The following is a 51,466-nucleotide window of genomic DNA, read 5'->3' on the forward strand; positions in this document are numbered from 1 at the left end:
GTAGCTCCAAATCTAGAATGTTGTCCCTTATGAGTATTCAAATCTATAACATCTTTTGCGATTCCTATTGCTTCTAGTACTGCATCTTTTACTTTTTGTGGGTCTCCTATTACTGTAACTACAACTCTATTATAATTTTCATCAGCCTCATAGTTTAACAATTTCACTCCTTGTTTACCTCTTAATGGAGTAACTATTTTTTCTATTTTTTCTAAATCTCTACCTTCACTAAAGTTTGGTACACATTGAACTATTGCCATCCTTACGTCCTCCTAAAATATATTGTTGTTCAAATTACATATTTCCGTTTTCTATTACTTCATTTATTAAATCTTCATCTACTATATATGGAAGTGTTATATGATCTTTACCTTCACAGCATTTGTTGTATTCCATTACTGTAGTTATAGAGTTTTCATTTCTAGCCCATGCACGTCTAGCAACTCCATTCATAACATCCCATGGCATAGAAGTTCTTAATATATCATCAACTCTTTGAGATCCATCAAGTACCATACCAAATCCACCATTTATAGATTTACCTATACCAACACCTCCACCATTGTGAAGTGCAACTAAACTCATTCCTCTTGCACAGTTACCTGCGAAACAATGAGTAGCCATATCAGCCATTATGTTACTTCCATCTTTTATATTAGAAGTTTCTCTGAATGGAGAATCTGTTCCAGATACATCATGGTGGTCTCTACCTAACATTACAGGTCCTATTTCACCTTTCCTTACCATGTCATTAAACTTAAGTGCTATGTTTGTTCTTCCCATAGCATCTTGATAAAGAATTCTAGCCTGAGTTCCAACTACTAGTGCATTTTTCTTTGCATCTCTTATCCACGCCCAGTTATCTCGATCTTGATATCTTCTATTTGGATCTATTATATCCATAGCAGCTTTATCTGTTTTTTCTAAATCTTCTTCTTTACCAGATAAACATACCCATCTAAATGGTCCATAACCATAGTCAAATAATTGTGGTCCTAATATATCTTCAACGTAAGATGGGAATATAAATCCATCCTTTTCATCTACTCCATTTTTAGATATTTCTTTACATCCCGCATCATACATAGCTTTCATGAAACTATTACCGTAGTCAAAGAAGTAAACTCCTCTGCTATGAAGTTCTTTTATTACTTCAAAGTGTCTGATTAAAGTTTGGTCTACTAATTGCATAAACTTCTCTTTATCTTCACCTAGTAATCTAGTTCTTTCTTCAAATGTTATTCCTTGTGGGCAATATCCTCCATCATAAGCTGCATGACAAGATGTTTGGTCTGAAAGTAAATCTATATGTATATTATTCTCTACTGCATATTCTAATAAATCTACTATGTTACCATGATATGCAATTGCACAAGGCTCTTTATCATCCATATACTTCTTAGCTATTTCAAAAGCTTCTTTACAACTTCTTGCAACCTTACTTACCCATCCTTGAGTATGTCTAGTTTCTATTCTTGAATAATCAACTTCTGCAATTATCCCTACTCCACCTGCTATTTCAACTGCTTTACCCTGAGCACCACTCATTCCACCTAATCCCGAAGTTACAAATAACTTTCCTGCTAAGTCTGAATGTTGGTCTACCCCAAGCACTAATCTTCCTGCATTTAAAAGTGTAGAATAAGTTCCATGAACTATTCCTTGAGGACCTATGTACATCCAACCACCTGCTGTCATTTGTCCGTAGTTAGTTACACCTATAGCTGCTGCTCTCTTATAATCTTCTTGATTATCAAACATACCTACCATTAAACCATTAGTAACTATTACTCTTGGAGCATCTGGCTTAGATTTAAATAATCCTAATGGATGCCCTGATTGAAGTACTAGCGTTTGATCATGTGTTAATACTTTTAAGTACTCCATTGTTAGAACATATTGCATCCAGTTTTGAAATACCTGTCCTGTTTCTCCATAAGTAACAAGTTCATAAGGATACAAAGCTATGTCAAAATCAAGATTGTTGTCTATCATCTCTTGGAAAGCTTTGCCTTCCATACATCTTCCTTCATACTCAGTTATTGGTTTTCCTTTTATCATTGTATCTGGTCTAAATCTGTAACCATATATTCTACCTGTAGTTTTAAGTTCTTCTAAAAATTCAGGTGCTAATTGTTCATGATATTCTTCTGGTATATATCTTAATGCATTTTTTAATGCTAATTTTATATCTGATGCAGATAATTTTGATTCTCTTTTTGGAGCTCTTCTTATACCTTCTTTAAATGCAGGTATTTGATATGGTATTTCTGTTATTTTTATAGTCATAGACTCTGATATATCTTTATTTAAAAAATTTAATTCTTTAACCATACTGTTCATAACTATTCCCTCCATAATTTTGATTAAATTTTATATTAAGCTTCTGCTAATACCGCTTCTTCGTTAGTTAATAATTCTTTTCCCATAGCTTTTTCTACAGCTTCAACTAATAAGTTTTGCTTTACTACATCTTCAACTATATTTATTTCTTTATACATAACTCTATCTACATCTATGAAAGACGTATGCTCTCTAACAACATTGTAAGCTGCTTCAGTTCCTCTACCTAATTGTTTCTTACCTCTTAAGTCTATAGCTTGAGCTGCTCCTAATATTTCCATAGATATTACTTTTCTTACGTTTTCTAATATCTCTCTTGATTTTCTAGCTGCAATTGTACCCATAGAAACATGATCTTCCTGATTTGCTGATGATGGTATTGAGTCTACACTTGCTGGATGTGCTAAAATTTTATTTTCTGATACTAATGATGCTGCACTATATTGAACTATCATAAATCCTGAGTTTACACCACCATTTTGTGCTAAGAATGCTGGTAATCCATGATTTATTGCTGGGTTAACTAATTTTTCTAATCTTCTTTCTGATACATTTGCAAGCTCTGATAGTGCTATTCCTAAGAAATCAAAGCTTAATGCCATTGGTTGTCCGTGGAAGTTCCCTCCTGAAATTATGTCTTTTTGGTCTGGGAATATGATTGGGTTGTCTGTAACTGAGTTAATTTCTATATTTATTTTACTTATTACATATTCTATAGCGTCTTTACTAGCCCCATGTATCTGTGGTGTACATCTTAATGAATATGCATCTTGTACTCTTATTTCACCTTGTTTACTTGTCATTTCACTTCCATCTACTAAGTCTAAGATGTTTTTAGCAGTATTCATTTGACCTTTGTGAGCTCTAACTGCATGTACTCTCTCATCCATAGCACAAGTTATGCCATTTAAAGCTTCCATAGTAAGACCACATGCTATATCAGCTGTTTTTAATAAGCTTTGAGCATCGTAAGCTGTTAAAAGACCTACAGCTGTCATTACTTGAGTTCCGTTTATTAATGCTAATCCTTCTTTTTCTGATAGATATTCTAATACTTCTATTCCTGCTTTTTCCATAGCATCTTTAGAGTCCATTTTTTCACCTTGGTATATAGCTTCACCTTCACCTAACATAGTTAATACCATATGTGACAATGGAGCTAAGTCTCCTGATGCTCCTAATGAGCCTTTTTCTGGTATTATAGGATGTACTCCTTTGTTTATCATTTCTATAATAGTATTTAATGTTTCCATTCTTATCCCTGAATGTCCTTTAGATAAGTTGTTTACTCTTAATACCATTATTGCTCTTACTACATCTTCACTTAATGGGTTCCCTACTCCACAAGAGTGACTGATTATTAGATTTCTTTGTAGTTGTCTACATTCTTCTTTAGATATAGATACATCTGAAAATCTACCAAATCCAGTAGTTATACCATAAGATACTTTTTCATCATCTACTACTTCATCTACTATACTTCTGGCTCTTTTTACTTTTTCTATAGCAGTTTCACCTAAAACTACCTCATAATTATTTCTACTTATATTAACTACATCTTCGATAGTTAAGTCTTGACTATTGATTAATACTTTTTTCATATTCTGAACTCCTTTTTAGTTAGTTTTTTATGTTATGAGTAAACTATAGTTGTCCATATTTATTTACTTTTCTACAAATAAATTGTAATTCCTCCTTGAAAAACGTTTTTTTGTTAAAAAATTGTTTTTTTATCTGTGTAAAAAAAATTGTTTATTTGTTGGAAATATTATCGTACAATTATAACAAATCATAAATTTCAAACAATTTTAACTAAAAAAAATAAAAGGGGGATTTAAAATGGCAATATTCAATCCAGTTGTAATTTCTATTGTTGTAATGATAGTACTATGTTTACTTAAGTTTAACGTATTACTATCGATACTTGTATCAGCAATAGTTGCAGGGCTTTGCTCTAGTATGTCAATAGCTGATACTATGTCTGTCTTAGTAGGAGGCATGGGGGGCAACGCAGAAACTGCCTTGAGTTATATCTTACTTGGTACTTTAGCAATAGCAGTTAGTAAAACAGGTCTTGCTTCAATACTTGCAAGAAAAATCGCTAAACTAGTTAAAGGGAAAAAGCTTGCTCTAATCTTATTAATAGCATTCATCTCATGTTTTTCACAAAATCTTATCCCAGTACATATAGCTTTCATTCCAATATTAATACCATCTTTGTTAGGACTTATGAATAAATTAAAAATAAATAGGAGAGCTGTTGCTTGTGCTTTAACCTTCGGATTAAAGACTCCTTATATTGCTATTCCTGTTGGATTTGGTCTTATATTCCAAAATTTAATTAGAGATCAAATGATAGCCAATGGAATAGATACAACCACTAAAATGGTTACAGGCGTAATGTGGATTCCAGCTGTAGGTATGTTTTTAGGATTATTAGTTGCAGTATTTATAAGTTACAGAGGTCCAAGAGAATACAAGGATTTAGCTATAGAAGGTTTAGACTCATCTGAAAATGATATTTCAAATGGATCTACTTCTGTCACTGTTGATGAAAAAATGACTACAAAACATTGGTGTGCACTTGTTGGTGCTGCATCTGCATTTGTAGTTCAAATACTTACAGGTTCTCTACCACTTGGTGGTCTATGTGCTATTATAGTAATGCTTGTAACTAGAGCTATTAAATTTAGTGATATAGATGATTTAGTAGATGGTGGTGTAAAGATGATGGGTCTTATAGCATTTATCATGCTCGTAGCTGCTGGATACGGTAGCGTTTTAAGAGAAACAGGTGCTGTAGAATCTCTAGTTATATCTGTATCTTCAGTGGTTGGTGATAGTAAATTAGTTGGTGCTTTACTTATGCTTTTAGTTGGACTATTAGTTACTATGGGTATAGGAAGTTCTTTCGGAACATTACCTATAATAGCTGCAATATATTGTCCTCTAGGACTTCAATTAGGATTTAGTGTTCCTGCTATAATTTTATTAATAGGTGTTGCAGGTGCCCTAGGAGATGCTGGTTCTCCAGCTTCAGATAGTACACTAGGACCTACATCTGGTCTTAATGCAGATAAGCAACATGACCATATTTGGGACACTTGTGTTCCTACTTTCCTTCACTACAATATACCATTATTAATATTTGGTACAATAGGAGCAATGCTATTATAGATTTAAATCTAAAGTAAATAATAAAGGTTGAACTATTAATAGTTCAACCTTTATTATTTTAATATATTATATTCTATCTATAACACTTTCTCTTTCAACTATTCTATATGGTAATTCTATTTTTTTCTCTTCTAATATTTCTTTATTTATCATTTTTATTACCATCCTCATGGCAACTGCTCCCATATCATATAGCGGTTGGTATACTGTTGTTAATTTAGGTCTATACATTTTAGCTATCTTAACATCATTAAATCCTGCTACAGATATATCTTCTGGAACTTTATATCCAGCATCACAAATTGCATTTATAGCTCCTATTGCAGCTTCATCACCAGTTACAAATGCTGCATCTGGTATTATGTTGTCATCTAACAATTCTTTCATACTTTCATAACCTTTTTCATAAGTAGTTCCACCGTTTTTGATTAAGGTTTTGTCTAGTTTTATATTATTTTCACTTAAAGCATCTTCGTATCCTGATAATCTTTCCATCTCTAGAACAGTATCATCTTCACTTGTCATTATAAATGCTATCTTTTCATGTCCTTTGCCTACAAGATACTTAGTCATATCATAAGTAGCTTCTTTATTACTTGTACTTACTGTGTGTATGTCATAGTTTCTAGCTGTTTTACTTATATAAGTTGCTGGTATTCCACAGTTTTGAATATAGTTTATATGCTCTTCTTCTACTTTCCAAGAAATCATTACTATACCTTCTACTTGCTTAGCTCTTAGTAAGTTTATACTTTTTAATTCTTGTTCTCTATTAGAATAAGTATTAGCTAATAAAATATCATAATCATACATTTTTGCTATTTCTTCAATTCCGTTTAATATTTCATTTACAAAAGAATCTGATAATTCTGGTACTACTACTCCTATAAGCTTACTCTTTTTTGTTACTAAACTTCTTGCAAGCGGATTTGGAATATATCCCGTTTCTTTTATAACATCTAAAACTCTTTGTTTTACTTCGTCCGTTACTGGTTTTGAATCATTTATAACTCTAGATACAGTAGATATAGAAACTCCAGCTTGCTTTGCTACATCTTTTATAGTTATGTTATTTCTCATGTCAAATCCCTCCTTGCCTTCTCTTTTATTTATTTTAAATTTGTTTTCCTGTTTTCCTGTTCATTAAAATTCTATTTTATCATATTTTTCTGATTATATAAACATATAACTCAAATATTATGTAAATCTTTCTTATTTTAAGTTATGTACTTATTTTATATTTTTATTCAATATAATATACTAAATTAATTTTATTTTCTAGACTAATTCTATATAAAAAATAAATATAGACTTCTTTATTTTATTATGATAAAGCTTTATTGATATTAATTATCAAAACAATTAGAAAAAGAGTCTCATTATGTATTTAATTTATTCACTATTTTTTACATCTGCTATAAGGAAAATTTCTAAAACATTTTACTGGATAGCTTCAATAAAAAATAAATCTGTTCATATAAAATCTATATAATTTATTTTTGCAAGCAATAAAAAAAACGTCGGTATTATCACACCGACGTTTCTTGTAGATTGTTTCTTAGCAACAACAATCATCGTCTCCTATTTCTCCACAAGAACATACTATTAATAACAATATTAAGAATGGAATCCAATCTGTTATACACACTTCACTCCAGCACTCTCCGAATGCTAAGAATAAGAAAAATAGTATTATTATCCACCAAGTTCCTCCAAAACCTTCGCAATTTCCAAAGAATCTATCTAACATAATAAAGTCCTCCCTTTAAATAATTTTTACCCATTAAGATATTTTCTAGCTTTAACAATTATATAATTTAAAATTTGTTAATTAAAACAAGATTCACAGCTGCAAAGTATCAATAACACAATTAGGAAAGGTATCCATGACATTATATCTATATCGCACCAGCCTTCTCCAAATGCTACGAATAAGAAGAATAATATTATTATCCACCAAACTCCTCCAAATCCTTCATCACAGCCACATCCACCAAAGAATCTATCTAACATTTTACTCATTTTGCTACCTCCTGTTGATATTTAATTTTGAGCTTTCGCTCTTAACCTATAGTATGCAATTAGCTCCATTTGTGATATTAATTTTTAGTATTTTTTAGAAAACTTATTAATTTTAAATTTAAAAAAGGTGCAGTGCGCACCTTTTTTATATCGCTTAGCCTAATGAATTAACATCCGCAGTCAAAATTATTATCTAAGCATCCACAATCTCCATCCCCTTGTTGTCCACATGAACATACAATTAATAATAATATTAAGAATGGAATCCAATCAGTTATACATATTTCACTCCAACATTCTTGGAAAACTAGGAATAAGAAGAATAATACTATTATCCACCATCCACCTCCACCAAAACAATCAAACATTCTAGTTAATTTGCTACTCAAACAAATCCCCTCCTAAATATAATTTGTTTACGACGGTCCTTAGATGTATTTTCAGAGCTTCTTATGCTCTCTCCTTAACATAATATGTAAAATAATAAAAAGTGTTATTATTTTTATTATTTTTTTTTATTTTTATTTTTTGTTTTTTGTAACATTTTTTATTAGTTTAAAAGAAGCTCAAAACTGAGCTTCTTTTAAATTATTAACAACAACCACATCCACATCCACCGTCAAAATCAAAATTAGTTAAAAGTAAAATTAATAATACTATCCATATTAGTGACATATCATCACAGAATATCCACTCAAGTAAATCTTCTCCTAATAAAAGAATGGCTCCTATTATTAATATTATTATTAGTCCACCTCCACCAAGCAGACCTTCTCCAAAGCATCCTCCGAATAAACGAGATAAACCTTGTTCATTTGACATTTTTATGCCCCCTTCTATATTTATAGGTATACACTTGTATCATCTACCTAATAAATAATATGTAGTAATATGTAATATTGTTACATATTATTGATTTATAGTTCATCTTTTTATCATCTATTTTTTAATAAGAGTTAAATTAGTTTTAGACAAAAAAAAGAAACCTAGTTAGGTTTCTTCAAAAGATTTATTAGCAGCAACTATCATCAAAATTAAATAATAAAAGTATAACTAATATAATCCATATCCAGGCACTGTCATTTTCTAAAAAATTATCTAGTATGTCTGTACATAGCACAAGAAATACTAATACTATTATTATCAGCATCCCATTGCTAAAAAGGCCATCATTACCTCCTAAAAAACGGGATAATGTATCTTCTAATTTTGCCATGACCTTACCCCCTTAAGTTTAAAATGCCTTTTATTAAATATATATATGTTTATAAATAAATAAGTTACCTATATAAATTTTTGGTTAATTATTAATTTATCTATCTCATCATCACACAATTCATTATATTTACTTACTTTTTCTAAATAAACAGCTTTATCATTTTCTGCCAATATACTATCCATCAAACCATCTATTGATTTTATTTTATACTCTTTGTAACCACTTATTAAAAATGTTGTTTTTGAATTATTTATTCCTTTTTTCAATGTCACTAATCTTGATACATACTCGTCTTTATTTTTAGCAACTTGGTCTTGTTTTTCTACTACATCCTCTAATATAATATTACTTTCAACCACATAATCTTTAATCTTTTGCATATCTAACGTTACCGAATTATAGTAAAAATTCCCTATTATTATTAGAAATACAGCTACAGATGATATTAGTAAACCTACATATTTCATAACATTTCCTCCTATGTTTAAACTTATATAGTAATTTATATTCTTTTTTTCAAACTTTATTACTTTTTCTTAATATTAATATTGAAATATTTTCGATATTATATTAAACTACTATTAAATTTAGAAAACGGTTTAGGAGGGTAAAATTATGTTTAAAAAAATACAATCAATAATAGCAGATCAATTAGGGATAGATAAACTAGATAAAATTACTATGAATACATCTTTAATAGATGATTTAGAAGCAGATTCTTTAGATGCGGTTGAAGTTATTATGGCTCTTGAAGATGAGTTCGGTATAGAAATACCAGATGAAGAAGCTGAAAACTTTAAAACAATTGGAGATATCTTCAAATATATAGAAGAAATCAAATAAAAATACCGAGCATTAGTTTGCTCGGCTTTTTTTATTTAACAGCAAAAGTCATCATCATCACAACAATCATTATTATTGTTGAACATAAATAATAAAAATACTACAAGTATTATCCAAATCAATGAATTATTTTGATCAAAGAAACATTCTAATCCACCATTACTATTCATAAATAATAAAACTACTGCTCCTATTATTAAAAATAACATAATTGGGTTATCATCTATACAATCAAACCCCCTAAAAAGTCCTTTTAATTGTTCCATATATATTAAACCGCCTCCTGACATTATTTTACTAACTTATTTATGTCACAGTTGAAAGTCTAATATATATATATGACTATTTGTTAATTATAGTGCTTGTATAACTTATTTTTCTTCATAAAATCTAACATTTTTAATAGTTATATCTATACTACCATCAGGGTTTTGTTTTACACTATATTTCATAGCATCTTCAAAATTCTCTAAATCACCTTTTATATCAAATCCGTTATCTGTTTTTATGCTTCTTTTTTTAAGTTTTTTCTCTACCCATTTTTTATCTATACTAAATCCTTCTTCTAATCCTTTATCTTCCATATGCTCTTTAAAACTATCCTTTAAGTCTTTATCATTCATAGAACTTTCAACAAATTCATGTATGTCTATTGCTTCTTTTTCTTTTAAAGTATAATTTAATATGCTTCTAACATCTTCAGCTTGTTTTATATCTTCGCTTAATGCATTTGTTATCCAATTTTCTGCACTATTTTTAAATACTTTAGTTTTATGCTTATCATCATCTATTCTTTGGGCATCTAAAAATTCTTTTATGAATTTAGACTCACTTTCTTGTTTTTCACAATCTTTGTCTAAAAGTCTTAAATGAAACTCATCATTTACTCCACTAATACCGACTATTGCACATTGTTTTTGTCTACCCGTTTCAGGTATTCCTATTTCATTTGAAATCATTTGTATATTAAATTTATCATCTACAAACTCAATAGAATGAGTATATAATTTTTTATAATCTAACTTTAATATAGCTATATATTTTTCATCTTTAACAGTATATAAACAAATAGCTAAATCACAAGAATCTATTTCTCCATTTATTTTCATAATTTCAAATAGATATGATGCTATCTCCTTAGAGTTTTCTAAAAAAGTACTTTCATCATATATACTTTGTTCACAACAATTTTTTATAGTATTATTATTATAATTTTTGAAAACACCTTTTCTTAAATCATCATCTTTAGTGACTCTTTTTATTACCTTTTGAAAAAATTTATCTACCTCTGGGTTTATTTTTCCTTCATAATCATTTAGTATTGGAACGTCACTATTTTTATCTAGTACATGTATTATAAACTTATGTATTATCATTTTTTTCTCCTTATAATGTATTATTTACTTTAATTTTTCTATTAATTCCTCTATATCCATAGGCAACTTAGCTATAAACTCTAAGTTTTCTTTAGTTCTAGGCTGATTAAAATCTAAGCTATATGCATGAAGTGCTTGTCTATTTATAAGATTTTCATCTACATACCCATATAGTTCATCACCTATTATACCATGACCCATATATTCCATGTGAACTCTTATTTGATGGGTTCTGCCTGTTTCTAGCTTTATTTCTAATACAGTTGCATCATTTAGTCTTTCTAAGACTTTGTAGTGCGTTACAGAGGCTTGTCCTCTTTCGTCTACTACTCTTTTTATACTATCTTCTGTTTGTCTATATATTGGTTGATTTATAGTTCCCTTATCATCTTTAACAATACCTTTAACAACTGTTATATATTTCTTTTGTACTTTATCATCACTCATATCTTTTGATAATATATGATGTGCATAAGCATTCTTTGCAATAATTACAAGACCTGATGTATTCATGTCTAATCTATTTACAAATCTGACCTTAATTTTCTCATCTTTTTTTATAATATAGTCTGTTATTCCATTAGCTATTGTATTGTTGTAATGACTTTTAGTTGGATGAACTACCATAAATGGAGGTTTATTTACCATTATTATATCAAAATCATCATATAATACTTCTAAATTTAAATCTTGAGGCTCAAAGTTAGCCATATCTTCTTCTATTTTAACTTCTATCAAATCGCCAATTTTTATTTTAGTACTAGTTTTTTTAAATTCTTTATTAACTAATACAGTTTCTTCTCTTTTCATTTTAGATAAAGATCTTACTGAAAAATTTAATTTATCTAACAATATTTGCTTTAATGTTGAATCCTCATTACTAGTGTATGATATAAGGTTATATTTTTGATTTTCTTTTTTAAACAACTGTGCACCTACTTTCTTTTGAATAATAACATTATCTATTTTATACTATTTTTTAATAATAGATAAGGACTTTTCTTCATTTAATTTTAAAATAGTTTAATACCTAATACTTTTTAGTTTATACACTATTTTTGTGTTTAATAAATTGCAAATAATTTTGCTGAATTATGCTATAATACAAGGTATAAAGGGGTGCAAATATGAAAAGAATTATAACTGTAAATTCAAACCAAGTTCATAAGTCTCTTGAGACTAAAAAACTACTAACTGAGAAACTATTAAATGTGGGATTTGAAGTAAGCTATGATTTTCATCCAGATGCAGAACTTATTATATCAATAGGTGGGGATGGTTCTTTTTTAAAGACTATTCATGATTTTGATTTTCCTGAAGTCCCTGTGGTTGGAATAAATACAGGACACCTTGGTTTTTTTCCAGACATTTCTCCCGATAACATAGATGCATTTATTGAAGCTTATTTAAAAGAAGATTATATTATACAAAACATACCTCTTATAGGTGCTAGCGTTTGTACTAATACACATTGTTTAGATGTATTTGCTGTCAATGAAGTAGTTGTCAAAGGTGATAAATCTAGAACTATACACATTAATTTAAAAGTAAATGATAAACACATACAAAAATTCAGTGGCGATGGTATGATTATATCTACACCTACCGGCTCCACTGCTTATAATTATGCAGCTGGAGGAAGTATTGTTGACCCAAGCATAAACCTTATGCAGCTTACTCCACTTTATCCTATAAATACAAATGCTTATAGAAGTTTTACTTCAAGCATTATTTTTTCTAGTGAATCAATAATAACTATAGCTCCTGAATATAGATTTGAAAATTCTATATTAATAGTTGTAGATGGTGTTGAACATAGATATAGCCAAATTTGTGATATAAAAATATTTGTATCTCATATAAGGATGAATTTACTTAGAATGTCAGACTATGAATTTTGGAGTAGAGTTTCCGAAAAATTTTTATAATATGTAGGAGGAATTTATATGAAAATAGGTGTAATGAGTGATACTCATGGAAGTTTATTATATTTTGAAAAAGCTTTAGATACGCTTTCAGAGTGTGACGTTATTTTACATGGTGGTGATGTATTATATCACGGACCAAGAAATGATATCCCTGAAGGTTACAATCCAAAAGGTCTTATTGAAAAATTAAATAGTCTTAACAACATACTTATAGCTAGAGGAAACTGTGACGCTGATGTAGACCAAATGGTTATAAATCATCCGATACAAAGCCCTTATGTTATGAGTCAATTTGGTGAGGTTAGAATAGTTATGACTCATGGATATACAGATTCTAAAGAGGATACTATAAAAAATGCTAAAAATATGGGTGCTGATATACTTATACTTGGACATACTCATGTTAAAGAATTATACTGTGATGAAAATTTAGTAGTTTTAAATCCAGGAAGTACTTCTATCCCTAAGGATAAAACTCATTCGGTTGCAATAATAGACTTAGAACAAACTGAAGACGAACTTGATATGGACTTTAATTTAATAGATATAAATACTAAAGAAATTATATCTATCAATAATGAGCAATAATAAAAATAAAATTTACTTAATATTATAAAAAGAGGTTATCTAAAGTTTAATTTTAGATAACCTCTTTTATTATTTTATATATGCTTATCTTTGTGCGTATTTTTGTGCTATCTTAACTATAAGTTGAGTACATTTTTCCATAGATTTTACTGGTATACATTCATTTTTACTGTGGAAGTTTAATCCTCCTGTAAATATGTTTGGACAAGGAAGTCCCATAAATGATAATCTAGCTCCATCTGTACCACCTCTTATTGGTAATATAAGTGGCTTGATTCCAACTTCATTCATAGCTTCTTCTGCAATATCTACTATAAATTTAACTGGCTCTACTTCTTCTCTCATGTTGAAGTATTGGTCATTTAAATCTAAAGATATTCTTCCATCATATCTTTCGTTTAACTTATTTATAGCATCTTGCATATAAACTTTTCTAGATTCAAACTTTTCTCTATCATGATCTCTTATTATATAAACCATAGTAGCATTTTCAACATTTCCATTTATATCATTTAAGTGATAGAATCCTTCATATCCTTCTGTAGTCTCTGGTCTTTGGCTTGCAGGGAACATATTTGATATTTCTGCTGCTATATGTAGTGCATTAACCATTTTATTCTTTGCTGATCCTGGATGCACGTTTCTACCTTGTATAGTTATTGTAGCTGCTGCTGCATTAAAGTTTTCGTATTGAAGTTCTCCTTCTATGCCACCATCTATAGTGTATGCATATTTAGCTCCAAATTTCTCAACTTTGAATAAGTCTGCTCCTCTTCCTATTTCTTCATCTGGAGTAAATCCTATTTTTATATCTCCATGCTTTATTTGAGCATTTTCTATTAGATATTCTATTGCAGTAACGATTTCCGCGATACCAGCTTTATCATCTGCACCTAATAATGTAGTACCATCTGTAACTATTAAATCGTCCCCTGCAAATTGTGCAATTTCTGGATAATCAGCTACTTTAGTAACTACGTTTAATTTTTCATTTAATACTATGTCTTTTCCATCATAATTTTTTACTATTCTAGGTTTAATATCTTTTCCACTAACATCTGGTGCTGTATCTAAATGAGATATAAATCCTATTGTATCTACACCTTCAGTATTACCTTTTAATGTAGCCATAACATAACTATTTTCATCTACATTTGCATCAGTTAATCCCAACTCTTTTAATTCTTGCACTAAATAGTTAGCAAAAAATCTTTGTCCTTCACTTGATGGGCAGTTTTCATTTTTAGAATTTGCTGTTGTGTCAAGTGTAATGTATTTTAAAAATCTTTCTGATACTTTTTCTCTCATAATCTTTACCTCTTTCCTTTGTTTTGTTCGTTAGTAAATATTATATTACATTTAATTAATTCCATTATATTACAAAACAATATTAAAGTATACATCGTTATCAAAATAGTAATATCATCCTTATATATATACACTATTTTCTAATATAATTTAATTTATTAAAGTATATTTGCATGATTTTCATTTTAAATAAAGCAAAACACTGTTATTAACAGTGTTTTGCTTTATGTGAAAATTCTTATTTTCTTTATTCTATTTTTATCTAAGCTTTCTATACAAAACTTTATATTGTCAACTTCAATTACTTCGTTTTCTTCAGGTAATCTTCTTAAGTGACCTATTATAAATCCACCTATAGAATCAAATTCTTCAGATTCTAGTTTAACTCCTATAAGCTCGTTTACATCAGCAATTTTTATACTACCTTCAACAATATATTCATCTTCTTTTATAACTATAATGTCTTGTTCTTCTTCATCAAATTCATCTTCTATATCTCCAACTATTACTTCCACTAAATCTTCTATAGTTATTAAACCAGCTGTTCCTCCATACTCGTCTACAACTATGGTCATTTGACTTTTTTCAATTTTCATTTCTTCAAGAAGTTGAGTAATTTTTTTAAACTCATAAGTGAAGAATGGTTCTCTTATATAGTCTTTGATATTAAAATTAGCTATTTCTTCATCAGTTAGAAATATTACATCCTTTATGTTAAGTATACCTATAATATCATCTATTGAATCATTATATACTGGCATTCTGCTTAGTTTTTCATCTTTAAACATTTGTATTATCTGATCATATGAGTCTTCTAAGTCTATAGCTACCATATCTAATCTTTGTACCATAGCTTCTTTTGCTTGCATATCACCAAATTGGAATACATTATTTATTATTTGTCTTTCTTCTATTTGTAGTACTCCTTCTTCATGACTTACATTAACCATAGCTTTTAGTTCTTCTTCAGTTATATATGGTTGAGTACCTTTGCTTTTAATTCCAAATATTTTAAATATGACATTTGTAATTATATTAAATATCCATACAACAGGAGTTAATAAAAATATAATTAACTTAATTGGTCTAGATACTAAAATAGCTATTTTTTCTGAATTATTAGCCGCTATAGTTTTTGGTGTAATTTCTCCAAATATCAGTACCAATACAGTCATAACAGCTGTTGCAACAGGTACACCTTGTTGCCCATTCATTAAACTTATGAATAATGATGTAGATATAGATGTTGCTGCTATATTTACAACGTTATTACCAACTAATATTGAACTTAATAGTTTATTTGGATTTTCTATTAACTCACTTACTAACTTAGCACCCTTTACTCCATCTTCTTTCATATACCTTATTCTTATCTTGCTTAGTGACATTAATGATGTTTCAGATGCTGAGAAAAACCCTGAAGCTATAAGTAATACCACTAAAATTATAATTTGAATCATAATACTGGCCGATTCCAACCGTTACCACACCCCTATTTTTATGTCTTTTATGTTAATACATTATAGCACATTTAAGCATTGTTGGTAAATAATACAATCAACTGATAAATTATAGTTCATTAAATATTATTCCCTAATAACCATTATAAATATTTACATGATTATTTGTTATATATAGGATAAACAGTCTGTATTTTACGTAAATATATAATATTCGTCATAATATTCCTTTTTTAGATTTTTTTTAAAATTTTTTAATTATATTGTGTCACTTTTTGTACTTTTTACATATGTTATATTAAGAGAAGCTTAAAAATAAAAAAAAGTTTCTCTTAACAAAATAATATGAATATAAAAACTCCTGTTAATATTCTAATTAATGATCGGATATAAAAAAAATCCCCCCCCATTTGAGCCACCTATTCTTCCCCCCCCTTGAATAGGTGGCTTTTTTTATTTATTTTAACTATACTCTATTTTAATCTTAGAGCCACTTCCAGCGCTACTACCTGATACAACTAATTTAATTGGAACCCTATTTTTAAGTTCGTCAACATGACTTATTATTCCAACGCTTAATTTATTACTATGTAATCTTTCTAAAGATTGCATAACAACTTCTAATAATTCATTGTCAAGAGAACCAAATCCTTCATCTAAGAAGAAGAATTCTAAAGGTGCATTTCCCTTTAATTGAATTTGAGATGATAATGCTAATGCCAATGATAATGAAGTTAAGAAGGTTTCACCGCCAGATAAAGTATCTATGCTTCTTCTTTGACCTCCATTAAAATTATCTCTCATTACAAAATTCAACGTAGAATCTATTTCTAAAGCATATCGACCCTTAGTTATGTCTTCTAGTCTCTTTGATGCCTCTAATGCTATATACTTCAATTGATTAGTTGCTACATATTCTACAAACCTATTACCTTTTACTACTTCATCTAAGTCTTCTAGTAAATCTACTTTATGTGAAACAGCTTTAAGTTTTTTGCTTAAATCTTTTACTTTTACTAAAGATTCTTTTAATGTGTTTAGTATATTTTGCTTAGCACCTATCTCTTTTGATATACGCCCTATCTCTACTTTTAAGTTATATATATTATTTTTTAGTTCTTTAAAATCTTCTTCTTTTACTCTTTTACCACATAGACTTTCTCTTAAATCTGTGATTTTTAGAGTTAATGTTTTTTCATGTTCTTCATATTCAGTTATTTCATCACTAAGCCTTCTAACATGATCTAGCTCTAGTAATGACCTTTTTACAACATATATACTGTCAAATTTATTTTCTATAAGTAATTGATTTAAGGTAGCAAACTGTGCTTTATATTGTTCTCTTGCTGTTTTTAATCTTCCATCAATATTTGATTTTTCAGCAATATATTTATCACATTCCACTCTTTGTTCTTCTAACTTTTTCTTAGTAATCTCTTCTTGATTTATTAATCTATTTATAGTTAATTCTAGGTTTTCTAAAACTATTTTTGAAGATTCACCTTTTGTAATGCTTAAAACATCACTATTTTTTTCTTCTCTTACTTTTCTTTTTTCGCTATACATTTCTCTAGATTTCATTAATTGTAATTCAGTTTCATGCAAGCAGCTTTGATATTTTTTAATTTCTATTTCTATCTCATCTTTATTTTGTACTATATTTAAATATCCACTATTTAAATCTTCTATATTTTTTTCATTTTTATTTATTTCTTCTACCTTACTACCTAAATCTTGTATTTTAACTATAGCTTTAAGACCTAAATATTCTTCTTTTACTTTTCTAATTTTATTTTGTAATATTTCTAACTCTTCTTTAAGTTCTTTAACTGAGTTTTTATATGTGTTTATGCTCTCTTGTAATTTCAATTCTTCTCTTTCTACATAGCTTTTTTCTTCTCTTAGTTTTTTAAGCTTTAATTCAGTTTCATCTTTGTCTTTTTGCCATCTTTGTACACTTGATTTTAGTATTTCTAGTTTTCTGCTTTCATCTTCTAATTTTTTTGTTAAATCAATTGATTTATTTGTACCTATCTTAGATTTTAATTCTTCCATCTCTTTCATTTTTATCTTTTCAGCAGACAGATGTTCACTATTTCTAGCCTTTAATTCTTCTATATTATTTTTTATAAATGCTTCTTCTATTTTTATTTTTTCTAGTTTAGATTTTCTAAATTCTATTTTTGCATCGTTATTATTGCTATCATCTAAATTTTCATGATGTCTTGATCCGCAAACTGGACAAGGCATATTCTCTCTTAATTCTTTTCTAAGTTCATATGCTAAGTTTAAATATCTTAATTTATCTATTTCTTTTTCTAAATCTAGCCTATTTCTTTTAGTATGTTCTAGCTTATCAATATATATATTTATTTCTCTTTCAATATGATACTTATTTTCTAATAAGCTATTTAATTCCATTTGTAGTTTATTTTTTTTATTTTCATCTTCTTTTGTGATTTCTACCCTAGATCTTAATCCTGTTATATATTCTGTTTTATTTATTATCTCATTATTTTCTCCTGGAGATTTTTTTAATAAACATTCTTCATGTATTTCTATTTCATTTAATTTACTTTGTATTATGTTTTTATCTCTTTGTATATATTTTATTTTTAAATTTACTTCGTCTAAATTTTTAGATATCTCACTTAATCTATCGCTTTTTATATTTTTTTCTTCTATAAGCTTATTCTGTTCTTTTTCTTTTTCATAAGCCAAAAATATTTTTTGCTTTAAATCTGCTCCAATTTTCAAGCTATTTATTTGAATTTCTAAGTCTTTTACACTTTTAGATATTATATCTTTTTTTGATTCATAGTCATTTTTAGTTTTTTCTAAAATTTCTTTTTCTTTATTTAAGTTATTACCTTCTTCTTTTATTTCTTTTAATTCACGGTCAAGTAATATTAATTCTTCTTCTAATTTTAATGCCCTTTGCACCTTAGTTTTTTCTTCACTTAATTTTGGCATCTTTTCATTTTTTAATAAATAAGCTTCTTCATACTTATTTTTTGTTATTAAAAGTTCTTTACTTAAAATATCTAATTTTTTTTCTATAGTTTCACTATTGTATGTATCTTCACTTACTTGTTTTTCAAGACTTTGAACAGAAATTATATATGGATTTATTTTTTCAGCATTTATAGCATTTTTTAATTGTATAGCTTTATCATTTATTTCTACGCTTTTTAAATCTAAGTCTCTTTTTATTTTTTCATAAGAATCTAATTTTGTTTGCTTTTCGTAAATTTCACTACTTTGTATATAATTTTGTTCTTCTATTTCTAATCTTTTGTTATTATCTACCTCTAAATTTTTTAGTTCTTCTAACTCTTTTTCTACATTATTATAAGCTTCTTCACTTACACCACCATATTGACTAAGTTTTGTTTTTATGTCTCTTAAAATTTGTAATTGTGTATTTTTTCTTTTTCTTACTTTATCAATTAATCCTGTACCGTATTTTTCTAAATTAAATATTCGCTCTAACATATCACGTCTTTTTGATCCTGTTAGTTTCAAAAAATCATTAAATTTTCCTTGAGGAAGTACTACTGATCTTGTAAAATCATTTGCAGTTAGTCCTATAATTTGAGTTATCTTTTCATTAACATCACAAACTTTATCAGCAAGTACAACTACTGTAGTATCACTATTTATTTGTACTAGTTTAGCATGTAATGTTTTAGTAGCCGAGTCATCTCTAACAATTGTTCTATCTACTATATATCTTCTCTTATTGTTTTTACTTCCTATTTCAAATTCATATGATATTATGGCTCTTTCACAACTGCTATTTATAAATTCCTTTGTATCTCTTGATATGTTTCCATACATAGCTATAGTGATCGCATCAAGTATAGTAGATTTTCCACTACCAGTATTTCCAAATATACCGAATAAACCTCGATCTGTTAATTTTTCAAAATCTATAGTTGCTTTATCTATATAACTATTTAATCCGCTTAATTCTAATTTAATTGGTTTCATTTTCACTATCACCTTCTTCATTTATTATGTCTAAAAATAAGTCCATAAGCTCCCCTTTAGGCTCTAGGTTTCTACTAAATTCATAAAACTCTTTAAACATCGCTCCCATAGATTTTTCTTTATTATCTATGTGACCTTCTTCATATTGTGATGTTATTATTGGCTTTATTTCTATAATGTCTTTTAGAGTTTCTTTCATTTTCTTTATGCTTGACGGAGATATTGTTTCATTTGTTTTTATTTCAAAATAAGACCATATATCACGATTTTTATTTTCTTCGCATATTTTTAAAGCCTCTTCTATTGAACTGCATTTAAATACTTCTATTGGTTTATAATTTTCAAAATATATTTCTTCTATATTAGGCTTCTTCCCTGCCTTAATCTCTACTATATACGCACCTTTTTTGCAAGTTCTCTCATTTTTACTGTATTGTATAGGCGAGCCTGCATAATAAGCATTTACTCTATGAGATGCTTTTTGCTGTTTATGTAAATGCCCAAGCGCTATATATTGAGCTTTGGTTGGTAAATTATTTTTTTCAACTACCAAACTTCCACCTAATTCTATTGGTCGTTCTGAATCTGTGCTTTCTCCACCGCTTACAAAAATATGAGATACTGCTATATTTATAGAATCTTTTTCAAAGTTTGATTCTAAGTCTGCAAATATAGCTCCAATTTTTTGAGAATAAGTTTGCTCTACTTCTTCACTGTTTTTTAGTATCACTTCATTGAGTCTTTTTTCATTTGGATATGGCAGTGTTATTACTACTATTTTTTCATCATTGATTTTTAGCTTTATACAGCCCTCTTTAACCTCTACTATTTCAAATCCATTATATTTTGAAATTTCTGTGCTACTTAATGGATCTGCAAGTATTATAATTCCTTGTTCATGTGCTAAAGGTGTTACTGCTGATAGCCTTTCTGAGTTATCATGGTTTCCACTTATTATAAGAACACATCTTTTTCCATTGTTTGCAAGCCTTGAAACTGTTTTATAGAATAGTTTTTCTGCATGTGATGGTGGATTTGCTGAGTCGTATATATCACCTGCAATTATTACCATATCTATATTATTTTCATTTACTACCTTTATAAAGTCTTCACAAAACTTTATTTGTTCTTCTATTCTTGAGTTGCCTTCTAGGCTTTTTCCTAGGTGCCAGTCAGATGTATGAATAAATTTCATTGTTACCTCCATGTGTAAATAAACCTTCTTTAGTATTCTTTTTAGAAGATTTATTGGTAAATTTAGCATATTATTTTATAGTTTGATTATATCACAAAAGGAAGATGTCTAAACATCTTCCTTTTTCTGTAATCTAGCTACTTTACTATAAATATCTATGTTTATTACTTCTGTTTATTTTATTCCTTTATCAATCATTTCTTTAATCATGCCTTCAAATCCAAAACTATTATACATAAATAACACAATATCTGAATCACTTCTTTTAATAATATCTTCATATGTCATATCTAGATTTTCTATATATCTAGGGTCAACTATTTCAACTTGTGAAAATAAATCTGCTAACATCCACGTCATAGGTGCTTGGTATGAATCTCTAAAAACTATAGCTTTTTTATCTGTTAATGATTTATTATTTTTTATTTTTAATATATTGCAATTTGTACCTCTCATGTATGCACCGCCGTAGTCCCATTTATCTTTATTTCTAAATGAAGCTATTATTTTTTCTTCTTTTATCTTAGTATCTTTCTTAGTGTCACTTATAAAATATTTGTATTTTGCATCTTCTAAATAAACATAGCTTGTTAAATCTTTATATTTTACTGGGTAACCTAACTTACTATTGTAACTACCTATAAAATCTTTTTTATCACTAATTACGGTCTTATATTCACTAAAATATTTATTAATCTCTTTATCTGATAAATCTAAGTCTAAGTCTTTAACCATAAATTTAAAACCTTCATATGCACCTAATCCATTCCAATGATGGTCTGTTTTAAAGAAAAATGACTCTAACTCTTTGTTTGTGAAGTTATTTAGAAAATACTCATCTAAGTCTATAAATGATATATTATTATAATTTAAATTAGTTTTTAAAGCATTTTTATTTATATCTATATTGTCCTTGTTGTCAACAAGCGCTGGATACAAATGTCTTAACATATTTGTTTTATGTGCCATTGATACAAAATAAGTATCTTTACCTAAATTTTCACTAATCTTTGATAATTCATTTATAGCCTTTGAGCATTTCTTTATTTCATTTTTTGGTATTATTTTTGAAAATTTGCCTAAAATCCAATCATCTTCTACTAAATAATAATTCCCCTTAGTTTGCTTATTTAAAGTTTTTTTAGGTTGACTAGTGTCTGTATATTCCTCTTTAAATGCACTTTTGTCTGTATAGTTTATATTATTAGCATCACTTATTTTATTAATTATAGGAAACAACATTACTAATAATAAAATAAATACCGAGATATATTTAAGTTTATTCATATCTATTTACTCCTTTAGTTTAGATTAATTATGATATAATTAGCTTCCCCTATGAATAAAAAAATAAACTTATGCTTCTATTTTTTGTACTTACTTGATTCCTTTTTCAATCATTTTATCAATCATTGAATCAAATCCAGAACTATTGTACATAAACATTACTATATCTGAATTACTTTCTTTTATAATTTCTTCATATGTTTTATTAATATTATCTATATTTCTAGGGTCAATCATTTCAACTTCGCTAAATAAATCTGCAAACATCAAAGTAGTCGGAGCTTGATAAGAGTCTCTAAAAACAAGTATTTTTTTATCTATCAATGCATCTTTATTTTTAATTTCTAACATATTAGTTTCTGATCCTCTAGTATATGCTCCACCATAATCCCATTCCTTTTTGTCTCTACATGTAGTTATTATATCTTCTTCTTTTTTATTTTTACCATTTAATGAAAATTCATATTTACCCCCCTTTATATAAGCATAGTTAGGGTATTCATTTTCATCCACTATCATATCTAGATTTTGATTATAACTTCCTATAAATTTCTTTTTAGAAGATGTAGTAGTCTTATATCTATCAAAATGATTTTTAAGTTTATTTTCAGATATTCCTAAGTCCATTTTACTAGCTATCATCTTAAATCCTTCAAAAGCACCTATCCCTTTCCAGTGATGGTCTGTTTTGAAATATAATTTTTCTAGTTCTTTTTTATCAAAGTTATCTAAAAAATACTCATCCATATCTATATAATTTATAAGGTCACTTTCTAAAGTTGATTTAAAATTATTTATATTAGTATCTATATTTTCTGTATTATCTACATATTTAGGATATAAATGTTTTAAAATATTAGTTTTATGAGGTGTCATTGCAAAATAAACATCCTTACCTAAACTTTGACTTATTTCAGATAATCCATTTATAGTATTTGAATAACGTGTTAACTGTTTTTCACTTAATATTCTAGGAAACTTACCTAAAATCCAATTATCTTCGCCTAAATAATAATTTCCAACCTGTGTTTTATTTAAAGCAGCTTGTGATTTATTGTTAATGCTTATCATTTCCTCTCTCAAGGGAAATTTATCATTATAGTATTTTTCATAATCAGAAAAATAAGTTCCTTTTTTTATACTTTCTATAGTAGGCTTTTTCTCAAGATTTCTATTTTCAGCAAGACTATAATGTTTGTCTGGATTTAATATATTAATTACAAAAAATCCAAATATAATTCCTAAAAATGGTACTATTATGTACTTTGACTTTTTTTTATTCATAATTAAACCCCCTTATTAAAACCTAAAATATAAAAATGGATTATAACTTGAGCTACACAACATAATTACCACTACAAACATATAAGTTGATAATAATAACCCATGAATCATATAAGATAACTTATTATTAATAATATTTTTATTTAATTTGTACAAAAATGATTTCGATGCCTTAACTATTGGTGTTGACAGTATTAAAGCTGCAAATATTATATAATAATAATCAATTATATAAGTACTAAAAGTAGTATTTACTAATGAATTGGCTCCAAATCCAAACATAACTTTTATAAAATCAATAGCTTGTTGTATATTACTCGCTCTAAAGAACACCCATCCCAATCCCACTATAAGTAACAAATATGCGTGTCTAAGAAACTTTGGACCTTTATATAATAAAGTTTCTAAAAATGCCTTTTCTAAAGCTATGAAAATTCCAAAATAAAGACCCCATATTATAAAATTCCAACTAGCTCCATGCCAAAACCCAGTTAAAAACCACACTACAAGTAGATTTCTATATAACTTAAATTTAGAAACTCTACTTCCTCCTAAAGGTATATAAACATAGTCTCTAAACCAACTTCCCAAAGATATATGCCACCTTCTCCAAAACTCAGATACAGACTGAGAAATATATGGATAATTAAAATTTTCAAGGAAATCAAATCCAAATATCTTACCAAGACCAATGGCCATATCACTATAACCACCAAAATCAAAATATATTTGAAGCGAATAACATATCATTCCAAGCCAAGCTTCTGATATAGACAAGCTAGCTATATTTGTTGAAAATACACCATCAGCTATTAATCCAAGTTGATTTGATAAAATAACTTTTTTTGCTAGTCCACATACAAATCGGTTTACGCCCTCTGCAAACTTTTCACAAGAGTGAGTCCTTTTATTTATTTGTTCGTCTACTGTCTGATACCTAACGATAGGACCCGCTACAAGCTGTGGAAACAAACTTACATAAAGTGCTAAATCAAATATATTTTTTTGCACCCTTCCGTCTTTTTTATACACGTCGATTACATAACTCATTGTTTGAAATGTGAAAAATGATATTCCCAAAGGTAGTGCTATTGTTGGTATGTTTATATTAATGTTAAGTAAATTATTAACATTATCTACCAAAAAGTTGATATATTTAAATATTACTAATCCTGAAATGTTAAAAATAATTGATATTATTAACCATATTTTCTTTTCTTTTTTATTATTGGAAGCTACTTTAAGCCCAAATATATAATTGAAAAATATTGATCCTAACATTAAAAATACATATTTTGGTTCTCCCCAAGCATAAAAAAATAAACTAGCAATCAATAATACGATATTTTTAAGTTTCTGATTAACTAAATAATAAAATATAAGTACTATTGGTAAAAATAAAAATAAAAACACTAAACTGCTAAAAATCATATAATACCCCCTTCATATTTATGTATAAATTAAGTGTATATCAATAATTTATCTAAATATTTTTTTTAAATTAATTGTGCGTTTTTTGTTATATATTCTTAATAAAGAATGGTTTTTGTTATAAATTTGTAATAAACAAATTTATAATTTAATATTTATTTTTGTAAATTTATAATTCACTTCATTTATAAAACTAGTTTTCTCTATAAAAAGTTTTATCTTTAACACATTTTTTCATTAATATTTTTCATAACTTAAAAAGGTACTATCTTTTATATTTAAAAGATAGTAATTTTTTAACTGTATAAGATTTCATAATAAGAAAATAGTTTTAGTCAAATGTATAATATTACCTTACATAATTGGGCATTTATTGTATCTAACATGTTTATCTCAATCTCACCTTTACGCTTCATTTCTAAGACCTTCTATTATACTTAATTTTAAAATTCTATTTTTTGCTAAATATCCAGCAATTACACATATAAGTATTGCCGCTACCCCAAACTGAAGTATTTCTACTACTGGCACCTTAAATTCATATGCTTGTTTAATTCCCATACCTTGAGAAAAAACTTCATTTGCTCTTTGCATCTGTTTATAAGTATCGTAACTAGAAAATACTCCAGCTATTATTGAACTTAAAACGCCATATATAATACTTTCTTTTAGTATCAATTTCTTAATATTTTTCATACTCATTCCAATAGCTCTTAATGTTGAAATTTCCTTAACTCTAATCATTATATTTGTTATAACTATACAAGCTATATTTATAGATGATATAACCATTGTAAGTACTACACTCACTAATACCTCTTTTTTAAGTTTTTCATTTCCGTTAGTAGACAACTTTCTATTATCATATTTACTTTCTATTTCCTTAAATCCATTTTCATTTACTATTTCTGTTACCTTTGAAACGACTTCTTCTTCTTTATCCTTTTTTAATTTTATACACATATTATTAAAGCCTTTTTTTCCTGTTAAATGTTCAAAACTATTTTTATCTAATATCACTTGGAAATTTGAGTCCATTCCACCTTCAGCATTTATAATATAGTCAGTATTTAATAGTCCTTTAACTTTAATTTTTTGATTAACATATTTTACTTCTTTATCATTAGTTACCGCAATTTTAACTTCAATGATATCTCCTATTTTTAGATCTTTTAATGTACTTGCATCATTTGATACTGCTGAACCTGAATAAAAATGATTAGATACTATTGCACTTATTGTATCGCCTTCTTCTTTTAGATTATCTATGTTTTTTGCATCTTCTAGATATTTTTCTAGTTTTTTAAGAGTACTTTTATCGTATCCTTTTATAGATGTTCCTATTTCTAAATTTGATTTATCACTATCTAGAGCAATAAACTGTTTATAAACATCGCTTATATTTTCTTTGTTTGAGTTTAAGTATCCTGTAACATTCGTACTCTTAGTTAATTCACTAACTCCATCTATCTTGGATATCTTACTTACTTCATCTTCTGTGTATTCATTAAAATATTCATTTGAGTTATTAGAATTTTGGCTAAGTATTATGTCACTTTCTCCCATAGCCGTAATAAGCGGACTAAGACTATCTACGTTCTCATCATATTTATTAAATCCAACAATATTAGTTATAAATAAAAAACCTACCATACTTATTGAAAGTATTGATAAAATTGTTCTTGTTTTGTATCTCCATATATTTTTGTATGCCATATATCCTGTAAGCCCAAATATTTTTCTTATTAACTTATGATAAAAGCTATCTTTTTTTATTGATTTTGAGCTATTAGTACTTCTAATAGCTTCTATTGGAGATATCTTTCCACACTTATAAATAGTAAAAATACTAGCTATCGCTACCGAAACTACTGCCATACTTGTAGGCTCTATTATACTTTTTTTACTTATATAAACACTTATATATTCATTGTATATACTTCTAACACCTATGAATGACACTAGTGTTCCCAGTAAAAACCCTACTGCTAGTCCGATAAGTAACACTATAAAACTTTGGATACATACCATGAACCTTATATTTTTCTTAGTCATACCTATTGCTCTTAGCATCCCTATTTGTTTTGTCATATCTATTAATATAATATTAAATATGTTATATATAACTAGTGTAGCTGCAACCATAGGAACCAACTTATTGCTAATCTTAATCCTTTCACCTTTATACATATCATAATTTTGTATAGCTTCATTTAGTTGTACATTTATCATAAATTTATTATTATCTAATTTATATTTAGTTATTATTTTATTTGCCATAGATATACTAGGTACGCTAGTTGTAAACTTCAATACACCTGAGTGGTTTACTAATTCTTTAGGTAAAATACTTTGATTTTCTGTGTATTTAGTAAATGCTTTAACTTTATAGTATAAATTTCCCTCATAAAATGCATCTGGCTTTTTTACTATTCCAACTAACTTAAATGACTTATTTTTGCTATAAATCTGATTTTGATTATTTTCATCCATATAATTTTTAATAATATTAAAATCAATACTTTGACCTAGCTTATCGTTTAAGCCCATCTCTTTAAGAGCTTTTTCTTCTAAAACTATTTCATTTTCATTTTTAGGTTCATTACCTTTTATAATATTATAACCATAAGAATCTATAAAACCTTTGCTATAAGAGTTTAAACTTATAGATACCCCTTTATCACTCACCACATTACCTAGATTTATAACATCATTGACAACTTTTATAGTCTTATCATTTTTTAATTTATCTACAATTTCTAAGTTAATATCACTGTATTCTACATGATAATCACTAAAGTTTTTATACGCTTCTTTTATATCATTTTTATTCTTAGACTCTGGTACTACATTAAGTGTAAATACTAACATAATAGCTAATGCAATACTAATTATTAATGATAAAGTTCTTCCCTTTTGTTTTTTTAAGTATGCTATAGCTAATCTAAAACTTACTCTCATAATTTATCTCCTGTTCTGTACCTTTAATTGTAATTAAAAAGGCGCTACCTTTTATATTTAAAAGATAGCACCTTAAATTATTTTCTTCAATACACTTACCCCAAGTGGTAGTTTAAACGCTCCAACTGTCATGTTTTCTTATAATACTCTATATTTTTTAATATTTTCAATAAAAACTTTAGAAAAAATCAAGTAACAGGAGAATGTCTATTTTCTTATATAATTACGCTTCAATAGTTTCATCTAAAACTTTTCCATCCTGTACTTTTATACAAACATCTGCCATCTTTGCTATCTCATATATCTCCTTTAAGATTGAATTTTATGAATTTTTATTTTTCTCAGCTATGATAGGCTTATCTAAAGCTTTAAAAGTACATGCTACAGATAACAAACATGCAACAATAGTTATTAATATAAATATCAAAGTAGGTATTATAGGTATAACATACCAAGAACCTGTATAAGGTATATTTTTGTATTTAGCACCCATTCTTAACATATATGACAACTTAACACCATAATTAAATATAAATACAAATCCTATTAAAGAACTTACAATTCCATATATTAAACCTTCTTTTAAAAGTATCTTTTTTAAATCTTTAATAGATAATCCTACACATCTCATAACTTCAAATTCTCTGCTTCTTACCTCTATACTTGTTATAATACTAAATATAATATTCATAAATGCAGCAAAGCCTAATAAAATTGCTTCCATAAGTCTTTGATTTACTGCTTGATATCTATATTTAGCAAACTCTTTATATAAAGTATCTTTATCATCATACTTTATATTTGTATCATAATTAATCTTATCTTTTACTTCATTTTTAACTTGTTGACTAGTATTTGGATCAACTTTAATCTTAACTTGTTCAAAATTTGAACTTCCTGTAAACTTATAATAATCCTCTGTGTCAATAACTATATCAGGCATAGCACCACTTGTACTTGTAATACTACCCCAATTTGCATCTAGTAATCCTACTATTTTAACTTTAATACTTTTATATTCAAGCTTATTATTATTTTCTATAGATACTTTTAAATCTACAACATCTCCAACCCTTAAGTTATTTGAATATTTTTGATAATCGTGCGTTGAATCTAAATCATAAAATTTGTTAAATGCAACAGCTTCAAGAACATCAGAGTCTTTATTAAATAACCTACCATCTTCTAAAAGATTTTTATTTTTAGATATATTTTGTTTCATATCTTTTTGGGGTATAGATACTACTTCAACCATATTATCTCTAGTTTTTTCACTGGACTTTATATAACTTGCTTTTCTATAACCTTCAGATAGTTCAGAATCTTTTAAATTTAAATAACCAAATTCTTTTTTATATGTATATATGTCTGTAACTCCATCAATTTTAGAAATTTCATCTAAACATTCTTTGCTTATCCCATTATTTTTTGAACTACTCTCACCTTTATAGGTTAAATCTATATCATAACCATTTAGTTGAAGTATTAGTGGGTTATCTTTATACAATGTACTTTTCTGATCAGAAAATAAAGAAACGATGCTTACCCCTGCCATACCTACAATGATTCCAGTACTTAATATGTATATAAAGTTTCTTTTTGAATTATTTATTGCCATAGTTGCAGATAAGCTATTTTTAAAAATATTCTCTTGAGTTTTATTTATTAATTTTTTAAATTTAAAGTGTTTTTTATTTTTAATTGATTTTTTGTTTCTTTTGTTTTTTCTTTCTTTTATTAAACCTGCAAATGTTTTATATGACCCATTTAAAAGTTCGATTGGAGAACTTTTTATAGTTACAACTATAGGAATAATTGTTGAAATTAAAACTGTTATTGTAGTTGTAATTAAAGTTTTTTTGATAATTGTAAAGCTTAAATACACAGGTGCTACTCTTGGATCTAATATTCCAACAGTATAAATGAAATTTTTTATCATTACACTAGATAAAAAATAACCTCCTATTAATCCTAAAATAGAACCAACTAACCATATAAAAGCAATTTTAATTAAGAAAAAAGTTAAAGATTTTTTCTTTGACATACCAATAACTCTAATCATACCAATTTCTTTTATCATGCTTTTTAACATAATATTGAAAACATTAAAAATCATAAATACAGATGCAATTAATATAGATTTATCAAATGAATCATAATCACTACCAGATGAGGCATTTTCTTCAAGAGCTCTTTCCATTTCGCTGTTTTGATATATATTTTCACTTGATTCGCCTAAACTACTACTTAATTTTGAAACTTCATTTTGCGTGTTACTAAATCCAGTCTTTAATGAAATAATTCCATCGTATGTAATAGCTTGCCCTGGATAATCAAAGTTTTCCGAAACAAAAATAGATGAAACAGGATAATATGACTTCATTACCTAAGTCATATCATATACTCCTACAACTTTAAAGCTTTGATTTTCATCAACAATTTGTTGTATATTATTTGAATCTTTATATTCTTTAACATATCTTAATGAAATGTCAAAAGGTTTAAACTCATTTAAATCTTTTGATATATTAAATGAATCATCTTTACCTACTTCATCGTAAAGTACTTTAGGTAGAATAATCTCATTAGGTTTAGTAGGTTTATTACCTACAATAAGCTTATTTTTAAATGTTTCAAAGTGTTTATCATTATATGATCCTAATTTATATGAATCTTGTGCATATTTAACTCCCCCAAAATATTTTTGAAATTCACATGATTTCACATTTTTATTTTTAACAACTTCGTTAAGTGTATTAGTTTTTACATTGAATGCTTGTGCTTGATAAGCTGGCATTTGATTATAAATAGTATCTATTGTATAATTGGATTGGCTTTTTTTAGAAGTACTGTTTGCAAATATAACCATATTAGCTATCGCTACAGCAAATATTAATATGCAAATCTTTTTTCTATTTTCTACTATATAACCTTTTAATAATTTAAAAATCATTAGTTTTGTCCTTTCTATATAGTATTTAATTTTTAATACTAAAACTAAAGAACTAACAAATTTAGTTAATAAATTAATATGCATTTGTTAGTCCTTGTGTATTAAGTTAAATAAAAACTACTTAATTTATTGCTCTAAAACTTTTCCATCCTGTACTTTTATACAAACATCTGCCATCTTTGCTATCTCATTATTATGAGTTATCATTATCAAAGTTTGTCCAAATTTTTCTACACAAAGTTTCAATAGATTTATAACTTCTTGTGTTGTCTTGCTATCTAAGTTTCCAGTTGGCTCATCTGCAAATATTATATCCGGCTTATTAACTAACGCTCTTGCTATTGCTACTCTTTGCTGTTGTCCTCCACTTAATTCATTTGGAAATTTTTTAATTTTATCTTTAAGCCCTAAAATTTCTATTATCTCATATACATAATTTTTATCTACGTTCTTGCTATCTAGCGATACTGGTAATGTTATATTTTCATATACATCTACTACCGGTATTAAGTTAAAACTTTGGAATATAAATCCAAACTTTCGTCTTCTTAGTTGTGAAAGTTTTTCTTCACTTAAAGTTGATATATCTTTATCATCTAAAAGCACTTTTCCGCTAGTTATATCATCAAGTCCTGCCATACAATGTAGCAATGTACTCTTGCCAGAACCACTAGGACCTATTATTGATGTAAACTTTCCTTTTTCTATTTCTATATTAATATTTTTTAAAGCTTTTACTTTGCTTTCACCTTTTCCATATGTTTTGCTTAAATCTATAGTTTTTAATATTTTCATATTTAATCCCCTCTACTAATCAGTTATTCTTAACCCTTGTGATATACTTAATTTTTCTATTTTTCTCTTAGAAAGATAAACTGCTATTATACAAATTAATATACATACCGCCCCATACTCAAGTATTTCAACTATTGGTATATTAAATTTAATAACGCTATCCATTTGTAATCCTTCTTTATATATATTATTTACCATACTTACATAATCATAATATTTATAGGTTCCTACTATACCCCCAATAATCATACTCGTAATTCCATAAATAAGACTTTCTTTTACTATCATTGATTTTACTTGTTTTATACTCATACCAATAGATCTTAGTGTCGAAAGTTCATTGATTCGTATTAATAAATTAGTTTTTATAGTACAAAATATATTTATTGATGAAATTATTGCTATTAAAGTTACTACTAACAATATTTCTTTTTTTAATTTAACATCTTGATCTGTATAAAACATTCTATTTTTATACTTGCTCTCAATTTCACTAAAAGGCTTATCTTTTAAGATTTTTTCTAAATCTTTTTGTACTTGTTTATCGCTATCTTTTTCTATTTGTAAAGATATATTATTATATGAATTTCTATTTGTTATATCTTTAAATTCATCTTCATTTAATATAACTTTAAAAGTTCCACCATATCCTCCTGGTCTGTCTTTTCCAAAGTCTTTATTTAAAATTCCACATACCTTTACAGTGTTTTTTTGATATACTTTTTTACCATCTTTAATAACAGGTATCTTTATATCTATTAAATCTCCTATATTAGCTTTTTTAAGAATTTTATTATCATGATCAGCTTCATTTATATAATAAAAATTATTATATATTACAGCCTCTTTGTATTGTTGATTTTTATTTGGCAATGAGCCTTTTTCTAAATAGCTATCAATATCTTTAAATTCATTTTTCCCGTATCCTTGAACACATAAATCAGTTTCTATATTATTATCTTTAGCTTTTATTCTTTGAGCATCTATATATTTCTTGTCTAAATTCAAAGCATTTGTTTCTAAAAATCCATATGTATCCATACTAAGACTTACATTTTTAACATTTTTAATTTTAGAAATTTCATCTATGTATTTTTGTTCATAACCAACTAGTAAATTTTCTGTGTTCATTGAATTATGACTTAAATTAATATCACTGTTACCCATTGACATAATGCTTAAAGCCGTTGAATCTATATTATCACTAGGACTATTGTATACAGACATCTTGTCTATATATAATGCACCACCTAAGCTTATTGCCAAAATTGATAAAATAGTTCTAGTTTTATTTCTCCAAACATTTTTATATGCCATTTCTCCACTAATTCCAAATATCTTTCTTATCATCTTGTGATAAAATCTATTTTTTCGTCTTTTAGTATTTTTATCAGTTTTTCTAATTGCTTCTATTGGAGATATTTTACCTGATTTATATATCGGTACTATACTTGCCAAAATAACAGTTATAATTGCCATAATCATTGGCTCTAATATACTGCTTTTACTTATATATAAACTGACTTTATCATTAAAGACTCCCATCAATCCAATATATGAACATATGATGCCTAATATAAATCCTATTAAGCTTCCAAGTATTAGCACCACAAAACTTTGAAAACCGATTATAAGTCGTATATGTTTTTTAGATGCCCCTATTGCTTTTAACATACCTATTTGATTAGTCATATCTACAAGTATCATATTAAACACATTGTATATAAGTAGTACTGATGCAATCATTGGTAATAATTTGTTATTTATACTAAAATTAGTTTCCTTAGACATTTTGTAGTCATCTAATGCATATACCAAAAATACGTTAGGATTAAAACTTGACTCATCAATATTATATTTAGCTGCGATACCTTGTATCTTTGCAAAATCAGGTGTTTTAGTATTTAAATTTAAGACACCATTGTACTTTATTAATTCATTTGGTATAAAGCTACCTTCTCCTTCTTTATAATAAGTAAAAGCTCTTACCTTATAATACTCATTCTCTTTATAATAATCATTTGGTTTTTTAACAATTCCTACTAACTTAAATGTTGCTTTATTATTAAATATTTGACTTGAATTGCTTTTGTCTTTGTATTCTTTCTCAATATTTAAATCTATGCTTTGACCTAACTTATCACTTAACCCCATTGATTTGAGTGCTTTTTCTTCTAAAACTATTTCATTTTTATTTTTAGGAGCATCTCCTTTTACAAACTTATATCCAAACTCATCATTAAAACCATCATTATAAGAATTTAATCCCATAGCCACACCATTTTTGTATATAGCATCTCCTAAGTTAACTATACTCTCCATCTTGGTTACTTCTTTATCTTTTTTTAACTTATCTAATGTTGTTTTATCTAAGTCACTATACTCCACATGATAGTCTTCAAATGTTTCGTATGCCTTTTGTATATCTAGCTTACTTTTAGTTTCTGGTATTACATTTAATGAAAATACTAACATTACTGCTAGTGAAATACCTGTTATTAGTGCAAATGTCCTACCTTTTTGTTTTTTCATATATTGAATTGATAAATATATGGCTTTTTTCATATAATTCCCTCCTATTCTATACCTTTAATTGCAATAAAAAAAGGCGCTACCTTTTATATTTAAAAGATAGCACCTTAAATTATTTTCTTCAATACGCTTGACCCAAGTGGTCGTTTTAACTCCCCAACTGTCATGTTTTCTTGCAATGGTATATAAATTTTCACTATAAATTCATTTTCTAAATCTTTAAATTCTAATTCACCATCATACTTTTTAAGTGAATTTTTTACACTTTCTATCCCGATACCGTGAAATTCTTTGTCTTTTTTAGTTGTTATAAGTTTATTTTTCTTTACAACTACTTTATCTATTTTGCTATTTTCACATTTAATAACAAAGTATTTTTTAACAATAGTACCTCTAATTTTTATACTTTTACTTATTTTAACATCACTTATTTTATTGCAAGCTTCTATTGCATTATCTAATATGTTAGAAAATATACTACAAACATCTATCATTTCTATAAAGTCACATTTTGAAAAATTCATATCACAAAATAGATGAATATTGTTGTTTTCACATATAAATTTTTTCTCATTTAATACAATATCTAAAATCATATTCCCTGTATTAAACATACTATTATAATCCTTGATATCTTTATTTATACTTTCTATGTATGCATCAGTTGTATGTTTACTTTCACATATATTTTTCATACATATCATATGGTTATTTATATCATGATATAGCCTTTTAACTTTATTTTGAGATTCCTGCAACCCCAAGTAGTAGTTATACTGCATATTCATCTTTTCTTTTATAACTTTGTTTTCAGCTTTTACATTTACATCATTTATTATTTTTTTAACTACTAATATTAAGGCTATATTACAAACTATCATTATCCAAGGTAACATAACATTAATTGCATTTCCACCTACATTCAAAAATGTATTGTTAGAATAAAAAACACTCTTTCCAACCATCATTGTGAAGCCAATAGTAATTAAATTACCCATTATTGCAACAGCTATAAATATATAATATAGTTTATGTGATTCTATATTCTTAAATTTCCTTATAACTTTTGTTAATATAACTAAAAATACAGTACTTAATATAAATGTCTTTACATCTAAATACCCAGCGTCATAGTCTTTTTCAAAACCTAATGTTATCCAATATAAGCTATAATTTATAATATCATAAAGATAGATATATGCTGATGTGTACATTATATTTTCAAACCAATTTACATTATAAACAATGTTACAATATATAGCTAACATCCCTATAATACAAATTGCTTTGCTAAAACTAAAAACATAACCTTGTTGTACATCTATAGTTACTAAAATAATAATCGTCGTAGATAATAATATGTTTTTAAATAAATTGCTTTTGTCTGATTCTTTAAATTCCTTAACTATTATATTGAAAGTTATACACAGTAATATTATCGATGCTATACTAGTAATTTGAAAAATAACTTCAGTATCTATCATATTACTTCACCTAGTATGTTTAAAAATTCAGCTTTAAATTCCTTAAATCGGTGCCTACTAACACTAACTTCAGCTCCATTTTCAAGTATAGCTATATATTGTTTTATATTTTCAATATAATTAAGGTTAACTAAAAAGCTTTTATGACATCTAAAAAATTTATAATTGCTTAGTTCTTTTTCTATTTTTTCTAAACTCATTTTCACTTCATAGTCTCTTTCTACTGTGTGTACAATCATATCTTTTTTTTGAACTTCAACATAAGTTATGTTATTTATGTCTATTTTATATATTTCACCTTTTCCTTCTATTATTAAATATTGGTCTTTCTTATTTTGTATTTCTTCTATACAAGCTAGTATATGTTTTTTAAGTTCTTCAAATTTTATCGGTTTTAATAAATATCTATAAGCCCTGACCTCATAGCCTTCTTGTATATATTCTACTACAGAAGTTGTAAATATTATTTCAACACTATTTTTGTCAATTTTTCTTATGTTCCTAGCTACATCCATTCCATTAATCTTGTCCATCTGTATGTCTAATAAAAATATATCTATGTCTTTTGGATAATTGTTAATTAATTCTTCCCCACAATTAAACATTAGTATTTCATATTCTATATTGTTTAATATTTTATCTAAAAATTGTTTTATTTGTATTTGCTGGCTTACTTCATCTTCACATATAGCAATTCTTATCATATGTGCCCCTCCTGTTGATCTTTAACTAATTTATATTAACAATTTAATTATACCATAATTATTTTCCATATTTTTCATTTAACTTCTGTGTACACATTTTCAATAAAAAAATTGTCACGCAAACGTGACATTATTTAATATTTTTATGTCACGTTTGCATGACAACTTTAATAAGATATTTCTTTAATTAAAAGCTCCGTCATACTAGATTTAATTATTATTTAAATAGAGGCATAATTTTCAAAAACAAAAAATAACCTACTATGTATAGGTCATTTTCTATTTTTCATAATAATATAATATGCAAATTAATCTATTAGCCTATTTCACTTATAAATTAATCCAATATCTTTGTGTTGTTCTATTCCCTTCAGTAATTTCATTTTCTATTTTGCCACCATTATTTATAATAGTTTTTACTGATGCAATATTATCTTTATCACAAGTAATTAAAACTTCTTTAATCCCTAGCTTTTCACATTCTTTTAGTGCCAATCCTAGCATCTCAGTTGCATAGCCTTTCTGTCTTTCGCACTTTCTAACACTATAGCCTATATGGCCACCAAATTTTAATAAATAATCATTTAATCTATGTCTAATATCAATCATTCCGACTAATTTATCATTATCAAAAGCAAGGTATGTATTTGCTGGAACTAACCCATCTCTTACAGTTTCCTCTTTTAAATTGTCTTGATTTGCCCTATACCACTCTTCGAAATTTTCAGCATCACTTAATCCAGCTGAACCATGCATACTATCTCCATTTTCAATAAACTCTTTTTTATAGTTCATAATATTCTCTTTGTGTTTCATCTTTGGTAAAATTAATTTTAATCTACTCATTTCCTACCTCCTAATTTTTAAATACTTCCCTCTTTTAGTACTTATATATTTTAATTTAATTATAGACTTAGTAACAATCAAATACTATTGCTAAAAAATGAACTAAATTATAATCTTGTTTTAACACAAAAGATAACCTATAAATTTCTAGGTCATCTTTATCTTAATTTCACTTTACTCTATACGTTTCAAATAATAATAGTTTTTATTATTGTATTTAATCTTGTACTTAAAGCCACACTTTTCAATTACTTTTTTAGACTGAGTATTATTTTCAAAATGAGAACATATAATACAGTCTATTTGTTCTTCTTTAAATGCATGAATAAGAATTTTTTCTATTGCTTCAATCATCAATCCTCGTCCCCAAAAAATTTCCGATAAAACAAAACCTATTTCTTTTGAACCTTTATATATATCTTCTATTGGTTTATGTAATTCAATCCATCCTATTACTTTGTTTGTTTCTTTAAGTTCAATTGCCCATAGTGAATTTGGTGGCTCTTTAACAAACTTTTTTAGAATTTCAAAGCTGTCATTTAAATTAATTCTTGGACTAAATCCTGCTAAGTATGCAACTTCTTTATTGGACATAATCTCATGTAAATCCTCTAAATCATATGTTGTCCAAGGTCTTAAAATTAATCTACTACTCTCAAATCTCTTCATTTAATTATTCCCTTCTAAGTAATATATTTAATTATTTTTTTATAGGTATACTTATTATAGCAAATATTAATTAATACATAACAAACCTCATTAATAATATCATCTCTAACTACAAATTAATGAGGTTTATTTTATAATTAATTTAAATTTAGATTGAAATTCCTTCATCTATTCCAAATAAGTAAACATATTTTTCTTTTACTTCTTTTCCTGTAAGTGATTTAACTACATTAGAATATAAATCTAATTGCTTTTTATATCTATTTATAACTTCTTCCTTATTTTCTTCATTTACAAAATCAGTTTTATAATCAACTATGACTATCTTTTCATCTTCCTCAAAGTAAGCATCTATAATACCCCTTAACATAAGACTTTCGTCATTATATTTTTCAGTATTGTCTTCTTTGATTAAGTCTTCGTATATATATACATCTTTCATTTTTATTTGAGCATAAATTGTTTGCTCTCTTTTTACAAACTTTGATTTTAACATTCTTTGACCTAAGCTTGATTTAAAGAATTTATATACCTTATAGATGTTTATAACACTTGCTTGTTTTTGTGTCATTATATCTTTTTTTACAAAGCTGTTTATTTGTTCTTGTATTTCATCTACACTATTTATTTTATTAAAATCAAGTAACTCCATAACTAAATGAACTATAGTACCTTTTTCTGCTCCAGTTATTTTATCTTTATTTTCGCTTTCTTGCATAAATAAAGGCTTCTTTAAGGTTATCTTATTACTAAATATTTGTTCTGTTAGCTCATTTTCTTCATGAGTATTTTGGATTTTTTTAATTTCAGTAACTGATATACTTGCAGGTTTTGTAACACATGCTTCATATGGATAACTAAAATCTAATTTATCTTTAATAACATCATAATACTCAGTACCTGGGGTATTTATATCTATATTTTCTAAAACAGATCCTATACTATCTTTTTCTTCATCTTCGTTTTCATCAAGTGTTACATCTTCCTTGTACCATAATTTAGATTTCCATTTTGATGAATGATCATCTATACTATCTAAATCTATGTCAGCAAATTCTCTTAGATTTTCTAAATCTCTATGTTTTAAAACTGATGGCATTATCCAATCTAAAAATCCTCTGCCTTTTAAAATTTTATATTGTGATACAACTTCATTTCCACTTATGCCATTTGACCATGATTTTAGACTTTTTTCTATGTTTCTCGTAGAACCTGTTATTATTAACTTTTCTTTTGGTCTTGTAAATGCAACGTATAAAACTCTCATTTCTTCAGATAAGTTTTCTATATTTATTTTATTTTTTAAAGCTTCTTTAGCTATACTTGGGTAAGATATTTTTCTATTATAATCTACTACTTGAGGTCCATATCCTAAATTATGATGATATAATATATTCTTTTTAAAATCTTGAGTATTAAAGTTTTTACCCATACCCGAGCATATAACAATAGGGAACTCTAGTCCTTTACTTTTGTGTATACTCATTATTCTAACTACATTTGCATTTTCTCCAAGAGTTTTAGCACTACCCATATCTGTATTAGATTTTTTAAGTTTACTTACAAAGTTTATAAAGTTAAATATTCCCTTAAAGCTAGTTTCCTCAAATTGCTTTGCTCTTTCAAATAATATTTTTAGATTAGCTTGTCTTTGTGAACCTCCTGGCAATGCACCTACATAAGCAAAATATCCTGTTTTAGTGTATAAGTACCATAAAAATTCATCAGTACTCATATATAGTGATTTTTCTTTAAAGTCTTTTAATTTGTTTATAAACGATAAAGATTTTTTGCCTTTTTCATCTTCATGTTCACTAAATATTTCTAATGCTTCATAAAAGCTTTTTTGATTATCTTCTATTCTTATATCTATTAATTCTTCTGGAGTAAACCCACAAATTGGAGATTTAAGCACTGCCAGTAATGGTATATCTTGCATTGGATTATCTATTACTTGAAGTAAGCTCATTATAGTTTTTATTTCTATAGTATCAAAGTATCCAATTCCAGTATCTGCGTAAGTTGGTATGTTCATATTCATAAGTTCATCTGCAAAAACTGGTGCCCAAGCAGATGTTGCTCTTAATAGAATTACTATATCTTTAAATTCTACAGGTCTATAATCATCTAATCTTTTATCATATACCTTTTGAACTTTTTCATCTTTTTTAGTATTCATTAAATCTTTTATTATATTACCAACCATTCTAGCTTCAAGTTGTATATTATCTATTTCTTCAGATTCTTCTTCTGTATTATTTTCAGCTTCTTTTTCCTTACCTTTTTCTTCTGCTTTGGCTTTAGTTTGCATTATATGTATTTCAGATGGTCCACCTACAATAGTATTTTCATCATTATTTTCTTTAAAAATTGCTCCTAAATTAAGTCTTTCCTCTTCTGTATAATTAATTTCTCCTATATTTTTGCTCATAGTATTTTCAAATATATAGTTTGCACAATCTACTACTTCAGCTCTACTTCTAAAGTTTTTATATAGCATTATCTTTCTATATAATGATCCTTTTTCATTATCATAGTCTGCATATTTTTTTAAAAATATTTCTGGTTTTGCTTGTCTAAATCTATATATACTTTGTTTTACATCTCCAACCATAAACCTATTTGGAGTTTTAATCTTTGCAATTGTACTAAGCAGCACTTCTTGTACTAAGTTACTATCTTGATATTCATCTATAAATATTTCATAAAATTTATCTCTATATGTAAGTGCTATATCAGATGGTATTACTTTTCCTTCTTCATCTTTTGATGTTAATATTTCTAATGCAAAATGTTCTATATCGTTAAAATCTATTATTCCTTTTTCCCTTTTTTTAATTTGATAAGCTTCTTCAAACTTTATTACAGTTTCTGATATTGATTTTACTACATTGTATAAATATTTAATTTCTTCTTTTATATCGTCTTTTTCCATACTAAATGTTGAATCTAACATTGATTCTACTGATTTTTTTACTTTCTTTCTTATATCATCAGCTCTATTTTTTATATCTTTTATATATGACGGTACATCTTTTGGAAGTCTTTTTACTCCCTTTACATAATTTTCAAATTTTACAGATGTTGCTGCACTAAAAGCTTGATCCCACGAATTATTACATCCATCTAATATTTTTATTACACAACTATAATCACTTTTAAATTTATCAGTGTAAGTTTCAAGTTCTTCAATTCCATTAAGTTCCTCTAAGGCTTTTTTCATACTTACTTCCATACCACTTATTTCTATCTTTACAGTATCAAGTATAGCCATTGCCCATATAGATTTAGAAAACTCAAAATCATCATCTATATTAAACTGTTGTGCTGAAAATTCTAGCCATTCTTTTGGATCAGGAGACGCCATTGCAAAATTATATATACTAAGAATGATATCTTGTAAGTTATTATCGCCTCTTTTTTCTGCATAACTTTCAACTAAGTTTAAAAATCCTTGGTCTTTATCTAAATAAAGTTGTTCAAATACTTCTTCTACTGCTTCTGCTTTTAGTAATGTACACTCTGTGCTATCACCTATTCTAAAATTAGGGTCTAAGTTTATTTTGTGGAAGTTTGATTTTATAACTTCTAAACAAAATGAGTGTATAGTTGTTATGCTTGCTTTGTTTAAAAGTACAAGCTGGTTTTGAAGATGTCTATTTTCAGGATTTTTATCTAATGCCTTACCTATTGCATCCCCTATTCTTTCTCTCATTTCTGATGATGCTGCATTTGTAAATGTAACTACAAGCAACTTATCTATATCAATAGGATTTTCCCTATCCGTTATCATTTGTATAATACGTTCAACTAGTACTGCTGTTTTTCCGGAACCTGCCGCTGCGGCTACAAGCAAGTTACAGTCTCTACTATCTATAACTGCTTGCTGTTCAATTGTCCATTTAGGAGAACTCATTATTTCACCTCTCCTCTCATTGTATTTATTACTTCATCATCACTTTTTTTATTTATAATTTTATATTTATTATCCTTTAATGTTGTATCAAACTGACATATTGAAGAATAATTACAGAAATCACATGAATTTTTATCTTTATTTTTATATGGAGCTATACTTATATTTCCACCTAACATATCTTCACATAGCTCTTTTATAAGGCTTTTCACATACTTTCTTATTACTTCAAATTCTTCATTTGTTACACCTTTTGTATGTCTACCTAGGGTACCATCTTTATTTAAATTAGCTGGTATAACTAAAGATGTAGTTCGCTCTCCACTAGCTAGGGACTTGTCCATTTGCTTTATTATATTAGAGTCTTTAATCAAAAGACCTTGCATCTTTAGATTTTTTAATATTTCTTCTCTTATTTCTTCGTCTTCTTTATTTTCATCAGCTTTTATTATAGGGTCATCAATTCTAGAATATAATATTGCTGCTGGACTTAAGTTTTTAGCATTTTCTTTTCCACTTTCTAGTATTGCATCTAAATAAACTAATAATTGTAATTGAAGTCCATGATATATATCTGTTAAACTTAAATCTTTTTTTCCTGATTTATAGTCAACTATTCTTATATATTTACCTTCTTCATTTTCAAATTCATCAATTCTATCAATTTGACCTCTTAAATTTATTTCTACTCCATTTTGTAAAACTATTTTTATAGGAGGATACTTTCCTTTACTTCCAAAGTCAACTTCATAGTCAACTGGGTCAAATGAACCTTGTTTTATTTGTTCACTTATTATACTTATTGCCGATATAAGCATATTTTTAAGTCTATAAGCAAGATATCTATATCTTTCTGAACTTTGTAATATGTATCCTGGTATTTTAGATACTATTTCATCTACTATTTGAGATACTCTATTTTGTATATATGTATAATTTATATCTCTCCAGTCTAAATTATCTACACTTAACTGTTTTGAGAATTGGTCTAATATATTGTGTATAAATGTTCCTAAATCTGGTGCACTAAATTCATATTCTTTTCTTTCTTTTGCTTTTAATCCATACTGAATAAAATACGCAAATGGACACCCCGCATATCTTTCTAACCTAGAAACACTTAAATTAGTATCGTATAAACTTCTTATTTTTTCTTCTTCTATTTTTTGAACTTGGTTTGTATAATTTAACCCACTTATAACTTTTTTAGCTATTTCTTTGTATTCTTCATCATTACAATAATATCTATAAACATCTAACCATATATTGTTTATTTCTTTACCATCATCAAACTCTTTTATTTCATTAATAAGTGAATTAAAAGTTGGAGATTTTACAGTTATTTTATTAAGTATTTCTTCATCACTTTCAGCATCTATTTCTACTAAATAACTTTGGTTATCTATGTTTGGGAATATTTTTTTAAGTCTAGACACTATTACAGATGGTCTTATAGTTTTTCCTTCGTGGTCAGAAATAGGATAACTTACTGTTAAGTTTTCACTTGTTGAAGTAAGTGCTTTATAAACTAAGTATTGTTCTTCAAATGTTTTAGTTTTACTATCTATATCTACATCTAAGCCTTTTTTGCCTAAATTTGATCTGTCACTATCACTAAGCAAACCACTATCTTTTGCTATAAGAGGGAATGTTCCATCTGTCGTTCCTATTAAATAAAGATATTTGGTATTAGCATTTTTCATTCTATCAACACTACTTACAAGTACTTGGTCTATACTTGGAGGTACTAATCCAAGTTCATACTCATCAAATCCTAATCCAATAAGCTTTACAAATTTATCTAAAGCTATCTTTTCTTCGCCCATTATTTCTACCATTTGGTCAAAAGTTTCTACTACTATATTCCATACTTGAGAATATTGATTTGCTATATCTAATTCACCTTTATCTTTAAAATTTGTTATTAGATTTTCTATAGTAGTTGGCATATCTATGTCTATTAAAAATTCATATATAAATTTACATATGTCCTCTACCTTATTTTTTCCTTTTAAGTTTTCTTGTAATTTTATTATAGGTTTTAAAACTTTATCTTTTATTTCATTAACTTTTTCTCTTATAGCTATTTCATGTTCTTTTTCATCACTAACTATATTATGATTTATTCTATATTCCCACTTTTCCTCAAACCATTTTTTACCCTTTATTCCATTTGCAAGTACATAGTTTTCAAGTAAACTAATTTCTTCATTGCTTACACCAATAAGTCCACTTTTTAAATATCTAAACATAGTTTCATAGCTATATCTTCTATTTTTCATTTCTAGTGCTGATATTATAAGCACTATTATAGGATTACTTTTAGCTTCTCTTTTTTTGTCTATAAAGTTTGGAATTTTATATTCATTAAATATTGAGTTTACTAAAAAATCATATTTATTTAAATCTCTAGTAGCTATTGTTATATCTCTGTATCTAACATTTTTATCTCTTACTAAGCTTATTATTTCTTTTGCAATTTCTTCTACTTCAGAATATAAATTATTAAATTCTTTTATTTTTATATTATTAGTTTTCTTTTCATACACCCTATAAGGATATGAATGATAGTATTTTTCTAAATGTTGAAGTTCTTCACTATTTTTAAATCTTGGTATTACATTGTTATCTAAATTTACTGATGGAAGTAATGATACCCCTTCTTCATTGCATAGCTTAATAAGCTTTTGATAAGTAAATTTAGTTCTTGAAAAAGCATCTGTTTTGTTATATGTAATGTTACTTGGGTTATCTACTGTTAGTGATATATGTACTTCTTTAGCTTTATGAAAAATTGACTTTAATGCTCTATACTGATTTGGTGTAAAACCTGTATATTCATCAATATAGATATATGCATCATTAAAATAATCACATATGTCTAATTTATCAGCTAGTGATCTTAGCATATCTTGAGAATCTACATAATTTTCATGTAATTTTTCTTCAAACTCTTTATATATTTTACTTACATCTTTTAGCTTTAAGCTTAAAGTTTCATTTTCTACTTCACCAGATATATTTTCTAACATTTCATAGCTAACATTATACTGCTTTAATTCTGATATCATCTCTGCTATTGAACTTACAAAACCTGATTGTGCTGCTGACTTTGAAAATATATCTAATTCACTACTTACATTTTCTATGGCTCTGTAAGTCATCATCGCTTTACCACTTGAATTTATATTAACATCTGTTAATCCACCTACATAAGAAAAAACTATACTACTCATAGTTTTAAAACTTAGAACTCTAGCTCTTAAAAATTTATCTTTTTCTTTTCCTAAAAAGAGTTTACTCATTCTTTTTTCCATCTCAAATGTATACTGTTCTGGAACTAATAGTATTACTGGAGATGTTTCATCATCTTGTACTCTTTTTTTTATTTCATCAAGCATATAAGTAGATTTTCCACTTCCACCTCTGCCTAACACAAATTTAACGCCCATAAACTTCCTCCTCAAAAATACTATAATCTAAGTCTAGCCCATTACATAACTTATTGAATTCACAAAACTGACAATGATTTTTATTTTTTATCAAATCGTATTTGTAAGTTTCTTGTTCTTCACTATATTTAGTATTTTGTATTTTATCTATGTAACTTATTATATTTTTTTTATTTATATTGTGTTTTTCATCACTATAAGAAATGCTAACACAATCAGTATCAAATTCAGGCTGATAATATTTCATTTTTATATTTTTTGTATCTATATTGATATCAAATAATTTAGGTATTACTTCTTTAGCTAAAAGCATATAAACAATAGTTTGCATTCTATTTTCTGCATTTTTATAATCCACTTTTTTATTTTCTGTTTTCCAGTCCCATATTTCAATTTCATTTTCTTTTATTATTACTAAATCGTATTTTGCTTGTATTATACTTTTATTAAGATTCAATCTTACTTCATATTCTGGTAAATAAGTATATTCACTTGATATAGGTATCAAGTCTTTAATTTTTTCTATCCATCTTACAAAATCATGTTTTGTATTATCGTTTACTCCGAGTGGTATATTACTAAAATACCTTTCACATAACAAATGAAACTCGCTACCACTTTTTAAGCTTTCATAGTATTCTCTACTTTGTATATCATCATGTTTCCAATTTATTTTATCAATATATTTGTACTTAAATTTAAAAGGACATGATTTATATGTGTTTATTGAATTTTGACTATATCTAAAATGATTTAATTTTTTATTCATTTATAATCACTTCCTTTTTCCTTTTCTCTATGTGTTTTTCTAATTCATTTATATATAATGAAGGTTTTTGCATTTTATTTTTCTTACCGACATCAGCGTTATCTTTATATAGACTACATGAAAGTATTAGCATTTCCTTAGCTCTAGTCATACCCACATATAATAATCTTATTTTTTCATTTATTAAATCTATTTTACTTTTATATACATAATTTGTAGGTTCTACTCCCATTGCAATAGTTTCTATTTCACTTTTAATTATAGCTGTTGGGTTTTTGTACTTGTCTTTTAGATACCATTTATCACATTGGAATTTTTGATTTATATTATCTGGAAAATTATATTCTACAAGGCCTAGCAAAAATACGCAATCCCACTCCATTCCCTTTGATTTGTGGTAATTACAAACAGTTATGCTTCCAGGTTGTGGTTCATATCCATTCATCTCATAAACTACCTCTATAATATGGTTAAATACTTTATTTTTAGTATTAAACAATATGTTATATACATCTACTAAATTTGTATTAACATTATCAGCTGATATAAATTTTATATAAAATGATAAATATTCTATAACTGCTTTATCTTCTTTTTCTAAATTTAATTTTTCACCTATAAATAAAATTAGTATATCTAACCTTACAGTAGGATGTTGTAGTATATCTTTTAAAACTTTTAATCCGTTTAGAAACCCTTTATATATATCGTAATCTTTGTCTATTATAATAGACTCACTTTTTTCTTCATTATACATAAGGTCTTCTACATTGTACTTTGCAATCATTTGTAGAAAATCCGCTTTACCTAATTCATTGTCTGTATGTATAAATACTTTATCTAAAGCTAATATAAGTTTTTCTATTTCATCACAATTAATTATAAAATCAATTATATACCCCATATTATTTAGTATTTTTCTTTTGTTTAATGAATTTGGACCTAACTCTTCAAATTCCATATTCTCTTGAATCAACACTCTTGCTGTCTGTGTAATTTGGTCATTAAAAGGCACTAAAATTCCTATACTTTTATCTGGATATTTCTTTTTTATTGCTTTTGTATATTTTACGGTCTTTATTATTTCATCTTCCCAAGTTTCATATCTTTTAGTATTTATACTATACACATCTGGTTTAGGATTTTCCCTATATCCCATACCACTTGGAACAGTTCTTATTTCCATATTTTCTAATGCTTGTCTACATTCCTCTTGTTTAAATTCAGTAGTTACATATTGCACTAGTTTGTTAGCCAAATCTAATATATCCTTAGAACTTCTATTAGACATATCCATCCTATAGCAATTATCACTTTCTTCTATAAACTCTTTGAAGTACTTTGGATCTGATGATGAAAATGTGCCTGTAATACTTTGATTTATATCTCCAACTCTAACTAAATTATTATTTTCCTTAGATATTAGTTTTATAATTTTTCCTTGTATTTCATTTGAATCTTGGCACTCATCTTCAAATATATACTTGTATTTATTTTGGAATTTCATTCTTAAATTTTCATCTAATCTTAAGGCTCTGTATGCTAGTATTAAAATATCGTCATAGTCTAGCAAGCCATTTTGTTTTAATTTTTTATCATAATCTTTATATATAGGAAGTATTATTTTCAAAATACCTTTATAGTCATTTGCTACTATACATTCTAATCGATCTGGAGAAATTTCTTTGTATTTTAGTTCACCTATAGCATTTCCTACAAGTTCATAAAATCCATTCTCCCAAGCATTGACCATTCGCTCTCTCCACTCACCATCTTTTTGGTCTTTTAAAAACCATTGAAATGCTCTTTCTCCACCGCTCATTCTAAATTTATATATGCAATCACTCAATATTATGCTTTTTTGTAAATCATCAGCAATGCTAAATTCTTCACTTAACATAACAACTTCTGGTTTTTCTTTTATTATTTTTACAGCTAAACTGTGTATTGTCATTACCTCATAAGAGTTTTCTTCTTTTATCTCATTATCTTGTAATATTTTTTTTATTCTTCCTTTGAAGTTGTTAACTGCACTATTCATATAAGTAAGTATTAATATTTTTGAATTATCATGTTTTTTTTCTTTTAAAAGTTTTGCTACTAAATTTGTAACTATAAAAGTTTTACCTGCACCAGGAACTGCTGGAACTGCCATAGTTCCATTTTCATATCCTATTATTGGTAATTGATCTTCTCTATAATTAATGTTGTTCATAGAAGTTGCCTCCGTTATCCACTATCTTTAATAGTAAACTATATAATATACTTTCTTGAATGTACCCGTTTACCGTATATTCACTTTTATATGCATAGACTGTTTTTGCGTTTATTAATAAGTTGTATATCATATTATATAAGTAATATTTTTTATATTCTTCTTCCATTTGGTCGCTATAAACTTTATTTTCTTTAAATGATTTTCTAAGTACTATAATATTACTTATATCTTTTTCTATCTTCATATTCCAAGCATTACTACCTATATCTACCCATAGTTGTATAGGCCTATCCATAATTGATGATATATAAGAATATGGAGTAGTTATTACTACCTTATCACACTCATTTAACTCTCTTAATTCTGCTATAGAAAAGTAATCATTTATAGTACTTTTTAAAGCATCTATAAATATTTTTTCTTTGTCTTTGCTTTTATCTAAACCTAGTAAGCTAATATTTTCTGTAAACACTTCACTTTCGTGTATTATTTGTTTACATATATGCACATTTTCTTTGCCATGCTTAAGGTTAAGCATTTTATCTATATAAAATTTCATTAAAAATTCGCTTATTTTTAACTTTTCATCTTTTTTGTTTGATATATATTTTAAAACTTCATTAAGTTCTTCGCTTTCATCTTTATTTTTATATATCTTAAAAGCTTGTATTCTATTTACATTTAGTAGTATTTCTATAAAGCTTATATACTCTTCGTCTTTTATAATTTCTTTATAATCATAAAAAATGCAAGATGCTACTACCAATGCATTTGAATACGGATAATCAATTATTTTTTTATCTTTCTTAGTGTTGAATGCTTCTATGTTGCTATCTTCTAATTTATTTTTTATTTGATAATCTAATATAGTATTGTTTATAGGTGATATTATAGCTATATCTTTCGGTGATGTTTCATTTGCAACCAATTCTAAAACTTTATTACAAACTTCTCCTATCATTTCATTGTATAGCTGACTACATTCATTCAAATGCATATTAACAGGCAATGAGAATATATCTTGCATACCTATTTTATTTTCAAAAATTTCTTTTATAGACATTTCATTTTTCAAAAGTATATTTGTAATTTGATTACTATCATGTTTGATTTCATCTATATTATAGTTTTTCAATAGATTTTCATATATGTATTCCATGTCTATATTATTAAATACAGAGTAGTCCCTAGTGCTGTTAAAGTAAATGTATGTATCTTTTGCATAGTCTTGTACCAACTTTATAAAATCAACTTCTGCGCTACTGCATGATTCTAAGCTATCAACTATAAGATAATTTATCTCTTTTGTTAAATAAGCTCTATAAATTGCATTATTTAATAAATACTTATTATATAAATATATACAAAGTGAATTATCTATCATGGAGTTTTCTAATAATTTATTTATATAATAATTTATAATTTCATTCATTTGGCTATAAGAAAATTTATTTAAACTATCTTTATTTTTTTTAGATAAATATAATTTTTCTCCTATAGTATTAAAATCAATTAAACTTAGTGCAGCTTTATTTATATTAGTATTTATACTAATTGAAATATTTTTATTGGTGCCTGTAATATCTTCAAAATATCCATCTAAGTTTCTCTTAGTTTTTACTTTATTGTTTATTATATAGTCAGTTAAGCTACTATTTATAAAAATAGGTGATATTACATCTCTTTTTATTCTTTCACAACTTTGTTCTACAATTGGCCAAAACTTAACTAATTCTTTTTTGACAAAGTTTAAATAAGTTATAATATTTAAATCTTCACTAAACTCTATATCTATTTTACTTTCATAATTTAACTTTATATTATTGTTAGGTACTAAAAGCATTATACTTTTAGACTTATAGTTATTTTCTTTTAATAATTTCATGTATGCATTTAAAATCTTATTTTGTTTGTACTTAATATTATTTTCTTCAAATAAGTGCTTCATAAAAATCCTTTCTTTAATTGTATTTATATATTAATTATATCACACTAGCGTTTTTGCATTCTTTTTGACATAATAAAAAGCAGCTCTTGGCTGCTTTTTATTAAAACTATATTGTAATTATTTAGATTAATTCATTAATTTTTTCATAATTTTTTTTACAAAAGATCCCAAAGTAACTAATACTATATTTATAAGCATCAATTCAAATAAATACAGTAGACTTAGATCTTTGACAAGTAAATCAATTATTGGAGTGGTTGGTGCTAAGTAAGGCATTATAAACCATATTGCACCACTTGGATTTTGTAAAATAAAATGCACATATAGTGCAAATAAAGATAAGAATAACCCTACTCCGCATCCAATAATACCTGTAATTAAGGCTTGTGTTGTTGTTAAATCATATTTATATCCCACATAAAAATTCACTCCAAAATAGGCTGTACAAATTAAGATTCCAATGAAAAATGTTATTTCATTCATAGGAACTATTTTAAAGTAAATAGATGATATTAGGCATATAATTAATACGTCAAAGAATAATTTCTCTCCTACATCAAATGCTTTTTGCATATGATCACCTCAATTTTCCTTTATTTTATTATATATAAAATAAAGAAAAAGGTTCTAAAAAAGAATTCTTTTGTATATTTGCATACAAAAAAAGATTACGTGGCTACGTCTTACTCTCCCAGGCAGTTGCCCACCAAGTACCATCAGCGCTAAAGAGCTTAACTTCTGTGTTCGGAATGGGAACAGGTGTAT

General features: G+C 26.7%; 39 protein-coding genes and 1 rRNA gene (1 of these 40 only partly in view). 4 read left to right on the forward strand and 36 right to left on the reverse strand.

What is annotated here, in order from left to right:
• The 3 genes in view from ftcD to hutH are tightly spaced (at most 44 nt apart) and all read right to left on the reverse strand, a layout consistent with a single transcriptional unit that may run on beyond the window.
• A protein-coding gene (gene ftcD / locus QOZ84_RS04955) for a glutamate formimidoyltransferase (protein WP_284131839.1) crosses the window boundary here: on the reverse strand, positions 1–260 show its 5' end (the start). The gene continues 634 nt to the left of window position 1, outside the view; 260 of the gene's 894 nt are visible here — the first part of the coding sequence; its start codon is at positions 258–260; its stop codon lies beyond the left edge, outside the window.
• A 34-nt stretch (positions 261–294) separates the two neighbouring features.
• Positions 295–2,334 (reverse strand): urocanate hydratase, encoded by a 2,040-nt coding sequence (locus QOZ84_RS04960; protein ID WP_284131893.1) that lies wholly within the window; start codon positions 2,332–2,334, stop codon positions 295–297.
• A 44-nt stretch (positions 2,335–2,378) separates the two neighbouring features.
• Entirely contained in the window at positions 2,379–3,944 is a 1,566-nt protein-coding gene (gene hutH / locus QOZ84_RS04965) for a histidine ammonia-lyase (protein ID WP_284131840.1), read from the reverse strand.
• A 238-nt stretch (positions 3,945–4,182) separates the two neighbouring features.
• On the opposite strand from hutH, the gene QOZ84_RS04970 reads away from it, so the two are divergent.
• Positions 4,183–5,520: a Na+/H+ antiporter family protein gene (locus tag QOZ84_RS04970; protein ID WP_284131841.1), complete on the forward strand. Its 1,338-nt coding sequence runs from the start codon at positions 4,183–4,185 to the stop codon at positions 5,518–5,520.
• Positions 5,521–5,586: 66 nt separating this feature from the next.
• Here QOZ84_RS04970 and QOZ84_RS04975 read toward each other — a convergent pair whose 3' ends face one another.
• From QOZ84_RS04975 to QOZ84_RS05005, 7 genes are all read right to left on the reverse strand, one after another.
• Positions 5,587–6,600 (reverse strand): LacI family DNA-binding transcriptional regulator, encoded by a 1,014-nt coding sequence (locus QOZ84_RS04975; RefSeq protein ID WP_284131842.1) that lies wholly within the window; start codon positions 6,598–6,600, stop codon positions 5,587–5,589.
• A gap of 478 nt (positions 6,601–7,078) precedes the next feature.
• Positions 7,079–7,270: a hypothetical protein gene (locus tag QOZ84_RS04980; protein WP_284131843.1), complete on the reverse strand. Its 192-nt coding sequence runs from the start codon at positions 7,268–7,270 to the stop codon at positions 7,079–7,081.
• A 77-nt stretch (positions 7,271–7,347) separates the two neighbouring features.
• A complete protein-coding gene (locus tag QOZ84_RS04985) occupies positions 7,348–7,533 on the reverse strand; it encodes a hypothetical protein (protein WP_284131894.1) in 186 nt (61 codons plus the stop codon).
• Positions 7,534–7,709: 176 nt separating this feature from the next.
• Positions 7,710–7,910, reverse strand: coding sequence for a hypothetical protein (locus QOZ84_RS04990; RefSeq protein WP_284131895.1), 201 nt, complete (start codon positions 7,908–7,910; stop codon positions 7,710–7,712).
• A 223-nt stretch (positions 7,911–8,133) separates the two neighbouring features.
• The gene (locus QOZ84_RS04995; RefSeq protein ID WP_284131844.1) at positions 8,134–8,364 is read right to left on the reverse strand and encodes a hypothetical protein; all 231 of its coding nucleotides are present in this window, start codon (positions 8,362–8,364) and stop codon (positions 8,134–8,136) included.
• A gap of 190 nt (positions 8,365–8,554) precedes the next feature.
• A complete protein-coding gene (locus QOZ84_RS05000) occupies positions 8,555–8,758 on the reverse strand; it encodes a hypothetical protein (protein ID WP_284131845.1) in 204 nt (67 codons plus the stop codon).
• A 68-nt stretch (positions 8,759–8,826) separates the two neighbouring features.
• Entirely contained in the window at positions 8,827–9,228 is a 402-nt protein-coding gene (locus tag QOZ84_RS05005) for a hypothetical protein (RefSeq protein WP_284131846.1), read from the reverse strand.
• Positions 9,229–9,376: 148 nt separating this feature from the next.
• On the opposite strand from QOZ84_RS05005, the gene acpP reads away from it, so the two are divergent.
• Entirely contained in the window at positions 9,377–9,604 is a 228-nt protein-coding gene (gene acpP, locus QOZ84_RS05010) for an acyl carrier protein (RefSeq protein WP_284131847.1), read from the forward strand.
• Positions 9,605–9,639: 35 nt separating this feature from the next.
• Here acpP and QOZ84_RS05015 read toward each other — a convergent pair whose 3' ends face one another.
• The 3 genes from QOZ84_RS05015 to QOZ84_RS05025 all read right to left on the reverse strand — a co-directional run bounded on the left by QOZ84_RS05015 (position 9,640) and on the right by QOZ84_RS05025 (position 11,907).
• Positions 9,640–9,870, reverse strand: coding sequence for a hypothetical protein (locus QOZ84_RS05015; protein ID WP_284131848.1), 231 nt, complete (start codon positions 9,868–9,870; stop codon positions 9,640–9,642).
• Positions 9,871–9,975: 105 nt separating this feature from the next.
• The gene (locus tag QOZ84_RS05020; RefSeq protein WP_284131849.1) at positions 9,976–10,980 is read right to left on the reverse strand and encodes a nucleoid-associated protein; all 1,005 of its coding nucleotides are present in this window, start codon (positions 10,978–10,980) and stop codon (positions 9,976–9,978) included.
• A gap of 24 nt (positions 10,981–11,004) precedes the next feature.
• Positions 11,005–11,907: an RluA family pseudouridine synthase gene (locus QOZ84_RS05025; protein ID WP_284131850.1), complete on the reverse strand. Its 903-nt coding sequence runs from the start codon at positions 11,905–11,907 to the stop codon at positions 11,005–11,007.
• A 200-nt stretch (positions 11,908–12,107) separates the two neighbouring features.
• On the opposite strand from QOZ84_RS05025, the gene QOZ84_RS05030 reads away from it, so the two are divergent.
• Complete coding sequence (locus tag QOZ84_RS05030) at positions 12,108–12,908, forward strand: NAD(+)/NADH kinase (protein ID WP_284131851.1); 801 nt, start codon at positions 12,108–12,110, stop codon at positions 12,906–12,908.
• 18 nt (positions 12,909–12,926) lie between these two features.
• Positions 12,927–13,496, forward strand: coding sequence for a phosphodiesterase (yfcE, locus tag QOZ84_RS05035; RefSeq protein WP_284131852.1), 570 nt, complete (start codon positions 12,927–12,929; stop codon positions 13,494–13,496).
• Positions 13,497–13,580: 84 nt separating this feature from the next.
• Here the strand turns inward: yfcE and pepT are convergent, their stop codons facing one another.
• The 23 genes from pepT to rrf all read right to left on the reverse strand — a co-directional run.
• Positions 13,581–14,804: a peptidase T gene (pepT, locus tag QOZ84_RS05040; protein WP_284131853.1), complete on the reverse strand. Its 1,224-nt coding sequence runs from the start codon at positions 14,802–14,804 to the stop codon at positions 13,581–13,583.
• A 224-nt stretch (positions 14,805–15,028) separates the two neighbouring features.
• On the reverse strand, positions 15,029–16,264 hold the full coding sequence (locus QOZ84_RS05045; RefSeq protein WP_284131896.1) for an HlyC/CorC family transporter: 1,236 nt from the start codon (positions 16,262–16,264) through the stop codon (positions 15,029–15,031).
• A 462-nt stretch (positions 16,265–16,726) separates the two neighbouring features.
• Positions 16,727–20,257, reverse strand: a complete 3,531-nt coding sequence (locus tag QOZ84_RS05050; RefSeq protein ID WP_284131854.1) for an AAA family ATPase — start codon at positions 20,255–20,257, stop codon at positions 16,727–16,729.
• Complete coding sequence (locus QOZ84_RS05055; protein WP_284131855.1) at positions 20,244–21,452, reverse strand: metallophosphoesterase family protein; 1,209 nt, start codon at positions 21,450–21,452, stop codon at positions 20,244–20,246. Before QOZ84_RS05055 ends, QOZ84_RS05050 begins: the two co-directional genes overlap by 14 nt.
• Positions 21,453–21,626: 174 nt before the next feature.
• On the reverse strand, positions 21,627–22,739 hold the full coding sequence (locus tag QOZ84_RS05060; RefSeq protein ID WP_284131856.1) for an alginate O-acetyltransferase AlgX-related protein: 1,113 nt from the start codon (positions 22,737–22,739) through the stop codon (positions 21,627–21,629).
• Positions 22,740–22,829: 90 nt separating this feature from the next.
• Positions 22,830–24,023 (reverse strand): alginate O-acetyltransferase AlgX-related protein, encoded by a 1,194-nt coding sequence (locus tag QOZ84_RS05065; protein WP_284131857.1) that lies wholly within the window; start codon positions 24,021–24,023, stop codon positions 22,830–22,832.
• A 15-nt stretch (positions 24,024–24,038) separates the two neighbouring features.
• Positions 24,039–25,454, reverse strand: a complete 1,416-nt coding sequence (locus tag QOZ84_RS05070; RefSeq protein ID WP_284131858.1) for an MBOAT family O-acyltransferase — start codon at positions 25,452–25,454, stop codon at positions 24,039–24,041.
• Between the two features lie 405 nt (positions 25,455–25,859).
• Positions 25,860–28,415 carry an ABC transporter permease gene (locus QOZ84_RS05075; protein WP_284131859.1) on the reverse strand — a complete coding sequence of 852 codons (2,556 nt, stop codon included), beginning with the start codon at positions 28,413–28,415 and terminating at the stop codon, positions 25,860–25,862.
• A gap of 322 nt (positions 28,416–28,737) precedes the next feature.
• The gene (locus QOZ84_RS05080; protein WP_284131860.1) at positions 28,738–30,798 is read right to left on the reverse strand and encodes an ABC transporter permease; all 2,061 of its coding nucleotides are present in this window, start codon (positions 30,796–30,798) and stop codon (positions 28,738–28,740) included.
• 3 nt (positions 30,799–30,801) lie between these two features.
• Complete coding sequence (locus QOZ84_RS05085; protein ID WP_284131861.1) at positions 30,802–31,368, reverse strand: hypothetical protein; 567 nt, start codon at positions 31,366–31,368, stop codon at positions 30,802–30,804.
• A 126-nt stretch (positions 31,369–31,494) separates the two neighbouring features.
• A complete protein-coding gene (locus QOZ84_RS05090; RefSeq protein WP_284131862.1) occupies positions 31,495–32,163 on the reverse strand; it encodes an ABC transporter ATP-binding protein in 669 nt (222 codons plus the stop codon).
• Positions 32,164–32,178: 15 nt separating this feature from the next.
• Entirely contained in the window at positions 32,179–34,728 is a 2,550-nt protein-coding gene (locus tag QOZ84_RS05095) for an ABC transporter permease (RefSeq protein WP_284131863.1), read from the reverse strand.
• Between the two features lie 74 nt (positions 34,729–34,802).
• Entirely contained in the window at positions 34,803–36,179 is a 1,377-nt protein-coding gene (locus QOZ84_RS05100; RefSeq protein ID WP_284131864.1) for a sensor histidine kinase, read from the reverse strand.
• Positions 36,176–36,883 (reverse strand): LytR/AlgR family response regulator transcription factor, encoded by a 708-nt coding sequence (locus QOZ84_RS05105; protein ID WP_284131865.1) that lies wholly within the window; start codon positions 36,881–36,883, stop codon positions 36,176–36,178. The genes QOZ84_RS05100 and QOZ84_RS05105 overlap by 4 nt, the downstream gene beginning before the upstream one ends.
• A 330-nt stretch (positions 36,884–37,213) precedes the next feature.
• Positions 37,214–37,729, reverse strand: coding sequence for a GNAT family N-acetyltransferase (locus tag QOZ84_RS05110; RefSeq protein WP_284131866.1), 516 nt, complete (start codon positions 37,727–37,729; stop codon positions 37,214–37,216).
• A gap of 174 nt (positions 37,730–37,903) precedes the next feature.
• The gene (locus QOZ84_RS05115) at positions 37,904–38,398 is read right to left on the reverse strand and encodes a GNAT family N-acetyltransferase (RefSeq protein ID WP_284131867.1); all 495 of its coding nucleotides are present in this window, start codon (positions 38,396–38,398) and stop codon (positions 37,904–37,906) included.
• Between the two features lie 148 nt (positions 38,399–38,546).
• Positions 38,547–42,314, reverse strand: coding sequence for a helicase-exonuclease AddAB subunit AddA (addA, locus tag QOZ84_RS05120; RefSeq protein WP_284131868.1), 3,768 nt, complete (start codon positions 42,312–42,314; stop codon positions 38,547–38,549).
• Positions 42,314–45,766, reverse strand: a complete 3,453-nt coding sequence (gene addB, locus QOZ84_RS05125; protein ID WP_284131869.1) for a helicase-exonuclease AddAB subunit AddB — start codon at positions 45,764–45,766, stop codon at positions 42,314–42,316. Before addB ends, addA begins: the two co-directional genes overlap by 1 nt.
• A complete protein-coding gene (locus QOZ84_RS05130; protein WP_284131870.1) occupies positions 45,756–46,535 on the reverse strand; it encodes a PD-(D/E)XK nuclease family protein in 780 nt (259 codons plus the stop codon). The genes addB and QOZ84_RS05130 overlap by 11 nt, the downstream gene beginning before the upstream one ends.
• Entirely contained in the window at positions 46,528–48,750 is a 2,223-nt protein-coding gene (locus tag QOZ84_RS05135) for an ATP-dependent helicase (protein WP_284131871.1), read from the reverse strand. Before QOZ84_RS05135 ends, QOZ84_RS05130 begins: the two co-directional genes overlap by 8 nt.
• A complete protein-coding gene (locus QOZ84_RS05140) occupies positions 48,737–50,701 on the reverse strand; it encodes a hypothetical protein (RefSeq protein ID WP_284131872.1) in 1,965 nt (654 codons plus the stop codon). Before QOZ84_RS05140 ends, QOZ84_RS05135 begins: the two co-directional genes overlap by 14 nt.
• Before the next feature lie 126 nt (positions 50,702–50,827).
• Entirely contained in the window at positions 50,828–51,274 is a 447-nt protein-coding gene (locus QOZ84_RS05145) for a hypothetical protein (RefSeq protein ID WP_284131873.1), read from the reverse strand.
• Positions 51,275–51,371: 97 nt separating this feature from the next.
• Positions 51,372–51,466, reverse strand: a 5S ribosomal RNA gene (gene rrf, locus QOZ84_RS05150); the annotation flags it as partial.

Origin of the sequence: Romboutsia sedimentorum, assembly GCF_030131845.1 — a bacterium.
GTDB lineage: Bacteria > Bacillota > Clostridia > Peptostreptococcales > Peptostreptococcaceae > Romboutsia_D > Romboutsia_D sedimentorum.

Bases quoted from the DNA above. Each gene is read 5' to 3' on its own strand.
- addB (WP_284131869.1), bottom strand. From the start codon at position 45,766: ATGGGCGTTAAATTTGTGTTAGGCAGAGGTGGAAGTGGAAAATCTACT.
- QOZ84_RS05130 (WP_284131870.1), bottom strand. From the start codon at position 46,535: ATGAATAAAAAATTAAATCATTTTAGATATAGTCAAAATTCAATAAAC.
- QOZ84_RS04970 (WP_284131841.1), top strand. From the start codon at position 4,183: ATGGCAATATTCAATCCAGTTGTAATTTCTATTGTTGTAATGATAGTA.
- QOZ84_RS05050 (WP_284131854.1), bottom strand. From the start codon at position 20,257: ATGAAACCAATTAAATTAGAATTAAGCGGATTAAATAGTTATATAGAT.
- QOZ84_RS05080 (WP_284131860.1), bottom strand. From the start codon at position 30,798: ATGAAGTCATATTATCCTGTTTCATCTATTTTTGTTTCGGAAAACTTT.
- QOZ84_RS05070 (WP_284131858.1), bottom strand. From the start codon at position 25,454: ATGATTTTTAGCAGTTTAGTGTTTTTATTTTTATTTTTACCAATAGTA.
- QOZ84_RS05085 (WP_284131861.1), bottom strand. From the start codon at position 31,368: ATGATTTTTAAATTATTAAAAGGTTATATAGTAGAAAATAGAAAAAAG.
- pepT (WP_284131853.1), bottom strand. From the start codon at position 14,804: ATGAGAGAAAAAGTATCAGAAAGATTTTTAAAATACATTACACTTGAC.
- QOZ84_RS05065 (WP_284131857.1), bottom strand. From the start codon at position 24,023: ATGAATAAAAAAAAGTCAAAGTACATAATAGTACCATTTTTAGGAATT.
- QOZ84_RS04980 (WP_284131843.1), bottom strand. From the start codon at position 7,270: ATGTTAGATAGATTCTTTGGAAATTGCGAAGGTTTTGGAGGAACTTGG.
- QOZ84_RS04985 (WP_284131894.1), bottom strand. From the start codon at position 7,533: ATGTTAGATAGATTCTTTGGTGGATGTGGCTGTGATGAAGGATTTGGA.
- QOZ84_RS04960 (WP_284131893.1), bottom strand. From the start codon at position 2,334: ATGGTTAAAGAATTAAATTTTTTAAATAAAGATATATCAGAGTCTATG.
- addA (WP_284131868.1), bottom strand. From the start codon at position 42,314: ATGAGTTCTCCTAAATGGACAATTGAACAGCAAGCAGTTATAGATAGT.
- QOZ84_RS05075 (WP_284131859.1), bottom strand. From the start codon at position 28,415: ATGAGAGTAAGTTTTAGATTAGCTATAGCATACTTAAAAAAACAAAAG.
- QOZ84_RS05000 (WP_284131845.1), bottom strand. From the start codon at position 8,758: ATGGCAAAATTAGAAGATACATTATCCCGTTTTTTAGGAGGTAATGAT.
- yfcE (WP_284131852.1), top strand. From the start codon at position 12,927: ATGAAAATAGGTGTAATGAGTGATACTCATGGAAGTTTATTATATTTT.
- QOZ84_RS05115 (WP_284131867.1), bottom strand. From the start codon at position 38,398: ATGAAGAGATTTGAGAGTAGTAGATTAATTTTAAGACCTTGGACAACA.
- QOZ84_RS05015 (WP_284131848.1), bottom strand. From the start codon at position 9,870: ATGGAACAATTAAAAGGACTTTTTAGGGGGTTTGATTGTATAGATGAT.
- QOZ84_RS05110 (WP_284131866.1), bottom strand. From the start codon at position 37,729: ATGAGTAGATTAAAATTAATTTTACCAAAGATGAAACACAAAGAGAAT.
- acpP (WP_284131847.1), top strand. From the start codon at position 9,377: ATGTTTAAAAAAATACAATCAATAATAGCAGATCAATTAGGGATAGAT.
- QOZ84_RS05045 (WP_284131896.1), bottom strand. From the start codon at position 16,264: ATGATTCAAATTATAATTTTAGTGGTATTACTTATAGCTTCAGGGTTT.
- hutH (WP_284131840.1), bottom strand. From the start codon at position 3,944: ATGAAAAAAGTATTAATCAATAGTCAAGACTTAACTATCGAAGATGTA.
- QOZ84_RS05100 (WP_284131864.1), bottom strand. From the start codon at position 36,179: ATGATAGATACTGAAGTTATTTTTCAAATTACTAGTATAGCATCGATA.
- QOZ84_RS05140 (WP_284131872.1), bottom strand. From the start codon at position 50,701: ATGAAGCACTTATTTGAAGAAAATAATATTAAGTACAAACAAAATAAG.
- QOZ84_RS04995 (WP_284131844.1), bottom strand. From the start codon at position 8,364: ATGTCAAATGAACAAGGTTTATCTCGTTTATTCGGAGGATGCTTTGGA.
- QOZ84_RS05145 (WP_284131873.1), bottom strand. From the start codon at position 51,274: ATGCAAAAAGCATTTGATGTAGGAGAGAAATTATTCTTTGACGTATTA.
- QOZ84_RS05060 (WP_284131856.1), bottom strand. From the start codon at position 22,739: ATGAATAAACTTAAATATATCTCGGTATTTATTTTATTATTAGTAATG.
- QOZ84_RS05005 (WP_284131846.1), bottom strand. From the start codon at position 9,228: ATGAAATATGTAGGTTTACTAATATCATCTGTAGCTGTATTTCTAATA.
- QOZ84_RS05135 (WP_284131871.1), bottom strand. From the start codon at position 48,750: ATGAACAACATTAATTATAGAGAAGATCAATTACCAATAATAGGATAT.
- QOZ84_RS05055 (WP_284131855.1), bottom strand. From the start codon at position 21,452: ATGAAATTTATTCATACATCTGACTGGCACCTAGGAAAAAGCCTAGAA.
- QOZ84_RS05105 (WP_284131865.1), bottom strand. From the start codon at position 36,883: ATGATAAGAATTGCTATATGTGAAGATGAAGTAAGCCAGCAAATACAA.
- QOZ84_RS05090 (WP_284131862.1), bottom strand. From the start codon at position 32,163: ATGAAAATATTAAAAACTATAGATTTAAGCAAAACATATGGAAAAGGT.
- QOZ84_RS04975 (WP_284131842.1), bottom strand. From the start codon at position 6,600: ATGAGAAATAACATAACTATAAAAGATGTAGCAAAGCAAGCTGGAGTT.
- QOZ84_RS05030 (WP_284131851.1), top strand. From the start codon at position 12,108: ATGAAAAGAATTATAACTGTAAATTCAAACCAAGTTCATAAGTCTCTT.
- QOZ84_RS04990 (WP_284131895.1), bottom strand. From the start codon at position 7,910: ATGTTTGATTGTTTTGGTGGAGGTGGATGGTGGATAATAGTATTATTC.
- QOZ84_RS05095 (WP_284131863.1), bottom strand. From the start codon at position 34,728: ATGAAAAAAGCCATATATTTATCAATTCAATATATGAAAAAACAAAAA.
- QOZ84_RS05020 (WP_284131849.1), bottom strand. From the start codon at position 10,980: ATGATAATACATAAGTTTATAATACATGTACTAGATAAAAATAGTGAC.